The following is a 48,599-nucleotide window of genomic DNA, read 5'->3' as shown; positions in this document are numbered from 1 at the left end:
GGCAACGACCAGTTCTTCACCGGGCCGGAGGACCCCGACTACCAGGCGCTCAAGCGCTGGATCGGCCTTGAGCGCAAGGAGGCTGTCGCCAAGCTCCGCATCGGGGGCAAGCCCGTTCCCGAGGCGCTGGTGGGCAAGCTGCGCGGCATCGTATTCGTGCGCACCCCGAAGCGCAACCACCGCAGATACCTGGACGTGGGCCGCTACCTCCCGGGCGGCGACCTCTACCTGCTCAAGCTCAAGGACGGCGAGACTTTGGAGACGGCCTCCTCCCGGCCCGTCAACCTGACCGCGCGGTTCCACCCCGGCCGCGAGGCGGACGTGCGCAAGCCGGACGTCCGCTACGACGGCCGGGCGGTGCTCTTCGCCATGCGCGTGGGCGAAGCGGACAACCTGAACATCTATGAGCTCGCCCTGGACGAAGACCTCGACTACCGCGAGGGGAGCTTGCGCAAGCTCACCTACCAGCCCGCAGACGCCCACGGCGGCAAGGCCCACTACACCGACCCCGTCTACGTGCCCGACCCCCTCGACGAGAACGCCGCGGCCGGCGGCCTCAACCTCGACCGGGCGGACATCGTCTTCGCCTCCAGCCTCGCCGGCGAGGTGACGCGCGCAGCACCCCGGGGCATCCTCGGTGAAGCGGCCGGCGGGGACGCCTCCACCATCGTGGACTTCGACCGGCCGGAGCCGGAGGGCAGCTTCGTGGGCCGGCGCATCTTCATCGTGGACGGGACCGACCAAGGCTCCTGGCGCACCATCACCGCCTTCAAGAGCGGGCTCTTCACCGGCAAGCGCCGGTCTTGGATCAGCGTGGACCGGCCCTTCCCCCATCCGGTCGACGAGTCCACCATCTACGTGATCGAGCGGGACCCCGGCACCCAGCCGGGCTTCCTGCCCTCCTATTCCGTCTACGGCATGAAGGACCCCGAGCCCGGCCGGGAGAAGTCCATTTTCGCACAGACCCTCACCCGCATCACCTGGGGTCCCGACGAGCTCGACCTCAGCGTGCGCAGCACCGGGGAGGTGTTCTTCGTCTCGCAGCGCTCCGGCTGCGACAAGCGCGGCCGGCCCATCTTCAACATGGCCAGCTGCCGGCGCCACCTGGACACCAGGTTCAGCTTCCCCACCCATCAGGGCAACCGCTCCAAGACCCTCATCACCGCGGGCAGCCATGAGCTGCCCAACGGCACGGACATCCACGCGGGCCTCGACCCGGACACCCTCTGGGAGAGCGGGAGCCTCACCATCAGCGACCATCAGTTCGGCCCGGACATCGAGGAGCGCAATCCCAACACCTACGCCGCGGGCATGTTCGACGAGGAGGGCGTCCCCCCGAGCCTGCGCCCCGACCTCACCAACACCCGCTTCATCTTCAAGGGCAAGGCCCCGTCCCACCCGCGCTTCGTGTTCAAGAACACGCCCCTCTTCCCGGAGCGCGGCCCCGGCGCGGTGTCTCGGACCGGCTTCTCCCCGGGCGGGGCGTTCCGGGACCCCGTGCCGCTGCCGGACGGGGGCATCCTGGTCGCGCACTCCCGGGCGCCGCTGAACCACCTCGACCCGCGCGCGGACCCGGACTTCGACCTCTACGTGCTCCGGGGAGACCCGAGTCTGCAGCCCGTGGGCGGCAAGGGGATCCCGAAGGTGCGCAAGACCAGGATCTCGGCCGCCAGCTCGGCCGGAGCCAGCGAGGTGCAGGCCTGCCCGATCCTGGTGCGGCTCAAGCCCAAGATCAACGCCGCGACCCGGCCCAAGCGCGAGCATCTCATCCGGTACCCGGGGCAGCCCGCGGACACCCGGCCGGCCCGGTACCTGGAGCGGAACTTCCTCGTCATCGACGCCATCATGCGCGACCCCACGCCGGTGGGCAAGAGCGTCCGCTACGAGATCGATCCCGTCACCGGCAAGCCGACCGACCCGCTCGACCGGATCGCGGCCGTGCGCATGGTCGAGGCCCTGCCCATGACCCCCGAGCTGGCCCGGCCGGTCGCGACGGACGCGATCCGCAACCGCGACCCGGAGAGCACGCTGGTGGCCAACGGCATCACACCGCTCAAGCGCGTCCTGGGGGAGGCCCGGGTCTTTCCGGACGGGTCCGTGTCCGCCTGGGTGCCCTCCAACACTCCCATGATCATCCAGAGCATCAATAAGGACGGGCTGGTAATCCACCAGGACGCCCGGTACTACTTCTTCGCGCCCAACGAGACCTTCACCATCTCGCCCTCGCCGAGCGAGACCTTCCAGACCTGCGGGGCCTGCATGGGCGCCATGAGCGGCAACCCGGCCCGGCTCTTCGGGCCGGCCAACCCCTTCCCGGGACAAGGCACGGTCCTGGCGCTCGCCCCCGGCGCGGCCCCCGCCGCGACGCTGGGGGCCAGACCTCAGGACCGGCGCTCCGTGGATTTCGAGCGCGACATCCAGCCCATGCTCGACCGGCACTGCGCCGCCTGCCACAGCGGCGCCGGCGCGCCCGCGGGACTGACGCTCACCGGCGAGAAGACCCGCTACTACAACGACGCCTACGAGAGCCTGCTGCGGCTCGAGGAGCCCGCCAGCCGCTGGTACGGGCGCAAGAAGTACGTCAGCGAACGCGACGCCATGGCCATCGAGAGCTACCTCATCGCCAAGCTCGAAGGGCGGCAGCTCAAGGCCCAGCGCCCGCTGTCCGGAGACCGGCCCCACCCCAGCCCGGAGCTCTTCCGGGCGCGGGGACTCGCGCCGGCGCCCCTGAGCGAGGCGCAGCGTCGGCTCATGGCCCTATGGATCGACCTGGGGGCGCCGTTCCGGGGGCCGCGCTAGGATGAGACCCCCAATGCTCCTGCTGATGCTGTTCGCCGCGGCGGCGGCCTGCGGCCGGCCCCGGGACCCGGAGCCGGGGAGCCTGCCCTCCAAGTACGGCCTGCTCACCAGCTCCCGGTGGGCCTACGGCGCGGCCTTCAAGAAGGAAGACCTCAAGCCGGTCGCCAACACCAACCCCCACCCCGAGCCCAAGCCTTGGCGCGACCATCCCTTCGACCTGGCGCTGACCCCGGACGGCAAGAAAGCGTACGTCACCTTGCCCGGCAGCGAGGCGCGGCCGGGCCACGAGGTCGCGGTCTTCGATGTCGCGAAGCGGAAAGTGGTCAAGAGGATCACGGTGGGTTCGAGCCCCTGGTCCATCGCCGCGCACCCCGGCGGGAGATTCCTGGTGGTGCTCAACCGCTTCTCCAACTACGCCTCGGTGATCGACACGGCTTCCGACAAAGTGACCGGCGAGATCCCTCTGGACTTCTATTGCATGAGGCTGGTCCATAACAAGGCGGGGACCCGGGCCTATGTGAGCAACCGCTACCTCAACCAGATCCTCGTCCTCGACGTGGACGCGCGCGGCGGCGCCTATCGCGCCGCGGTCCGTCCTCTGGGGGGCTTCGACGAGGCGGCCTTCCACGACAACCTGCACCAGGTCCTGAGGCGGAGCTGCGGCGCCCTGCAATGCCACGGCCGGACCCGGGGCGGGTTCTATGCCGGAGACGACGCCCGCAAGGCTTTCTTCTCGGCGCTCGAGAACTCGACCGCGGGCGACCCCGCGCAGAGCGTGCTGCTGCGGGCGGCCCTGCCCGCGGCCGACAACGGCTTCGCCGACGACCGGGCGGGCAACAACATGCACGCCGGGGGACGGTCCGTCTGGCGCAAGTCCTCCCCCGACTACCGCCGCGCCGCGGCCTGGATCGCGGCCGCGCGCCAGGGCCCCGGCATCCCGGTGGGCAACTTCGGCTCCAAGCCCTACGCCTTGGCCCTGAGCAGCGACGAGCGGCGGCTCTTCGTGGGCAACCAGGGCACCCAGGACATCTCGGTGGTGGACCTGGAGCGCGGCGAGGAGGTCACCGGGATCTACACCCAGAACGTCATCACCGACCTGGCCCTGCACACCTCGGCCGGGCACGACCGCCTCATCGCCCTGTCCATGGGCATCGGCTTCGGCGCGGCCAAGGAGCGCGACCCCTACGGCGGGGAGACCTCGGACCGCCGCCAGGCGGCGGCGCAGTTCACCGTGCTGCGCGACACCAGCACCACCGAGCCCCTGCCGCTCAAGGACCAGGAGGTGCTCGGGCCCTTCGATGCCGTAGACGGCACCGCGGCGTCCAAGATGGGCGACATCCAGAACGACATCACGGTACTGGACGCCAGCCGCCTGCGCGTGCCGCCGCGCTCTCCGGACGGCGCGCTCAGCTACGCCTTGCGCGCCAACCGCTACGAGGCCCACGCGGACTGGGTGCGCTACACCTCGGATTCCGCGGAGGTCCTGCCCCAGGACGCGGCCGGCGACATCTCTCCCGAACTGCAGCGTGTGGTGGGCGCGTTCCCGGAGAGCCTGGTCGTGGACGGAGACCGGGTCTTCGTGGTCATGCTGGGGACCTACGAGCTCGTCGAATACCGTCTCTCCCCGCGCGCGGGCGAGCCCTCCGAGCTCCTGACTCCCGTCGCGGTCTACCCGACCGGGATCATGCCCCGCAACGTCGCCCTCGGGCCCCGGGGCACGCCGGCCGAGGGGCTGGCGTTGGTGACCAACTACCTGGGCGAGTCCGTCAGCGTGATCGACACGCGGCGAGGGACCTCGCGGGAATACGCGGTCGGCGGCCGCTCCCGCCCCTTCCCGGACACCAACGCCGAGCGCGGCCAGATGTTCGTCAACACCGCCGTCTTCTCCGGGGACCGGGACACCTCCTGCATGTCCTGCCACATCTACGACACCAGCGACGCGCGGGGCTGGGGGGCCGGGCAGGCCATCGGCCAGATGCGCGACGGCCACTTCGTCAACGGCGGCCTGCTGGGCATCCCCCAGATCAAGAACCTCTTCGCGGTCCAGCCCTTCTACTTCGAGGGGACCCACAGCGCCTTCGCTGGGCAGTTCGACGACGCGCGCGAGCACGTGCCGCTCCAGGCTTTCACGGCTCCCAACCCGCAGGGCGACTTCACCGCGCTGCGCCGCCCCGCTTCGGCGCGCGCGGGCCGGGCCGAGCACGAGGAGATCCAGGACAAGACGTCCACCGCCTCCTGGGGCCGGTCCTACCTGGACCTGGAGGAGCGCCGCGACGAGCTCATCCGCAGGCTCACCATGCGGTACTTCGGCAAGGCCTTCGATTTTCGGGATCTGCAGCGCTTCATCGGCGAGTTCCAGGCCGCGGAGACGCGGCTTATGCCCAATCCTTTCGACCAGCGCAGCCCGTCCGCGGCCAGGGGCCGGCTCCTGTTCAACGATCTTGCCGTGGGCTGCGTGGTCTGCCACAAGCCTCCTCATTTCACGGACAAGAGCGAGCCCCTCTACCACAACCAGTCGCGCGTCCTGCCCTCCCTCATCTCGTTTTCGCCCCGGGAGGGGGCCTTCACCCTCGTGGGGCCGCACTATATGGACGGCGTCAACGGCTACGTCCGGGACCTGGAGCCCTGGGAGCCGGGAGGGGTCAAGAGGAAGGGGATGGTCACGACCTTCTCGCTGCGCGGGCTCTTCGACCGCCCCTTCGTCTTCCTGCACCACGGCCGGGCCCTGTCGGTCCGCGAGACCTTCGCGGTGCCGGACCACTACTCTCTGAGGAAGTTCAAATACAGCCCGCTCAGCGGCGGCGAGGAGGTCCGGCCCGGGGGCAAGGAGCGCGGCTTCAACGAGCAGAGCTTCCTCAAGGAGAAGACCTACATGATGGACACCCACGGCGCGACCAGCCAGCTCCACGCGCTGCAGGTGCAGGACCTGGAGAATTTCCTGCTGAGCATCGAATGAGCCCCTTCTTCCTGGCCGTGGTCCTCTCGTCCCTGGCTTTGGGCCGGGACGACGCCCCCATGACCGCGGTCCCCGGCGGGCCGTTCCTCATGGGCGAGGACCGGCGCGCGGTCTCCGTGCAGGCGTTCCGCATCGACACCTTCGAGCTGAGCAACGCGCGGTACCGGAAGTTCCTGGAGTGGGCGAGGACCCACGGCGACGGCAAGGACCACACTCCGCGCTACTGGAAGGAGTTCATCCCGCCCCTGCTCAAGAAGACCGGGCTCGCCGGCCTGCGGCGCTTCAGCGAGAAGACTTTCCGCGAGGACGACCGCCCGGTGGTGGGGGTCGATTGGTACGATGCCGACGCCTACTGCCGCTGGGCCGGCAAGCGCCTGCCCACGGAGGCGGAGTGGGAGAAGGCGGCCCGGGGCACGGACGGCCGGACCTGGCCTTGGGGCAACGCCTGGGATTTCCAGAAGTGCAACAGCGGCGGCTATGAGCTGCACGGGGAGCGCGACGGCTACATCTACGCCGCTCCCGTGAACAGCTTCCCGCAGGGGGCGAGTCCCTACGGCGCGCGCAACATGGCCGGCAACGTCGCGGAGTGGGTCTTGGAGGGCGTGGTCAAGGGCGGCGGCTCGGACTCGTATCCGAGCTCGGTGCGGCCCGCGGCCAGGAAGGCGCGCGAGCGCGAGTTCAGGTACTTCTCCTTGGGGTTCCGATGCGCCGAATAGGGCTCTGGGCGGGGCTGCTGCTGGGCCTGGCCGCTTGCGGGCCGCGGCCCGCGCCGCCTCCGGGCGTGAGCCTGCGCGCGGACCGTTACTTCAGCGACAAGGACGGGATGGAGCTGGTGCCTGTCCCGGAGGGGAGTTTCCTCATGGGCAGCGCGCAGGGCAGCTATGACGAGGCTCCGCCGCACAAGGTGCGGTTGGGAGCCTTTTTGATCGACCGCTTGGAGGTCTCCAACGCCCAGTTCCAGAGGTTCATAAAGGAGGCGGCCTACTCGCCCGAGGGGCCTTGGCAAAGGGGAGCGGGGCCAGGCAGCGAGGAACTGCCGGTCCGGTTCGTGACCTGGCACGACGCGGCCGCCTATGCGGCCTGGGCCGGCCGGGCCTTGCCCACCGAGGCGCAGTGGGAGTTCGCGGCCCGGGGCACGGACGGCCGGACCTATCCCTGGGGCAACGAGTGGAAGGAAGGCATGGCGCGGACGGCTCCGAGGGCCGACGAGACGAAGGAAGGACTTGCCCATGTGGACTCGGACGTCCTGGCCGGCCCGGCCCGGGTCGGCTCTTTACCCCAAGGGGCCAGCCCTTACGGCGCTCTGGACATGGCGGGCAACGTGTGGGAATGGGTCGCGGACTGGTACGACCGCTACTACTACGAGGCCCTGGCCGCCCGGGGCGTGGCGCGCGACCCCAAGGGGCCGGAGGATGGGGCCCCTCCGGAGGAGCGCTTCGCGCGCACCGGCACGGCCGCGGGCAACGAGCGGAGCACGCGCAAGGTGATCCGCGGCGGCGGCTGGATGGAGCCCGGCCAAGAGAACATGCGCTCCTCCAAGCGCATGTGGGGCGACCCCCGCCATTGGTTCAACGACACGGGCTTCCGCTGCGCCCTCGCCTGGGGACGCTGACTCTACAAACCCACGGTGGCGTCTGAGTGGGGCGCTATCGTGAAGCGTCGGCGAGCACTTTGAGCCCCGCTTCGGTGGTGCGGTATCTCTGCAGCCCGCTGCGGGGCTTTTGGGGGACAGTCCGCTCCAACCACCCCGCGGCCAACAATGCCTCTATATAGGCTTTGCGGAAATACTCCCTGTCCTTGATTCTGGCTGCCTGCTGCAATTCTGCCCGCGTCTTGGAGCCTCGCGCCGCAGTCTGCAATACACGGATGACTTGCGGGGTAACTTGCGGGGCAGCTTGCGGGGTAGCTTGCGGGGTGACTTGCGCGGTGACTTGCGCGGTCGGCTCAGCCACTACGAGCTGGGCCGAATTCGACGCAATTCGACGGAATTAGACGGAAATAGACAGAATTGGACACCCATCATCTAGCCCTCTTCTGGCGCCCCGGGCGTTCTTGACTCAGATCCCGCGTTCGAAGAATTCCGCTACGGAGAGGTCGGCCTGCGCGCCGCCGATGCGGACGGCCCTGGCCTCCGGATAGCGGCGCTGGAAGGTGCGCAGCCCGGGAACCGGGTGTCCTTCTCCGGCCGTGACTTCGATCGCCAGGACCGTCTGTCCGCGCTGGACGACGAAGTCGACCTCATTGTCGCGATCGGACCAGTAGAAGACGCGCTCTCCGGCGTTGAGCAGGGCCGCTCCGACGGCATTCTCCACCAGGTGGCCATAGAAAGCCCTGTCCTTGAGGGTTTCCTCGAACGGCACTCCGCGCAGCGCCGTGACCAGCGCGTTGTTGCGCGCGATAAGCTTGGGGCTGGAGGTCCGCACGCGGGCGGCCTGAGGGCTGAATTTGCGGATGGACTCGACCAGGAAGGCGCCGGCGATGAGTTCGAGATAGTTGGCCAGCGTGTTGATGCTGCCTCGGTCCTGCAGTTGTCCCAGCATCTTCTGGAGGCTGATGATCTGGGCGGGATGCTGGCAAGCCAGCCCGAGGGTCTGGCGGAACAGCGCGGGATGCTCGATGCGCCGCACGGCGGGGATGTCGCGGCCGATGACCGTCTCCAGGAGGGAGTTCTGGACGTAGTCCTTCCAGGCGGCGAAATCGCCGATGAAGGGGACGGCTCCGGGATAGCCGCCATAGAACAGGAAGTGGTCGAGGTCCCAGCCGAACGCAGCCCGGCATTCCGCATGGCTCCAATGAGGACAGGGGATGAGCTGGAAGCGTCCCGCGAGGCTCTCCCGCATCCCATGCTGAATCAGGAGGGCTGACGAGCCGAGGAGGATCACGCGCAGGGGCCGCCGCTGGCGCACGTCCTCGTCATGGAGCTTCTTCACGGCCTCGCTCCAGCGCGGCACTTTTTGGATCTCGTCTATGACCAGCAGGGGCATGCGTCCGGCCTGGTCCCTGGCTTGGCGCCAGAGCCGTGCCAGCCAGCGCGAGTCCGGGGGGGCCAATCGATCGGCGGTCTCGTAGATCTTCGACTCCGGCCATTCTTCCAGGAATTGGTGGATCGCGAAGGTCTTGCCGACCTGCCGCGGTCCCATCAGGATTTGGAGGAGATGGACTGGCCGCGCAAGGTTCTCTTGGAGTTGAGATAGAATGGCTTGCCGCTTAAATGTCATAGAAAAGGTGTTTTAAAACAGATGTAATTCGATGAAAATACGTTTTGTTCAGTGAAAATCTGTTGCCGCTTAAATGTCGTAAAAAACCGATTCTAAAATCGATATTATTCGACGAAATGACGTTTTGTTCAGTGGGGGGGCCTACGCGAGGCGGGAGGCCCATGCTCAGCGGGTGCGAGGTGCGATTATGTGGAGTTTATCTGTCATGGCAGTAAACTCTCTAAATTCGTGATTCTGTCTAGCGCTGCTGGCGCTTGGCCCATAGATCTTCTATGCCGGTGGATGCGGGGCGGCGGGCGCGGCTGCGAGCCGCTCGCGGGCCAGGCGGATGGCCTGGTGCAGCTTGTTTTCCAGCAGTCCCCGGGCCGGGAGTTCGGTCATGTACTGCGCCACGCGGATGCCGCTCTTCTCGAGCTCCAGGAGTTCCACGTGCTCCGGCGACTTTTTCGCGCACAGGATGAGGCCCAGCGGGGACTCCTCGCCCAAGCGCCTTTCGTGCTTGTCGAGCCAGCGCATGCCGCGGTGATAGAAGAGCAGGTCGATGTAGTAGTCCTCCTGGTCTATGGTGATCCTCTTCTGGCGCGCCACGAAGGCGAAATCGCCTCCCAGCTCGATGAGGAAGCTCTCCAGCTCGCGCAGGATGGCCGATTCGAGGTCTTTCTCGCTGTAAGCGTCCTTGAGGCCGAGGAAGTCCAGCATGATGGGGTCGCGGAAGACGAGGTCCGGGGTGAGCTTGTCCTGCTCCCGGAGTTCCTTGAGCTCGATGGCGGCGAGTTCTGCGGGCTTGCGCGATAGGGCGGTACGCTCGAAGAGCATGTCGGCGATCTTCTTATGAAGCGTGCGCACGTTCCAGTGCTCCAGGCGGCACATCTCGGCGTAGAAGTCTCGCTGGAGGGGGTCTTTGAGGGCGATGATTTCGCGGAATTTTGACCAGCTCAATTGTGTCAACAGCGTTGACACTATCTTGGGGTCAGGGAAGACTTCGGCAAAGCGCACCATATGGAACAGATTGGCCATGCTGTACCCGGGCCCATATTCTTGCGTCAATTTTCTAGACAGTGTGTAGAAAATCTGGCGTCCGTAGGCGGCTCGTCGGTTCCCCAGGATATCTTGCCGGATGCGCCGGCCGATGCTCCAATAAAGCATGACCAGGCCGGTATTGGCGGCCTGGGCCACTTGTCTGCGAGCCGATTCTATGAGTCCGCGGATATCCCCAAGGAGCTTCTGGGGGGATTGTGCTGCCGGAAGGTTCTCTTGGCCCATACCATCTATACGAGCTCGAGCCGAAAAAGTTCCCTCGCCGTTCTGAGGTCCCGCGCGAAGCGCGGGACCCGCCCTGGCTCCCGAAGGGATGGGATTGCCGTTATGCCGGTGGATGCGGTGCGGCGGGCGCGGCTGCGAGCCGCTGGCGGGTCAGGCGGATGGCCTGATGCAGCTTGCTTTTCAGCAGCCCCCGATCCGGGAGTCCTGTCATGTACTGCGCCACGCGGATCCCGCTCTTCTCCAACTGCAGCAATTCCACGTGCTCGGCGTCGCTTTCCGCGCAGAGGATCAGCCCGATGGGGGAGCGCTCGCCGGGGCGCCTCTCGTGCTTGTCGAGCCAGCGCAGGTAGAGCTCGAGCTGGCCTTTGTCCGCGGCCTGGAACTTGCCGAGCTTGAGCTCGATGGCCACCAGGCGCCGCATGCCGCGATGGAAGAAGAGCAGGTCGAGGTAGTAGTCCTCCGACCCGACGGATATCCTCTTTTGGCGCGCCACGAAGGCGAAGTCGCTTCCGAGCTCGACGAGGAAGCTCTCGAGCTCGCGCAGGATGGCGGCCTCGAGGTCCTTCTCGTGATAAGTATCCTTGAGCCCGAGGAAACCCAACAGCACGGGGTCTCGGAAGACGAGGTCCGGGGTGAACTGGTCTTGCTCACGGAGCTTCTTGAGCTCCAGGGCGGCAAGTTGGGCGGGCTTGCGGGACAACGCGGTGCGCTCAAAGAGCATGTCGGAGACCTTCTTCTGGAGCGTCGGTACGTTCCAGTGCTCGATACGGCACATCTCGGCGTAGAAGTCGCGCTTGAGGGGGTCTTTGATGGGAATGATAGTCCGGAAATGTGTCCAGCCCAATTGTGTACTCAGCGCGTACACAATCTTGGAGTCCGGGAAGACTTCCACGAATCGAATCATCCACCAGAGGTTCCGCTGGCTGAATCCCTGGCCATATTCAGGAGCCAAGTGTGCAGACAGCGTCTGCACTATCCTCTGCCCATACCCGGCCCGCTTCTCCTTCAGGATATCCTGGCGGACCCGACGGCCGACGCTCCAGTAGAGACTGACCAGGCCGGCATTTGCGGCCTGGGCCACTTGGCTGCGAGCCGATTCTATGAGTCCGCGGATGTCGCCAAGGAGCTTTTGTGGGGTCTGTCCTGCCGGGAGGTTCGCTTGGCCCATACCATCTATACGAGCTGGGGCCTTAAAAGTTCCCTCGCCGTTTTGAGGTCCCGCGCGAAGCGCGGGACCCGCCCTGGCTCCCGAAGGGAGTCAGGGCCCTCCTTCAGCCAACCTAATACGCCTTTTGGAACGCCTCGTACCGGCTGGCCACGTACTCCATGTTGGGCCGCTGCTCGGGCCGCCGCGGCACGTATAAGTCAGCCCCATGAAAATGCTGCAAGCCCCACTGCAGCATGGGCCCGTCCTTCTCTTCCAACACGTCGAGCCGCACCTCGACTTTCAACTCGGGCGTGACGCCCAAGATATTCTGGTCATAGGCCGCATGATGAAGGTTGCACAGGGCCAGGCCGTTGGAGACGATGGGCTCGCCTCTGGGGTCGCTGTCAGGCAGGATGTGGGCGGCTTCGAGGAGCTCTTGGTGGCGCAGTCGGCAGATGGCGCATTGCTCCTGATAGGCTTTAAGGACTCTCTCCCGGAATGAGCGCTGATGGACGCGCTGTTGGACTTCGGTGGTTATGTAGTGGCGGCGCAGGGCGATCTCGCCTGCGGCGGTGGCGTCGTGGGGCTTCCTGAGGATGGTGGGGTCGTCTACCTGGACCGTGAAGACGAGGTGTTGGGGGTCGTCGTTGACGATGTGGGCTGGGCCGGCGACTAGGTAGCGGCTGGGGGCTATGCCGGCGATGTAGATGAGGGGTTTTTGGAGCTGCATGCATTGGCGCAGGTCGACGTTGTCGCGGTGAAGGGGGTCTTTGCCGCGGTTGATGATGGGCTTGCCGTTATGCCGGTGGATGCGGGGCGGCGGGTGGGCCGATGACCTCCCAATGGCCGCCCTTGTCCGGGCCGGCGCGGCGCAGCAGGCCTTTCTTCTTCAAGTCGGCCAGATTCTTCTCCGTTGCCCTCGTGCTGATCTTGAGCCGTTTGGAAAGAGATTGGGCCGTCGCGGTCGGGTCTTCCAGGACCAGCTCCAGTATACGACGCTGGTTTTCTCCGAACTTTACACCGAACTTTTCTCCGAACTTTACACCGAACCTTTCTCCGACTGTTTCTCCCAACTTTTCTCCCAACCGCTTCCCGGTTCCCGCCGCGGCCGGAGCGCGGTGGAAAGTCACCAGAAATCCGCTCTTGAGGACCTTGAAATCCGCCCGGACGCCGGTCCTGGCGCAGTCCTGGGAGATCCGCTTGAGGCCGGAGCCCCATTCCTCGACGTCCTTGGACCGGAACAGGACCCGGGCGATGAGCGGGTTGCGCGGCACCGAGCGCTCCTGGCCGGCGATGAAGTCCTCGGGGGTGAAGCCTTCCGGGAACTCGCCGGGATTGTATATCTCCACCCGGTCCTTGAACACGGCGATCTCGTTGCCTTTGAGGTCCGCGTAGTCGCGGTGGCAGAGGGAGTTGACCAGCGCCTCGCGCACGGCGCTTAAGGGGATTTCGGGGACCTCCTCGCGCTCCAGCCTGCCGAACCCGACGCGCCAATCGATGTGCTCCTTGATGTAGGCTTCGGCGGCCTCCAGGACGCTGAAGATGCTCCCGCCGAACTCCTTGAGGTCGAGGAATGTGCTCTTGTCCGTGCCGGCGAAGACGGCCGCCTGTAGGCGCAGGTCGTTGTCTTTGCAGAACAGGGCCTGCGCGGCCTTGAGCAGCCGGGGCCCTCGGAGCAGCTTGAGCTTGTTGAGCGTGGCTTTTACGCCGGCGAAGGCGAAGTCGAGCCTGCCGGCCAGCCGGCCTTTCTTGACCAGCCGGCGCACGGCCGCGGCGTCCACGTCGCGCAGCGTCTTGTCCGAGAGCTCGGCTTCCCAGCGGGAGGCGTCCTTGGCGCGCCGCAGGAACATGCGCTCGAGCTCCCGGGCCGAGAGCTGGCGGTCTTCGTCGGCGACGCGTATGTAGGCTCGGCCGTAGGCGAGATAGGGGGCGTCATTGCCGGCGAAGCGGACTTCCACGCAATCCCGGCCTTCGCGCCGGATCTTGCGGACCCGGGGGTAGAGGCGGGGTTCGATGTGCTCCGCGAAAGCTCGCGCGACGTCCCGGAGGGTCTGCTCGGAGACGATCTGGCCGGCCGGGGCGCCGTCGTTGCGCAGGCCGAAGATGAGCCGGCCGGCGCGGTGCTTGTTGAGGATGGCGGCGGCGGAGATGACGGCCTCCTTGAGTTCGGCCGTGGATCTCTTGAGCTCGACGGTCTCGGATTCTTTTTGGCGCATGCTGGTGGGGGGAAGCCCCCACTATACATACGATCTCAGGCCGAAAAAGTTCCCTCGCCCTCTCTGTTTTGAGGTCCCGCGCGAAGCGCGGGACCCGCCCTGGCTCCCGCAGGGAGGCAGGGCCCTCCCTCGGCCCGCCTAATACGCCTTTTGGAAGGCCTCGTACCGGCTGGCCACGAACTCTCGGTTGGGCTGCCATTCGGCCCGCTTCGGCACGAATAAGTCAGCCCCGTGAAAGTGCTGCAAGCCCCACTGCAGCATGGTCCGTCCTTCTCTTCTAACACGTCGAGCCGCACCTCGACTTTCAACTCGGGGGTGACGCCTAAGATATTGCGGTCATAGACCGCGTGATGAAGATTGCACAGGGCCAGGCCGTTGGAGACGATGGGATCGCCGCTATGCCGGTGGATGAGGGGCGGCGGGCGGATCGCTTGGCGGCGTCAGGACCTCCCAGCGGCCTCCTTTCCTGGGGCCGACATGCTTGAGGACGCCCTGTTTTTTGAGCGCGTCAAGATTCCACTCTACGCCTTTCAGCGTCAATCCGGTGCTCTCGGCCATTTTGGGTCCCGTGATGGCCGGATCGCACCTGATGAGCTCGAGCATCAGCGCGCGGGCCTTTACCACAGTTTCTACCCCAGTTTTTACCCTAGTTTCTACCCTAGTTTCCACCCTAGTCCCCGGGGCCGAGAGGGCGAATTCGGGGGATCGGTAGAGCACCGTCCTGAAGAAGCCGTGTGTCTCGAACTCCGGCTCCTGGAGCCCCGCCGCGGCCATGGCCGCCCGCATGCGTTGGATGCCGGTCCCAGCCCTTTCGACCTTGTGCAGGCGCGCGAAGAGGTCCGCCACGAGCTCGTTGCGCCTGATTGAGACGCCCTTGCCCAGGGCGCCGGGCGCAAGGCCCTTGGGCAGCCCGCCGGGGTTGGTGATCTCGACGCGGTCATCGAAGACGTCGACGCTGACCTGCGTCCCGGTGACGCTGTAGTCGCGGTGCATGAGGGCGTTGACCACGGCCTCGCGCAGGGCCTCAAGGGGCAGCTCGTAGATGTCTTGCCGGTCCACGCCTTTGATCTCGCTGCGCACGTTGAGGTGCTTCTCCAGGAACTGCATGGCTTCCTGGAACTGGGTGAAGAGGTCGTCGCGGACGTCTCGCCGGTCGTAAATGTGGACCCGGTCGGTCCCCTTGAAGGCGAGCAAAGTGGTCTGCGCCTGGGGCAGGGAGTCGCGGACTTGCTTGGCGAAGAAGAGGGCGCCGGCGTTGTTGACGCCGTTGGCATCGGCGACTTTGAGGCTGCGCAGGAAGTCGGCTGTGGGGGTGCGGGCGATTTTGATGCCGGCCTCCGCCGCGAAGGCCAGGGCCTTGGCCCGGGACATCCCGGCAAAGCCCGGGACCGGTGCCGGCCGCGCCTCGAAGGGCCAGGCGTCGTGCTCCCGGAACATGAGGCGGAGCTCTTCGTGGCCCATCTTCTGGGTGCTTCCATCGAGCCGTCGGTAGTAGCCGGAGGCGCAGCTGTAGGGCTTCTGGGAGCCTTCCGGCACTTCGATGGCGACGAGGCCGCCGGCCTGGGCCGTCTCCACGGCGATGGCCGGCTTGCAGTTATGCGCCAGGCTGTTGATGCGGGCTTTGAGGTCGTTGGTGAGCTGTTCTCCGCGGATGCTGCCGTCGTCGCGCACTCCCAAGAGCAGGGTCCCGCCCTTGGTGTTGGCGAAGGCGACGATGTCCTCGTCTATGCGGGAGGTGTAGCGCTCCTTGCATTCGGCAAGGAGGCCTTCGCCTTCGCGGATGAGGAGCGCGATCTTGTCGATGAGGGGCAGTCGGCCCATACAATACATACGAGCTCGGGCCGCAAAAGTTCCATTTTGCCGCCGGTAGGGGGCTTAGTGGGCTTTCTGGAAGATCGCGTAGCGGTCGGCGAGGAACTCTGGGTTGGGCCGCAGTGCGGGCGAGCTCGGCGGGTTTCTTGGAGAGGGCTGTGCGCTCGAAGAGCATGTCGGCTATCTTCTTGCGGAGGGAGCGCACGCTCCAGTTCTCCAGGCGGCACATCTCGGCGTAGAAGTCGCGCTGGAGCTGGTCTTTGAGCGCGATGATTTCGCAGAATTTGGACCAGCTCAATTGTGTCCACAGCGTGGACACAATCGCAGGGTCTGGAAAGACTTCGGCGAAGCGGACCATCCGCCAGAGGTTGCGATGGCCGAACCCTTGGCCGTATTCGGGCGCCAATTGTGTCGACAGTGTCGACACTATCCTTTCGCCATAATCGGCGCGTTTCTCCTTGAGGATGTCCTGGCGGACCCGCCGGCCTACGCTCCAATAGAGCCTGACCAGGCCGGCATTCGCGGCTTGGGCGACTTGACTGCGAGCCGATTCGATCAGGGCGCGGATGTCGCCGAGGAGCTTCTGGGGGGATTGTGCTGCCGGGAGGTTCTGTTGGCCCATACCATCTATACGAGCTCGGGCCCAAAAAGTTCCATCTCCCTTTGGCGCCGGCGGGCTATGAGGCGGGGGTTAGCTTAATGCGCCTGCTGGAAGATGGCGTAGCGGTCGGCGAGGAAGTCGGGGTTGGGCCGCTGCTCGGCCCGCCGCGGTACGTATAAGTCAGCCCCATGAAAGTGCTGCAAGCCCCACTGGAGCATTGGCCCGTCCTTCTCTTCTAACACGTCGAGCCGCACCTCGACCTCCAGGTCGGGGGCCTGAATTCATGTCTGTATTTCTTCCGAGTTCCCGGGACGGGCGTCGGCAAGCGCCTTGCGCCCGGCTTCGGTCGCGAGGTATTTTTGCAGGCGGCTGTGGGGCTTCTGGGGGATGGTCCGTGCCAGCCAGCCTTTAGCCAGGAGCGGCTTGAGGTAGTTGTCTTGAAAGGTCTCCCTATGTCGAAGTCTAAGTGTCCTTTGAATCTCGATTGCCTTTCGCGGAGTCTGGCAGTAGCGGAGGACTTGTCCGGTGACTTGTCCGGCGACTTGTCCGGTGACTTGTCCGGTGACTTGCGCGGTCGGCTCAGCTACCTTGACCCGGAAAGTCACCAAGGCCGCGCCGGAGATCTCCTGGAAGCTCGGCGGGGCTATCCCAGCCTCGCGGCACATGGCGATGACGCGGTTGGTGCCGCGGCCCCATTTCTCGATGAGGCCGGCGCGGAAGAAGATGTCGGCGATTATCGGGTTGCGCTGGACGGACTGGTGGCTGCCGGCGAGCATGTCGGGCGTGATGCCGGAGGGATAGGTTCCGGCGCTCCAGACCTCGACGCGGTCGTCGAAGATGGCCAAGGACACGGCGCCGCCCGCTATGGAGTAGTCGCGGTGGATGAGGGCGTTGACCAGGATCTCGCGCATGGCGTCGGGCGGGATGAGCGGGGTGTCCACCCGCTGCAGGCGGCCCGGGACGATCTTGCCGGGCAGGGGGAAGTGCCTCTGGCAGAAGAGCTCGGCCTCCTCCAGGAGTTTGAACGCGGGGCCGCGCAGCTGGCGCTGGTCGAGGAACTCGGTCTTGTCCACTCCCCGGAAGCGCGCCAGGCGCAGGGCCTGGTCCCGGTCGAGGTGTCCGGGAAGGACGCCTACGGCGGGGGCGTTCTCCCAACGGTTCCTGCCGTGAGCGCGGTCCAGGAGCAGGCGTTCGTATCGCGTCTGCGGCATCCGGCGGGTGGCGCTGCCCACCCGCTCATAGGCGCGGCCGTCGTAGGTGTGGGGGCCGGAGTCCTTGCCGCTCTCGCAGGCGGCGGCGACGATCTCCAGGCCCGCCGCGGCCTGGGCGCGCCAAATGTGGAGATGGACAGGAGGCTCGAAGCGCTGGGCCGCCTGCGAGATGTCGCGCAGGGTCTGGTCAGAGACCTTCTGGCCGGCGGCATCGCCTTCCGGGCCTACGCCGAAGAGGACGGTGCCGCCGGCTCCATTTGCGAAGGCGCAGAGGCTCCGCATGGCCTCCTTGAGCTCTCCGGTGGAGCGTTTGAACTCCAGGCTGGGGCCTTCGCCTTGCTGGAGAAGCAGGGCGAGGCGCTGCTCGCGGTCGTCGGCCGGTGTTGGGAGGCCCATACAATACATACGATCTCAGGCCAAAAAAGTTCCCTCGCCGTTCCGAGGTCCCGCGCCGCCGTTAGCGCGGGACCCGCCCTGGCTCCCGAAGGGAGGCAGGGCCATTCCTCGGCTCGCCTAATGCGCCTTTTGGAACGCCTCGTACCGGCTGGCCACGAACTCTCGGTTGGGCTGCCATTCGGCCCGCTTCGGCACGTATAAGTCCGCCCCATGAAAGTGCTGCAAGCCCCACTCCAGCATGGGTCCGTCCTTCTCTTCTAAGACGTCGAGCCGCACCTCGACTTTCAACTCGGGCGTGACGCCCAAGATATTCTGGTCATAGGCCGCATGATGAAGGTTGCACAGGGCCAGGCCGTTGGAGACGATGGGCTCGCCTCTGGGGTCGCTGTCAGGAAGGATGTGGGCGGCGTCGAGGAGCTCTTGGTGGCGCAGTCGGCAGATGGCGCATTGTTCCTGATAGGCTTTGAGGACGCGCTCGCGGAAGGATCGCTGGTGGACGCGCTGCTGGACTTCGGTGGTGATGTAGTGGCGGCGCAGGGCGATCTCGCCCGCGGTGGTGGCGTCGTGGGGCCTTCTTAAGATGGATGGGTCGTCTACCTGGACTGTGAAGACGAGGTGTTGGGGGTCGTCGTTGATGATGTAGGCTGGGCCGGCGACTAGGTAGCGGCTGGGGCTTCAAAAAGAGCGCACGCCGACGTTGTCGCGGTGAAGGGGGTCTTTGCCGCGGTAGCAGTAGAGGACGCGGTCTTGGTCATCGAATCTGTCGTTGTAGGGGCGCTGCTTGGCGGGGTCGAGGGGTGCGGTGAATATGCTGAGGGGCAGCTCCATGATGGCGGGCTTGAAGATGCCTTGGGGGCCGAGGAGGGGGACGCGATGGGTGTCGAAGAGGAAGCCTTTGAGGAGGAGGTCGCGGGGGAGTTCGTCGCCGTGGAGTTTGGTTTGGTCTTCTAGGAAGGAGAAGGCGGCGCTGATGATGATGTTGTTGTTGGCTGCGGTTATGCGCAGGGTGGATGAGGAAACGGTGGGGGGTGGGGACGAAATGCGGGGGGGATGCGAGAAGTGGTAGAATCCGACATAGTCAGACCGTCTGGAAACCTCCTGGTTGATGGCTGAGAAGAAGACCGACGCGCTAGCGACAGCAAGCCTCCCCTTCAAACCCAGGGAGATGATGGAGAAGGCCATCGAGGCCATGCGGAAATCGGTCTCTGAGCCCCGCAAAGACGGCAAGGCGAGCCCTTTGGTCGGTGTGGCCATATGGAAGCCCGATGGGACAATTGAGACGGCGCATCGGGGAGAACTTCGGTTCGGTGACCATGCCGAGTTCACGCTGCTTGAAAGGAAGAATAGGGACAAGAAGCTTGATGGCTCCTTTCTGTTTACCACTCTGGAGCCTTGCGCCCCGGGGTCGCGCCGCGAACCAAAACTGAGCTGCGCCGAGCGTATCGTTCTGGCGAGAGTGAAGAAAGTCTGGATCGGACTGGAGGATCCTGACCCCACTGTTGATCGCAAGGGGATAACCTATCTTCTGGACAATGATGTTGAGGTGGACATATTCGACCGGGACCTCCAGGGCATCATAACTACTGAGAATCGGGACTTCATCGATCAAGCTATGGAACGAAAGGCTGCGCATGCAGCCCAAAAGAAGTCCAAGTTGGTGAAACTCTCGGAGCTGGAGGACCCGATCGTTACCGTCGACGCAGGAGAGCTTTCAGGGGAAGCTCTGGAACGATACCGCAGCACTGCGAAGATCACAGATCTAGTGGACTCCCCCTCTTTTCGGAAGCGCCTCCTCCAGCAGGGGTTGCTGAAAGAAGACAATGATGGGCACCTCAACCCGACAGGCTTTGGGTGCCTCCTCTTTGGCACAAAACCCCGCGATGTGCTGCCACAGGCCGGGCTGCTTGCGACAATACACCACGCCAACGGTCAAGAGGAGCTCCGCGACTTTGACGGGCCCATCGTTCTTATCCCGGAATTGGTCGAGAAGTGGCTGAAGGACAAGCTCCCCGACATCGCCGACAGGGGTCAGATGCGGCGGAAGCAGGGGCCGGATATCCCATTGGAGCTTGTCCGCGAGGCCGTGGTCAACGCCCTGGTTCATCGGGACTACGCTATCGCGGGGGCGAAGTGCCAGCTCTCCATCACTAGGGACACAATCACGATAAGCAGCCCAGGCGGTCCTATTGCCCCGATTACCCTGAGGCAGCTCCAGGAATTCAACGCGCCGATGCTGAGTCGGAACCCCCAATTGCACTACGTGTTTGCCCGGATGGAGTTGGCAGAGGAGCGCGGGTTGGGCATGCAGTCCATGAGAAGCGTGTCACAGCAGCATGGGCTTCCCCTGCCGAAGTACTTTCTGGAGGACCCGTACCTCAGGCTGGTCCTTTACCGCAGCCCAGAGAGCGCCGTACACGCCTTGCCGAAGAGTTTCCTGGAGGAACTCAACAGTGCTGAGCTCAAGGGCTGGGAGTTCCTGGCCTCGAAGATTTCTGCCACGATGGCCGAATACGCGCAGCACATGGGATTTGACGTCCGTAAGGCGCAGCGGCATTTGAAGCGTTTTGTTGAGCTGGGGCTCCTGTCGCGCGTTGGTCGCGGTCCTGCCACGGAGTATGTGGTGCAGGGGCAGGCCCCTGCGGAGGCAAGTGTCACGGCACCTGTTCAGCCGAGAACGAGGTTCCAGAAGTTTAAGGCGTTCTTGGATGTGAAGATTTCTCAGGCGAATGGAATCAAGAGAGGCATATCGCCCGAAAATCGCAAGACCCAAATTGGAGTCACAAAGGATTGGATCGACAATGTCGCGAAGGCGATTCATATCGCTTTTGGTGGTAAGGCTAGAAATGACTTTGTGAACTATTCGCCCTTCACGGGACAGATCTTCTATGGGGAGACAATGGGAGGTCTTGAGCAATCCATCGACAAACATCTGGCGTATCTTGAAAGGTTGAAGAAGGATAGGACCGCCGCTGAGCTTTTGCCTGATTTTGATCCTGAAGATTTGAAGGATTATGAATAGTCGCCAGATTCTTTAATGCGACAGATTTCGCGACACTGTGTCGCGATTCGTGCGTAAATTTGCGGCTTATGTAAAATCGCGACACTCTTCACGACAAAATGTCGCGATTGCAAGATTGGCATAATCTGCAAATTAGTGGCTTAAAACAACAGAAATGGTCAATAAAAGCGATATTTTAATCTAGACTTTGGTAAAGACGTAGCGGCCGGGGGTCCGGTTTCTCCTTCATTGGTCTCAGCCCGGGTTTTCGTCATTGCGGAAGGTTCGTCCTGGGACGTTGATTCTGTGGGGCTGACTGCCTGATTTTGTTTGCTATGATTGGCCTATCAAGGCATGAGCAATGACGCGGCGGGAGCCTCCCATTGAGCAACGGTGACCTTCCAGGGTTTGGTAAGCTTCCCGATGACCTCCAAAATTGTCTTGAGCTCGTTCATGCCCAGCATGCTCCGGTAGTCCTTCAGCGCTGGGAGGTCCTCGGTTTTGAGGATGGCGTCCTGCGCCTATCGCCTGAGCCATCACCTGATGAAGGTTGGGTCGGTGGTCACCTAACCCTGCGGACACCAGAGAGGGAGCTTGTCCTCGAAGGAGAGATTCTTCACTTCGATCCGGACAACGCCGCGATCTTGGTGGATGGCATCAACTGGGGGGACGGCTTCACGCCCAGTGATTTTGACGGCAAGCGGCTATCCTACGACCCAATCCCCTACGGAAAGGCGCTGACGAAGGCCTATGAGATTCTCAATAAGGCAACAGAAGGTCTTCTGGGGGAGCGCCTAAAGGGTGTCCTGGGGGCCGCCGCTCCCGGCATTTCGTTCGCAGTGGGCGCAGCTGTGGCTGAGAATCAAGCCTCCGGAAACGTCGCGCTGGACTTGTGGGATCATAAATGGGGAATCGTATGGGGGCCGCCAGGCACTGGGAAGACAGAGTGCCTAGCAGACGCGCTCGCGCATGTCGGCGCGACGACAAAGGGCAAGGTTTTGATCTTGGCCCCCACGCACCGCGCGGTTAATGAGATTACTTCGCGTGTTTGTCAGAAGATGTCTAAGAGCAAAACCCTCTTTGATAAGCAGGGCAATTGTCGTGTTTTTCGTGGTGGACGAGGGGTTGACGATGAGTTGCTAAAGGCTTTCCCGCAAGTGGTGGGAAAGGATGCCCATTTGGAGAGTCGCTCAACATCGGGAGTTGAACAGATGCGGCGTCGGCTTCAACGGCTCATCCGAAGCAATCGCCACGGCGAAGTGGCTAAGGCAGCTCGCGAACTAAAGGCTGAATTCGAGAAGGTGCGGGATGAAACGATCAGGGCGCTGGAGGCCGGCCCGCAGAAACTGATCTTCGCAACGGTCCAGAAGGCACTGAGCTTGGTCGCTTCGCAGGAGTCCTTGCCCGTTGTGTCCAAGGTCTTGGTCGATGAGGCGGGAATGGTGTCTCGTGCCGCATGCCTTGCCGCCAGCTGTCTTGGCGAGACCGTGCTCTTGGCCGGGGATCCTAAGCAGATCGGCCCCATCTGCCCTGCTCGCGTCGGGCTTTCGCTTTCAGAGCGTAAGTGGCTGACGCATTCTGCGCTCAGCCATCTTAAGTCCCCTGCAGCGCTGCCTAAGAATGTCAGGTTCCTTGAATGCCAACATCGGATGCATCCGGACATCTGCCGCGCGGTCAGCCGATTCACCTACGATGGCCTATTGAGGGACGCCGAGGGTGTGGCCGAGCGCACGACCGGGATCATCTTGCCAAAGGGCTTTCCGACCAAGCGCGCGGCCTTCGTCGTGCTTGATGAATTGGCCGGCTCGCCGAATGCGGCGGCGCATAGCCGCGCGAAGGGAAAGGGCTATGAGCGGCGAACCTCTGCCCGCATTGTCGCGGCGTTGGCTTTGGCCGCTGTCGATAAGGGCCTGCAATGCCTGGCCCTGACGGCTTATCGAGCCCAAGTCCGTTTGATTCGCAACCTTGTTGAAAAGAAATATGACGGCCCGGCGTTGACAGTGGGTACGATACACCGCCAACAGGGTGCTGAGCGGGATGTGGTGATTCTTGATCTCGTCAATGCAGCCACTGCGTGGAAGGATGAGGAGATCGAGATGCTCCTCAACGTCGCGTTGTCTCGTGCCCGAGCCTCGTTCATCCTCATTGCATCTCGGGCGGAGCTGAAGTCTCGCGTGCTGCGCCGATTCGCCGCGCACCTGCAAGAGGATGCGATATCGGTCACGGTGGTGGATGAGGAGGGGCAGCAGGCCTTGAATCTGCGTTCGGCTGGCGCCCCGGTCAAACTGGAAACGGCGTCTGCGGCGGGCCTTGCGCTGACATTAGGCGACGAGATCCGCGCGCTGAAGCAGAGACTGCCGCTTTACTCAGAAGAACAGTTGGAGCTTATCGAGCGGAATCTGGGACAGGGGCACTATTTGGTTCGCGGGGTTGCCGGCAGTGGAAAAACTTTGGTCCTGGCCAATTGGGCCCTACGTCATCTGCAAAGACGGCCCAAGGACCGGGTCCTTATTACGTACTTCAATAAGGGCTTGTCCAGCATGCTCTCGGCTATGCTGGAAAGCGTGCGCAAGTCGCTTTGGATTGAGAAAGGACTCCTCGACAACCAACTTGAAGTCCAATGGGTGGGGCGGGTAGATCCGGACAGGACATTCGAGGCGGTCTTTGTAGACGAGGCACAGGATATCCTGTCAAATGACCTTGCGCGGCTTCACGATGCTTGCGAGCCGCGGCCTAATGGTAAGGGACAGTCGTTGCGGTCCTTCATTCTGTTCTCTGATGATTCACAGAATATCTACGGCCGGGAGACCCTTGAAGAGCTTAAGGGTCGTCTCTCTGAGGATTTCAGTTTTTCAGGCCGGAGCTTCGTTTTGCAAGAAACCTATCGTTCCACGCGAGCGATCCTCGATCTTTCTCTGAACCTTGCCCTGGACCCAAAGGCGATTTATGGGCCGGCTAAATCCGGCCTTTTGGGATACTTCAAAGTTGCGGAGCTGGCCAATAAAGGGCTCCTTCAGCGGGCAGAGGAATCGGCCGACGGCCTGTACCATGTCCATTACACAGACCGGGTTGGGGTAAAGCCGGAGATCGTGATGGAGGCGAACGTTGGGGCTGTGGCTCAGAAGACGGCGATCCTTATCAAGGAGCTTATCCAGAGGGAGGCTGTGGATCCTAGCGATATCATGGTGGTCTCCGTGCATAAGCCGGGTATCTTCGCGGCAGCTCTTAGGGCACAGGGCATTCCAGCCAAGGCATTTGGCGGCACAGGCAACGAACCGCCAGAAGGGATGCCGGCCCAAGACCATAAATTTGTGAGGTGTACGACGGTATTCTCTTGCAAGGGGCATGAGAGTCCTGTCGTGGTATTTGGCAATGTTCAGGACGTGGAGAACCTCTCTTGGATGAAGGACGTGAGAGATTTTGAGAAAGTCAGGCGTTGTCTGCTGTATGTCGCGGCATCGCGCGCCATGGTGAAGCTGTATCTTGTCGGGGCGCCCTGCAAGGCGATGGAGGCCGCGGCCCACTATGCATGATTCGTCCGGGTGCGGCAGGGAAAGGAGGCAAGATAGAAATGTCTCAGGCTAAGTTGAATAGTTTTTACGTGATCCCGGGGTACACATTCTTCTATTGGGGTTTCACTGTCCCGCAACGCGAGGCTCCGGAATTCATGCGGTATTTCAGGCTCCGTAAGGGGCCGCAAACGAAAAGTATCACTCTTCTGATTCACGGCAAGCGTTACCCTGCGAAGATCCGTCTCGTCAATATAACCACCAAACGTTTCCCCAATCGGTCCGTCGTGCAAATTTACTACGAGCGCGAATACACAACTCTAAAGGCGTTACGCAAGTTGCTTATTTATAGCTATGCCTCGACGATTAATAAGGGGAAGCCGCTTCTAAAGGAACTGATTGAGCTGGTTCCTAAGAGAGGCAATGCCTTCATTGTGAAGGTCATCTCCCGACAAAAAACTGATTTCGACCACATGCTCAGCTTGATGGAAGACAAGAATCTCTTCGCGTATTGGAAGAGCGTCAGGCAAGGGGTACCGGAGAATTTTTTCATAGATTTTGCCAGGCACTGGATTCCTGTCGCAGAACTACGGAATTACGAGAATCGTATCAACGTGATCTATTTGCTCTGCAATTCCGAGAGAAAGCAATTGTATGTCGGGAAGGCGAATCAGTTGGGCAACCGTGTGCAGGTGGGGCAGGGGCGCGTGGGCTTGGCGCGAGACTGGGACAAATTCATGTTTTTTGAGATACATCCCAAGTATGCGCCCTTCATTGAGCAGATAGAATCCTTCGTCATTCGGGCTTATGCGGCGTTGATGGAAAACGAAGTGGGCGTCAGACCGCTGCGCGAACGAAATATACGCTTGGTGAATCGGCGCCTGAATGATTGAGGGGTCTACTGCGCCTGCAAAAAAACTGATTCGCGATGGAAATCTAGGTAAAGCCTCTGCTGGTGCGTGAAGCCCCCGACATTCACCCTTTCCCCTGCCCGAACCCCCATCCGCGTCAACGAAACATCATCGGCCACCCGTGAAACCAAGACATCCCCGTTGTTCTCAAAAGAAATAAATCCGCGGTCAAATAGATGATCAATGGAAGGGGTCAGCAAAAGCCCATTCTCACCATCGAGCCGTTCCTCGTTCGACGAATCTCGCCATGGCTTGATGTGGCTCCCGATCAGATGCACAGGATTGTCCACCTTCGTGATGCGACACTCTTTCTCAATCTCCATCACATGCTGCTTAAATAGTCCTTGCCCACGCCGCGCCTTGATGATCGCAGACTTTTCTGTTTCGGGAATCGACCTGTCCTTCACAAGGTCCATCTGAATGTGCTCTTCCCATTCATCGAGCCCCTTTGCAGCAGATCCAACCACCGACGGCCGATCCGCAACCACTGAGACCAGTTGCCGCACATCCTCACCGATTAACCCCGCTAGTACCTCTGCGAATATGCGCGGCACTTCTGCTAGATAGACTCCTTGTAACCCGTCCCCATTTGGTTGCAACGGCGCATAACGCTTCGGCAGCAATGGCGCAAGAACAGCCATGTGCTCGCGCGGCTCGATCTGGTTGTGGGGGACGATATACGCGACATCAACTCGCCACCCAATTTTCTCCCAGTTCGGCCCTGCCAAACCGAACTCCGCTGGTTTCGGGCTCTCGTAGGCATAAGACTGGGCCACTGAGACCGCAACAATCTTGCGAGCGCGGAAAGAGAAGATTACGTCCTGCGGCGCCACCTCGCGCATATTCTCATAAAATTGATGACGTACACCATGTGCTTTCTTTTTTGGAGACCAAAGATAGCCGCCGTGGAATTCGTGGTCGAATGTTTGTCCTTGGTTAACCCACCAGAACCGCATGGAATATCGTGCTCCGCCCCAATCCTAACAAATTCCAGGTCCGCAGGCGCCACGCATTTTCCGCTATAATCGCCCCATGGGGACCTGCCCCGCTACCCACATGCTGCGCGATCACGTAAGCATGTCTCCGCTTGACCGCAGGCATACAGTAATTCCTTAAGGATCAAAACAGTGACTTACCTCGGAATCGCGCAACTTTGTTTCCGGCTGTTTCGGACGCATGGGGACAGAATTGAGAAGCTCTTTAAGCATAAGTGGAAGAAGGTGGTGCCGCCGCATTGGCGCGAGGCCTGCGGGATTGTGGTTTGGACCGCCGCAACTTCATTTGTCGCAGCATTCCTGAGTTCCTACTTGATTCAGACAAAATCCTCATGGGCAGGACTAGGCGTCGTTTTGTTGACGGGATTAGCGTTCCTTTCCAACAGCAAGAATTTGCTTGCATCGCTTCTCATGCCGGGTAACACTAGTGGGCAATCCTTCGAATTGCGTCTTCTGGGAAGACGCCTAAGACGGGCGACTTTTCGCTTGTTTGAGCCGCCGCTGGTGGTCTCCGGCGTGTCGGCAAAGGACGCTTCTATAGTGCGGTTCCTAATATTGGTTCTTAACGGGAAAATAGGCCAGACCCTTTTGAGGGAGACCGCAGCGCGGATAGATTTGGTCGTGCTTTCCGCCAAAGTGGTATCCCTTCTTGCATCGCTAGTGGTCTTCTTTGGTTCATTCTATTGGTATCTTGCTCCAACCTCGGGTACATTTCGAGAAGCCGTCTTGTTTAGCCTGGGAATGCTTTCAACTATTGGCAGTTGGCCTTTGCCTGCGATGACGAAGGCATTGCAGAATATTGGTGCTTTGCAGGTTGGTGTCCAGATAGTGCTATTAACCCTTTTGTTGCCTCTTTTTATGAGTCTGTATAGCCGCGACGAAAAGATCGACCATCAGCTTCGAAAGGTCTTTTCGGAAATACGGCACGAGTGGGATTCATATATGCAAGAGCACCTGAGGAGGTTCCCGAAGAAATCTCCGTCTAAAAATTCCTGAGCGTTCAGCCTGCAACCGCGCTCAGCCAGTCGATCTCCCTCCGGCCGATGATTCCCACTCGGCGGCAACGAGCGGTGGCGGGTCGCACCGGTCAACATTGGAACATGGGTTGTCATCCGGTGAGCCACGGCGCTGCCTTGATGTCTCCCGGTTAACCTTTCATCCCCAATCTGGGAGCTCACACTGACGGCGTTTTGGTGCTATACTTTTGCCAACTCCCGCAGGTGCCTGGGGGGTTCTTGAGCCCATTCTCTTTGCAGAGTGTATTCGCGTGGAAATCGAATTCCCAAGAAGCTGGGTCGGAGCTAGAGAATTTGAAAATCTTCTGGCAACCCAAAATCCCGCTTGCGAGACTGAGAAAGATATACGGCTGTCTTTCCCAAAGGGTTGCGCCCTGCTGATTGACTCCGCACTGAAGACACTTTCGCTCGCCAATCAGTTGGTCAGTGACGGGAAAAACGTCGCGACCGATTTTAGAGACGACGGATTGCTGGGTTATCTGGACCGGATGGGTTTCTTTGACGCCTTGGCACCACAGGTAACGGTACTACCGCGCCGACCGATTGTGTCGGCGCACAGCCTATATTTCGGTGGGAACCATCAACTTGTGGAAATCAGCGTTCTAAATCCTGGCCGCGAGGTTGATGCCAAAGACCTTCCCGGCAAGCTGGCCGACAGGATTGCCTCTGTCCTTGGTTTTGGGACAGCAAGCAATGATGATTTTGTGGCCGAGATGTTCACCGTTTTCTCTGAACTGATCGGGAATTACTTTGAGCACAGTGAGAGTGATATCCCTGGATATGTTGTTGCTCAGACCTACGCGAAGACCAATAGTGTCTGGGTCGCCATATCGGACAGTGGTCTGGGAATAACGCATACGATTCGGCGAGATCGGCCGAAGGATTTTCGTGACAGAACCGATCCCGAGCTACTCATTGATGTCTTCAACGAGGGGATTTCCCGCCATGGTGATGGGACTGGGCGAAGCTGCGGCCTTTATAGGTGCGGTCAAATCTCCCTAAAGCACTCTGCGAATTTGCGGGTGCGGACCCCAAGTGACCAGGTATACCTACGACCAGGACGCACGAGGCTTGAGAAGAACAAGGCCTTCTACCAGTCCGAACTCGGGCATCTCAGGGGAACACATCTCTGTTTCGAATTTACCCTTGACAAAAGCTAGTTCCTCTGCTACATTATGCTAAGTGAAACCGGTGACTGAGATGGCGGCCCGTCTCCGCATCTTAGACTTCACCCAGTCCTCTGAGGCGTGGGGCAGAGAGCAAGGCCGACAAGTCTGCCGCAGACTGGAGGACGTGATCTTTGAAAAGGAGAAGACGGACTCGACCGTGAGGGTCTTCGTTCTTGACTTTGGAGGACTGAAGAAGCTGGATGCCTCTTTCCCTCAAGAGGCTGTGGTCGAATTGATGCAAAAATTTCGTGGCCGCAAATTTTTTGTGCTCACGAATATCGACAATGAGACAATAGAGGAAAATTTGTCGATAGCTTTTGAGAAGAGAAATGCAATAGGCATCGTTCGCGACGCCCACGGGTTTCGGACTATTGGAATAGGGCTTGCCGAGGATCTTCTTGAGATTTTGAAGCTTGCTGATTCGCGCGATTCAATAACTTCGCGAGAAATCAGCCAGCATTTCGGAGTCGCGAAGGTCAGCGTGCCAAATGCGTCGAACAAGTTGAAAGGGCTTTGGGAAATGGGATTGCTCCAACGGAATGAGGGTGTAGCCAAAAGTGGAGGAAGGGAACATTTTTACAGCTCGGTGCGGGGGTGATTTTTTTTGCTTTGCCATTAATCAGATTCAGTGAACGAGATGCTAATCCGGAATGCGGTGAGCTACATAACTAAGGAGAGACAAATGGAAAACCAAAATCAGTCGCAGGGTAATTCGCATCAGGATACGTTGGAAGTTACGGTGAACTACCCCGCCGCAGCGAAGCCGTATCATGAGCAACTCCCGCGGTCGGAGACGGTTGGACAACTCAAGGCTGCGGTCCTAAAAGCATTCAACTTGGTGGAAGGAAACGTCGTTTACACTCTCTACTTCAAGAAGAGTCCTTTGGAAAACCCCTCGCAGACTCTGGGCGAATTGGCCGGCACCGGGAAGGGCCTGGAGTTGAAACTCAGTCAGCAGGTGACGCAGGGGTAGCCTTGGGAGAATCAATCTCAGCCCTTAATCTAAAGCAGGATTTTGAGGAGGCTCTCAAATGTAAGGACGCTGCCCGATGGACGCTCAAACTCATCGAACCTCTGGCGGTGACTGTGGCATTGTCATCGGTCCTGTTCCCAAAGGAGGTCTTTGAGGCAAGGCTCCTGTGGGCCGCATATCCCGACAACCCGCCATCTTTGAAGTTTCAGGACCCTGCGACGGGGCGATTGGACATGCCAACAGCATGGCCGGTCGCGAAGGGGTTTCGCCCAGGGAACCTTGATGCCTGCGTGAGTTGGAGTAGCGAGGGATTCTCGCTCCACCCAGAGTGGAGGGCCGATCCGAAATTTCGTTGGGATTCTGGCGGCAGCGTGCTGCTCAAAGTCCTGCGGTTCCTGCAAGATGTGTTGGATGAGACCTGCGCAGGGAGGTTCAGAAAATGAGTTTTTTTCCAGAAGTCGAACGATGGGAGCTTCCGGAATGGGTGCTCACCGAGTCATTGGCAGAGATGGCAATCGATGGTCGCAAGGGGAATGAGGGGGTCGCCTTATGGCTCGGTGAACGCACTCAGCGGCTGGCCAAGATAACCAATCTCGTCCTCCTGCGGGGGCCGGGTGTCGTCAAGGAGCCTGACTTCCTGCAGATTTCACCGGCGCTGCTCAATGATGTCGCAGACAAAGCACTGGAACTCGGGCGGGCCCTCATAGGACAGATTCATTCGCATGGCGAGGAATACGGCACCAATCTGTCGCTGACGGATCGGCGCTATGGATTTGCCGTTCCATACTACCTCTCTGTTGTTGCTCCTGACTTCGCGCTCCGGAAGAAGACGGCCATCAGTCAATGTGGCGTGCATGTGTTTGAGGACGGCCGAGGCTATCGGCGGCTTCCCCCAGAAGAACTGCGACGGTGTATCTCAATGACTCGTTCGGCGAAGGGCGGAACCTCGGTTGTCGGGGATGGATTATGACAGCGGATCCGGGGTATAGCCGGCCCATAAAGACGGCGGAGGGGCTTGGCGATTTTGCAGTGGACAGACACTGCTTCATGACTAAGAAGGTTCTCTTGACAGGAGAAGCCGACACATTGCTGACACCAAATGGATGCGAGAGCTTCCTCTCGAGCCTTCGCCTTCTCATACGGGTCTGCCCTAACGTTACGGTCGCATTGCCGGCGGAATGCCAGATTCTTCGTGCAGAAGCGGAGGCTCTGGCTGCTCGGTTGTCATTTGCGGCCCCCGTCGAGTTTGAATCCGCGAAAAATGGGATGTCTGATTTCGCCGCCATACTTTCTGTGGGCACGAGACGAAATCCTTCCCTGCCGATGACTACTATTAATTCTAACGGCTGGCTAGCGCGAGTCGCGTCGGTGCGGGAAGCAATCGACGGATCTACAAATCAGGAGAATCCAGTAGGGGCTGTTGCGGCTGCCTGTCTCGGCGTGTCTGAGATGTTCAAGCGTCTCATCTCGTTGAAGGAACAGCGCGGAGGATTGCTGGATGAGGTGGGATTCAGCTTCTATAAATATCAGCTGGCGCCTGACGACCCCGGGCCGGCTTTGCCTGCGGAGATTCGTATCGATGCTCTTCTCTTGGGTGCGGGGGCAATCGGGAATGGTGTTGGATACCTTCTGAGCCGCTTACCCATTCGCGGAGAGATTCAAGTGGTTGATCGGCAGGACTTTCAAAGGGAGAATCTCGGCACATGCATGCTGATTGGGCCCGGAGATATAGGCAAGGACAAAGCCACCCTTGTGGCTGAAGGTCTGAGAAGTGGCGTCACCGCCCGGGGCTTCAGAATGGAATTGGCCCAGTTGAAGGAGAAGATGGGACGTGACGTGCCCTATCCTCGCGTAGTGCTCAGTGCAGTAGACAATATCGAGACCCGGCATGATGTCCAACGTCTATGGCCGGACATGGTGATTGACGGTGCGATTGGGGACTTCGTGTGTCAGGCTAGCCGACATCCATGGAAGGAAAATATTGCCTGCATGCTGTGTCTCTTTCAGGAGCCGACAGGAGAACCGGCACATGTGAGGCAGAGTCGCCTTACTGGGTTGCCAGAAGCGAGGGTCATCGATGCCGAAGAACCCATCACAGAGAGCGATGTTGACATCGCGCCACCAGAACGGCGCGACTGGCTCAGGCAAAGGATTGGTAGAAAGATTTGCTCAGTAATCGGGGAGGCTGTGCTCCAAGAAATCTCGCAGGCCGCTTATTCGGAAGGGTTCCAGCCTTCCGTCCCCTTCGTCGCTGTCCTGAGTGCTTGCATGATGGTGTCTGAACTCATCAAGTGGACGCAGGGATGGGGAGCTTCGCTGGAGCCGCGCTTCCAGCTTGATGTCTTGCGGGGGCCGTCCTTTGGAACCAGCCTGCCCCAAATCCGCCGGTCAGACTGTGTCTGCGTTACGCGACGACGGAACATCGAATTGTTCCGGCATCAGGTATACGGTGGGTGATGCCCCAGGCGATGGGGCTCGCGAAGATTCCGGGATATGCTTTGCGGGAGCCAGCTTTTTCCGAGCGAATCAGTCAGCCGATTCTGGCGCAGTTTTTGATTGCTTAGTAGAGAACAGGTTAAGACAAGTAGCGACTCCGAAAATTGTCAGAAAGACGAGGCCAATCCAGAAGTAGAAGTTGACCCCTGGGGCCTGGCCACCAATATGCAAGGCGGTACATTCTTGTGCGTTGGCCACACAGGCCTGCGCTACCAATCTTACCACTGTCGTGGAAACTGAGATATCCGTGGCTTTGGGTTGGAGGCCTGCTCCCAAGAACACTCCTCCAATTGCGCCGATTAGAGATACAACCCCCTGGATTCGTGATGTGGCGACCCAGGACGGGACCCATTTGATGTTCGCATAGTCCGGATGTGCTTGGTTCGTAATACCTGTAAGGGGGTTGGCGCTAATCATGCCTGGTTGCGGCACTGCACCTGGTGGAGTCCCCGCGCCGTTAGCCATTTCTTCGCCCGAGAGCTAAGAGATTCAGGAGGCCAAGGGCATGAAAACGGACATTGCCACAGCGGCGACAAACGACAGCCGCCGCAGGAATCGTGGGGCCCCCAATCATATTCGGCATCGGCGCAATCCGGAGCTGAGCAATTTCATCGGCAACGGCGAATTCTCCATTACCGCAGGCTTCGCATGCGCGATTCGCACCACGTTCCTGAAGTGCATTCGCAATTTGCTGGCGCTGTTCTGGCGATAATGGCATGTTCGTTTAGCGATTATAAATTATTTGTGGCCGACAGTTCATTCCTGATCAAGCGGCTCACTCCCCCGAAGTTTGGAATCGTCCCCATTGCCAGGCTCCACTCAGGCCCGGGGGGGCCACCGGCCTAGGAGAATCCAATGGGCATGTGCAACTGCACCTAACCCGAGAGTTGAGCGGCCTGATCCACCGCCCAGGGCAATCCCCCGCGCTCACGCGGCCTTCTCCCGCCCCCCTTCCTTCAAATGAAAATACCTCGACACCCCCGCCCCAAAGAACACCACGATCACCTGCTTGCAAATCGCCGCCATATCCCCCGGCATCACCCGCGTACACCCGCACCGCAGGTTCACCCATAGCAGCATCGCCAAGAACGCCAGCCACCACGCATAGATCACCGACTCGGCCGCCAGCGCATACCTATCCGCCCTCCCCGTCCAGCGCCTCAGCTCATGATCGCCCGCATACGCCGCCAGCAGCCCCGTATACATCTCCGGACTCAAGAACCGCGACCCAGTCGAGCTCCAAAACTCCCGCAGCTCCAAGCCCAGGTAGGCCGCTGTATAAAGGAGCACCAGAGGATAAAGCGCCTGGCGCAGAGTATGGGGCTCCGGGCGGCCCGCCTCCAAGCCCGACTCACCAATAGGCGGAAGACAAACCACGCGGCGCAGGTAATTCTGAAGCATAGGCGATTATAGCGCAAAAGCCTCACCCCAAATGACCCCAAATCGCCCAAAACCACCCCAAACAACCCCAAATCACCCTAAATCGGCAGGGGCAAGACGCGGACCGCAGCGGTTCTTCCGCGGGCTCAGGAGCCCGCGGGACTCCGCACCTGCGGTGCGGAGTTCGATGGGGGGGATGCGGTCCCCGATTTGCGACCGCAGCCAAGCGCAACTCGCGCTACCGCCCTTACTCCTTCACCGAAGACGGCGTGGTCATGCTCGCAAACGTCCTCAAAAGCCCGGTCGCCATCCCGGCCAGCATCCAGATCGTGCGGGCCTTCAACCGCATGCGCAGGATGATCGCGGCCAATGTGGCGCTCGCAGGCAAGCTGGCCGAGATCGGGCTCAAGCCGCCCAAGAGTGCCTGAGAGCTGTATAATAGTCCTTCCACAGACCAATGAAAGGTTTTGACTCCGCCATCTGCGCGGCCGCAAAGCTGGACGAGCTCTCTCCCGAAAGACTCGGCCGCTACCTGGCCCTGTCCAGCCCCCGCGGCTTCCCCGGCCCCGGCTGCCGCAGTACCCTTGAAGCCCTCCACGTCGTCCGCGACGGCCTCGTGACCAACGCCGCCATCCTCCTGTTCGGCTATAGGCCCCAGACCCGCTTCAAAGGCTCAGACATCGTCTTCAACCGCTTCAGCGACACCCAAGGCGGCGCGCCCAGCGAAACGCTGACCTGCGGCGGCACCATATTCGAAGGCACGGACATGGCCCTTTATCTCCTGGACCAAGCCCTCGGCGCCAGGATGCCCAGCCAAGTCCAGCGCGAAGCCGTCCTCAATGCCGCCATCCACCGCGACTACAGCGTCCGCGAGAGGACCCAGGTAAACGTCTACCCCGACCGCATCGAGGTCGTCAGCGCCGGCGGCTTGCCGCCTGACCTTTCGCTTGACCAACTGCGCCGGCCTCACAGCTCCGTGCCCAACAACCCCCTGCTGGCCGAGGCCATGGCCCTTTGCGGCAAGAGAAGAAGAGGCGCCGGCACCACCGACATGATCGCCAGTTGCAGGAAGCACGGGCTGCCGGAGCCCGAGTTCCAGCTCCGCGGCGGCTTCTTCGTGACCATCCTGCATCTGGCGCCTGAGCATAAGGAGCAATCGCCTGTCCCGCCCGCGACCCCCGAGCCCGGGCCCTTGCCCGCCCCGCCGGCCATGCCCAAACCAAAACGCCCAAAGCCCGAGCCCATACCAGACCCCCAGACCCTTCCGCTCCCGATCTACGAGGTCGTCCAGCTCTTGGGCAAGCATGGCCCCTTGAATGCCGCCCAGATCCTCAAACGGATCGGCTTGGAAGACCGGGTCAACCTCCACAAACGCTACCTCAAGCCCGCCATGCAAGCCCGCCTGGTCGAGCTCACCATCCCGGACCAGCCCAAAAGCAAGCTCCAGCAGTACCGGCTGACGGCCAGGGGCAGGGCCGTTTTCGCGCGCATCCCGGCGCGTTAAAACGCGTTTTTCTATAGTCTTTCTATAGTGCTTGTATAGTGTTTCTATAGCTTTTCTGTAGTCTTTTCTATAGTGTTTCTATAGTCCGTACTGAGGTGTTTTTCCTAGGGAAAAGGGGGGTACGTACCCGGGGGTGTACGCCTTTTCGGCCGCCCATGGGCACCCGGATGCGGGTACCCGGTCGGGTGCTGCCGCTGACCGGATCGCGGGCGCCAGACAGCGGATGCTCTGCGCAGCTTCAGGCGCCCAAGGCGCCGATCGGGATCACCAAGACTCCATCAGGGCGCGCAAAGCCGTAGCCGGAGCCGACGATCACCGCCAGCGCGCTCGGCTTGCCGCTCTTGGCAGCGTCTACGCGCTGCGCGAGCTTGAGCAGATTCGCCGCCCCCTCATCGGCCATGGCCGAACCGAGCTTTATCTCGAAGGCGGCCCAGCGGCCGTCCGCCGCTTCCACGATCGCGTCCACCTCCAGGCCGGTATTGTCCCGATACTGGAGCACCTGCGCGTCAGCGGCCTGCGCATAGACCCGCAGGTCCCGGATGACGAGCGATTCGTATAGGAACCCCAGGAGGTTGAGGTCTCCCAGCAGGCGCCGCGGGGTGGCGCGCAAGGCGGCCACGGCCAGCGACGGATCCACGAAGAGACGCTTGGGCGCGCTTCTGACCCGGGACTTCGAGCGCAGCTGAGGCGCCCAGGGCGGCAGGTCCTCCGAGACCATCAGCCGGCCCAGCGCGTCGAGATAGGCTTGCGCGGTCTCATCCTTGATGGGCCCTTCGCCCCCGCCCGTGTCCGCCGCGAGCGTAGCCGTCGAAGCGTAAGTCGCCTGGTTGCGGGCCAGCGAGCGAAGCAGACGGCCCACTCTCTCCGGGTCATGGCGCCGCCCCTCGACGCGCCCGACGTCGACGCGGCGGATCTCTTCGAGATAATCCCTCACCGCCTGCAGCGACTCCTCCAGGCTCCGGTCGAGAAGGCCTGGCCAGCCTCCCCTCGCGACGCGCTCCGCCAGGGCCGCGATCGAGAGGCCGGGGTCCGCGCTCCGAGCGGCCTGTCCGTCGAGCAGAGACTTCAGCGAGACCGCGGCCGTCGAGTGGCCGCTTTCGGCCAGAGCCATGGGCCGCATCCGCAGGCGGGTCAGGCGTCCGGCCCCGCCATGGCGCGTGACCTCATCGGCGGGCACGGCGGATCCGGTCAGGATGAACTGGCCCGGCTTGGCGCGATCGTCGACCGCCCGGCGGATGTGGTTCCAGATGGCAGGCTGCACTTGCCATTCGTCGATGAGCCGCGGAGTCCGCCCAGCTAGGACCAGGGCGGGATCTATGGAGATCGCCTGGCGGGCGGCGGCATCCACGTCAAGAAGCACTTCGCTGGCCGCGGCCTGTCTGGCCGTGGCCGTCTTGCCGCAGGCTTTTGGTCCCTCTATGACCACCGCGCCTGTGGAGGCGAGTTTGCGGGCCAGCTCGTCTTCTACTATTCGATTTAAATAAGCCATATATAAGATATCATTTTATATAATTAGGGGGATATTTGCAACAATGAGAGAGGTATAAAAGCAATATATTTGACGGGATAAAAGCAACAATCACTTGCACGTCCCGCAGACCGAGACTCTGCTGACGATATCGCCAAACTTGATTCCTGAGGTCTCGGGCTCTACCTTCAGTGAAACACGCTGGCCAGCAGACCGTCCACCGCGGCGATGGCCGCGAAGAGCAGGTCCAGCGGCTCCTGGTCCTGCGGCTCAAAGACGAACTGCCACAAGATGTCCGGCTCTCGGCGCACCGCCTCTTTCATCCAGCCCGTGATCGCCTCGCGCCGCGCGAAAAGGTCGGCGCCTGAGAAGATCGCCGCGCGGCGGTTTGACGAGCCCCAGGCCTCAAGACCCCGGACCCGCTCCGGGAACAGATCCGGCAGGCGTGTGCCCACGAAACACCGCGTCGGCGAGTCGAACCCCCCGATGCGCCGTTCCGCCTCGGCCTCGATAGCGGCCAGCATCACGTTCTCTCCCGGCATGGAGATATCCGGATCGAGCCGCGGCAGCTGGAGAAAAACGATCCGCGGATTCAAAGCCCGTTCCTCGCCAGCATGGGCCGATTATAGCGCACGCGGGTCGGAGTCTGGAAGAGCTATCATATCCGTATGCCCCCTGGGAAAAGGCCCCCGCGGAGAGCCCGGCCGTATCGCTATATCTTCACGGCCAACAACGGCAGCGACGACCTGTCCGTGATAGAATTGCGGACCCTGAAGGTCAAGACGAAAGTCAAGGTCGGCGGCTGCCCCATGATCGCCGACATCACCCCCGACGGCAAGCTCTTGCTGGTCACCAACCGGGACACCTGCGACACCTCGGTCGTGGACCTCAAGACCCTGACGGTCAAGAAGACCTTGCCGGGCGAGGACGGGCCGGCCGGGGTCGTGGTGGCGCCGGACGGCCGCAAGGCGTACGTGGCCAATGAATACGCGCATTCCCTGAGCGTCATAGACCTGCGCTCCCTCACCGTGGAGCGGACCATCGCGATCGGCCACTCGCCCTGCGTGGCCGTGATGCCCGCGGACGGGAGCTTCATCGCGGTCACCAACGAGGAGTCCCACAACGTATCCATCGTGGACCCCGACAGCCTCAATGTGGACTACACCGTGAGCCTCTTCGAGGGGCCGCTCGGCATCGCCCTGTCCCCGGACGACCGGCAGCTCTACGTCGCGGACTTCATGTCGCCCCGGGTCGCGGTCCTCGACGCCCGGCTGCGCAAAGTCACCAAGACCTTCGCGGTGGGGACCAGGCACATCGGCATCGAGTGCACGCGCGACGGCCAAGCGCTCTACGTCACCAACGCCGACCAAGACACGGTTTCCATCGTGGACCGCAAGACCCTCAAGGCCGTGGGCGAGCTCACCTGCCAGGAGAACCCCTCGGAGCTCGCCATGAGCCCGGACGGCAGGCTGGCCGCGGTCAGCAACCGGGCCGCCAACTCGGTCTCGCTGGTGGATGTCGCCAAGAGGAAGGTGCTCGGGCACATTCCCGTCGGCATCTCGCCGCTCGGAGTGATATTCGGCTGAGCTTATGGGCGCTTCCGGCAGGATCATAGAAGGGACCCTCGTCTACTGCGGCGGACTCTGCAGCCTCAATTGCGTGCTCTGCCCCATCCGCGGGACCAAGGCCGTGGTCCCCGCCCCGGCGATCAAGAAGGCCATCGCGGACGCCGCCAGGCTCGGGGCCAAGCGCGTCATCTTCGTGGGCGGAGAGCCGCTGCTCCGCAAGGACATCGTGGAGCTGGCCGCCTGCGCCAGGTCCAAGGGGCTGTCCGTGGGCTTGGCGACCAACGCGAGGATGCTCCTCTACCCCGAGCCGCGCTCGGCCCTGCTGGCCAACGGGCTCGATTCCGTCATCGTGAACCTCTTCTCCTCCGACGCCGCCGGCCATGACGCCCTGGCCCGCACCGAGGGCGCGTTCCTGCAGGCCGCGGCCGCGGCGCGGCAGCTCCTGGCGCGCCGCGGCCTGACCGTCGAGCTCCGGCTGCCGCTCATCCGGGGATTCCACCCCGCGCCGGCGGAGCTGTTCCTGCGGCTCGCAAAACAGAAGAAGGCGGACCTCTATTTCACGTTCTATTACCCGCTGCCGCGCCTGTCCGGGAAGGCGGCGCAGGAGCGCCTGTTGGCCCCGGACGCGGCCGCGGAGCTCGCGGCCCAGGCGCTCCGGGCCTTCCAGAGGGCCGGCCTGCGGGCGTACTGCGAAGGCCTGCCGCTTTGCCTCATGGGGAAGGACTCCTCAGCCGGGCTGGGCGCGGACCGGCTCAAGTCTTTGGACGGACAGGGGCTTACCTGCCTGGACCTCCCCGCTCCGGCGGACTACGCCCAGCCCCTGCTCTGCAGCGAGTGCTCCCTTGAGCAGACCTGCCCCGGCGTGTTCCGGAAGGCCGTGGAGCTCTTCGCCTTCGACGCGGTCAAGCCGCTCAAAGAGGTGCGCTCCAATTCCTTCGACTACACCTTCGACCGGGAGCTCAAGGGCTTCCGGCCCGTCCGGACCGCGTGCCCGGGGGACTCGCTCATCAAGGGCAACGCCCCCTTGCGCAGCGTGTACCTCGACCGGGGGGGCAAGCTCTCCCTCTACCGGACCGACACCCGCAGCTTCAGCGACGCCGAGCTCCAGGCGGTGAAGTTCTCCCGCGAGCAGCTCTACCTGGACATCACGGACAAGGCCATGCTGGACGATTTCCAGAACGACGTGCGGCAGTTGGGCATGCAGGAGGTCTGCCGGGACTGCGCCAAGAAGGAGCGCTGCGGCGTCTGCTACGGGGTGCTGGAAGGGATCCCCTTCGAGCGGGAGGAGCGCTGGCTGAGGCAGGAGATCCGCAGGCTCTCCGGCCGGGTGCTGGACATCGGCTGCGGCGACCTGCGCTTCTACCGGGACACGGTGGAGAAGCTGCTGGCCGAGGGCAAGATCGAGTACCACGGCCTCGACGTGGACGCCCGGGCGCTGGCCCAGCTCAAGAAGCGGCATCCGCGGGCGCGGGTCCACGATTCGCCCATCGAGGACTTCTCGTTCCAGGACGGCTACTTCGACTACATCTTCGCGCTGCGCTCGCTCAACCACTTCCGGGACCTGGAGCAGGCCTTCGCCGCGATGACCGCGCTGGTGCGGGATTTCGGCATCGTGGTCATCGCGGAATGCGTGCCCTTCGGGCTCCTGCGCTCCAAGGAACAGACGCGGCGCGCCCGCCGCGCCGCGGGGCCGGGCTTCGAGCATTACCGCAACTGGAGCTCCGAGCAGGTGCTCGAGTTCATCCGGAAGAAGGGCTTGCCGCTGAAGCTGAACACCCACCGGCCGGTGCGGCCCGGGACCAGCAACCAGTGGCTCCTGAAGCTGATCAAGATCCCCGAAGAATGAAGATCCTCTTCGTCAGCCCGCCGATCCAGCTCCCCAAGGTCTTCGCGCACTATCCCATGTTCTCCAACATCGGGATGCTCACCAACGCCGCCCTGGCGCGCGCCCAAGGCCACGAGGTCTCGGTCCTGGACGCCCTGTATCTGCGGCCGCGCCTCAACTACCGGCCGATCTCCGACGGACTCTTCCACGTGGGGGCCGAGCTCGTCGACATCGAGGCTGAGATGAAGCGGCGCCAGGCCGACGTGGTCGTGCTCGTCATCACCATGTTCTCCGACGTGTACAAGCTCCACGAGACCTATTTTAAGGAGGTCGCCGAAGCCGCCCGGCGGTCTTATCCCAAGGCGCGCATCATGGCCGTTGACTGCTACGTGTGCGGGATGAACTACTTCCCCTACGACCCCCAGAAGCTCATGAAGCAGGTCCCCCAGCTCGACTCGGTGCTCACCGGCGAGGCCGACTTCAAGCTCATCGCCGCGCTGGCCGGCAAGAAAGCCCCGGCCGCGCCCATCGCGGACCTCGACGAGCTGCCCTATCCGGCCTACGACCTGCTGGACATGGACAACTACCAGTCCGCGCTGGCCGACGCCGTGCGCCTCGACCTGGTGCACGAGTACCACAAGCCCGAGCGCTTCCTGGCCCTCATGACCAGCCGGGGCTGCAAGTACTCCTGCAGTTTCTGCACCCAGCAGGTCCTGGGCATGCCCTGGCGCGGACACTCGGTCGGCTACCTCAAGAAGATGATCCTGGACTTGCGCCGGCGCTTCAAGGTGGAGCGGTTCTTCTTCCTGGACAACAACATCAACCTGGAGGCGGACCGGTTCCAGCGGCTCACCAGGTTCCTCGCGGCCAAGAACATCGCCTGGGACGCGGTCAACGGCTTCCGGGCCGACCGCCTCACCAAGGAGGACATCGGGCGCATCAAGCGGGCCGGCAACACCAAGCTCACGGTCTCCGCGGAATCGGGCGACCCGCGCGTGCTCTCCGGCATCGTGGACAAGCGGCTCGACCTCAAATCAGTGATCCAGACGGTCAAGGACTGCCAGGCCGTCGGCCTGCCCAGCCAGGTGCACTACATCATCGGCATGCCCGGCGAGGACAAGAAGCAGATGAACCGCACGCTGGAGTTCGCCCAGGCGCTCTACGAGATCCACGGGGCCTGGCCGCTGCTGCAGCACGCCATACCGTTCCGGGGCACCGCGCTGTACCGGTCCTGCGAAGATAAGGGCTGGTTCGCCGAGCATCCCGACAAGCTCATGGGCTGGGCGCTGGAGCAGCGCCCGGTGATCAAGACCGACCGCTTCACCCCGCAGGACGTGCTGCGCATGAAAGAGCTCTTCAAGCACGTGCTCGACGCTTTGGATACCGTCTGCGTCCTGGACTTGGGCCTGCCCTGCAACAACTCCTGCCGGCACTGCGAGGTCGCCGGCCTCCTGGGCCAAGGCAATGCCGGGGCGCGGCAGCTGCTGCGCCGCCTGCGCGAGCGCAAGCAGGCAGGCGCCCGGGACCTGCTCGTCCTGGGCGGGGAGCCCACGCTGGAGCCCGGACTTCTGGTGAAGCTGGCCGGAGCGGGGCGCGCCGCGGGCTATGTGCGGCGCTGCCTGGCCACGAACGCGCGGAGCTTCGTCTACAAGCACCTGGCCGAGAGGATCGTGGGCGGCGGCATGAACCAGGTCAGCACCGCGCTGAACTCCCTGCGGCCGGACGTCCACGACGCGGTCACCAACGTGCCCGGCAGCTTCGTGCAGACGGTGGCGGGCATCAGGAACCTCCGGGCGGCCGGGCTGGAGCACCTGGACGTCACCATCCGCATCACCGCGCAGACTTTGCCCACGCTCGTGGCCACCATCGGTTTCCTGAAGGACCTGGGGCTGCGCTCGATCCACCTGCGCTTCCCCGCGCCGCTGGGCAAGGTCGCCTCCGACCCGGCCCTCATCCTCCCGTTCGCCGCGGCCCGGCCGGTGCTCAGCGAAGCTTTGAGCCAGTTCGCGGACCTGGACATCTCCGTCCAGGGCATGCCGTTCTGCCTGATGCCCGCCGGGTTCCGGGACAAGCTGGCGCCGCTGCCCGTGTTCCAACTGGGCCGGATCAGGCCGCTCAAGAGCAAGCCGGAGGAATGCCTCCTCTGCACCGATTACATCGCCTGCCTCGGCTTCTACAGGCAGGAGTACGAGCGGTACTACCGGCAGAAGGCCGCCCGCAGATGAGCGCCAGAAAGGTCATCAAGCTCGTCGGCCTTTTCCGGGCCTTCCCCAGGCGCGGCGCCGGCCGGCCGGAGCCCGGCGCCTACATCGACGCTTTGGCCAGCGAGCCCTACAGCCTGGGCACGGCTTATCTGAAAGCCTACTGCGACTCGATCCCCGGCATCCGGGCGCGCTACGACATCCGGGTCGTGAACATCGCGGACCGCTCCGGCGGCTCGCGCGAGGAGGCCGTCCTGCCGTTGGGCGCGGTCGAGGACCTGCTGCGCGGGAACCCGGCCGCGGTCTGCTTCTCCGGCTACTGCTGGAACTTCGCGGCGGCGCTCGAGGCCTGCCGACTGCTCAAGGCGAGGAAGCCCTCGCTGATCACGGTCCTGGGCGGCCGGCCCCCGGCCGCGGCGCAGCCCGGCGTGGATGTCGCCATAGCGGGCGAGGCCGAGGTCCCGCTGGCGCGCTGGCTCAAGGCGGGCCTGCGGCCCGACGCCGCTGTCGGAGGCCCTTTGGCGGATATCGACCGCATCCCCTCGCCCTATCTGGCAGGCATTTTGAATCCCCCCAAGGACGGCATGATGCTGGAGCTGGCCAGGGGCTGCCCCAACGACTGCGGCTACTGCGCCTGGAACTCGGCGAAGCTCCGCCGGGTGCACTCGCAAGAGAGGATCGCGGCCGAGCTGCGCTGGGCCGCGGCCCGTGGGATGACCAACCTCACCATCGTGGATTCGGCCATCAACTACGAGACCAGCACCTTGCGCAGGTTCGTGCGCGCGCTCAAGAAGGCCGATCCCAAAGGCCGGCTGACCTTCACCTACAACCTGCGCTACGAGCTGCTGGACCAAGAGCAGGCCCGCTGGCTTTCGGAGATCCCCTCCGGCCAGGTTCTGCTGGGCATGGAGACCTTGAGCGCGCCCGCTTTGCGGCTCGCCGGCCGCAAGCCCTTCGACCGGAGGCGCTTTGAAAGCGCGCTGCGGCTCCTGCGGGACATCAAGCCGCCCTCGGTCGGCGTGATCCTCGGCATGCCGGGCGACACCCTCGCCGGCTTCAAGCGGACCATGCGCTACCTCGACGGCCTGGCGCAGGACCGCGCTACCCCCATGGCCGCGGCGCTCGTCTCTCTTTTGCAGGTGTTCCCGGGAACCGCGATGCACCGCAAGGCGCGGCGCCTGGGCCTGCGCACCATGCCGCAGGGCATCCCCTACCTGTGGAGCGGGCCCGGCTGGGGGCGCAAGGAGCTTCAGGGGGCGCTGGCGTTCCTGCGGCGTCTGCGCGCGAGCTCTCCGCTCCTCATCAAGGGGCCGGAGGGGGGGCACACCATCGCCTCGGCCAAGAGCCGGCTCCTCGACCTGGTCCAGGACCGTTTCCCCTTCCTGAGCGTGGAGCGGCACGAGGCCGGCTCCTATGTGCCGGGCGAGGTGCTGGTCCGCTGCACCTCCCGCTGCAACCAGCGCTGCCCGTTCTGCTCCGCTCCCAGGCCGGCCCGGGAGCCGGCCGCCCGTGAGCTGGAGCTGGCCTTCAAGGCGGCCGCGGAGCTGTTCTGCGGCGCGCAGTTCACGCTCACGGGCGGCGAGCCGACCCTGAGGCCGGAGCTCCCGGCTTTGGTCCGGCTGCTCCTGGGCATGAAGCGCTTCGCGCAGGTCAGGGTCCAGACCAACGCCGTCGCCTTCGCCAAGGCGTCCTATCTGAAGGGATTCCGCCCGGACCCCAAGCTCGTGTTCTTCGTCTCGCTGCACGCGCTCGAGCCGGCTTTGTACGACGAGCTGACCGGCACGCGGGGCATGCTGCCCGCGGCGGTGCGCGGCCTGGAGTCCTTGATTGCCGCCGGCCACCGCGTGATCGTCAACATCGTCATCAACAGCCGGAACGTCGGGCAGCTGGAAGCCTACTCCGAGCGGCTGGCGCGGATGATCGGCGCCAACGACAAGGTCCAGGTCCACTTCTCGTCCTTGACCTGCCCCGAGCACAGGCCGGCCGCGGCCTCCTATCTGGTCCCCTATGGCACGCTGGTCCCCGAACTGGTGAAGGCGATGCGCCTACTGAGCGGACAGGGCATCGCGGTGCAGAGCCCCTTGAGCGCCACCCATGCTTCTTTCCCGCCTTGCGCGGTGCCCGCGGAGTTCCGGGAAGAGAAGGTGAGGCGCTACCGGCCCCTGGGGCATGAGACCGGGTACGAGGACTTCTCCAAGGGCTACGTCAAAGCGCGGGCCTGCCGCGGCTGCGCTTTCGACCGCTGCTGCCTGGGCTTGCCCAAGGAGTACGCGGCCCGTTTCGGCCTCAAAGGCTGCAAGCCGATTAGATATACTTGATATCATGCGCGCGAGGATGAACAAGCGGCCGCGGCAGATCGCTTTCTACGGCAAGGGCGGCATCGGCAAGTCCACGATCACGGCCAACCTTTCGGCCGTTTTGGCCCAGCGGGGGCATCCGGTCCTGCAGGTCGGCTGCGACCCGAAGGCCGACTCCTGCCGGCTGCTCCTCCACGGCCGCCGGCTGCCCAGCGTGCTCGGCCTCTCGAAGTGCCGGTCCACCACGGCCCTGCGCGCCAAGGACTTCGTGCACCGGGGATTTTCGGGCGTGCATTGCGTGGAGACCGGCGGGCCGGAGCCGGGCGTGGGCTGCGCCGGCCGCGGCATCATCCTGGCCATCGAGATCATGACGCGCCTGGGCGTCTACAGCGCCGGCTACGACTACATCGCCTACGACGTGCTCGGAGACGTGGTGTGCGGCGGCTTCGCGGTCCCCATCCGCGAGGGCTACGCGGACGAGGTCTACCTCGTGGTCTCGGGCGAGTTCATGTCCCTCTACGCGGCCAACAACATCACCCGGGCCATCCAGCGGCACGCGCGGCGCAGCGCGACGAGGCTGGCCGGGATCATCGGCAACCTGAGGAACACGAGGCAAGAGCGCGAGATCATCAAGGCCTTCGCGGGCGCTTTGGGCACGCAGGTCTTGGCCTTCGTCCCGAACGACCCCGCGGTGCAGGACGCGGAGCGCCGCGGCCGGACCATCATCGAGGACAGGCCCGACTCCGCCGTGGGGCGCAGCCTGCGGGACCTGGCCGACCGCATCGAGGCCAAGCCCCGGGTCATCGTGCCCAAGCCCCTCGGAGACCGGGAGCTCGACGACCTCATCCTGAAGGCAGCCGGCTCCGGGAGCTAGGACTCATGTCGGAATCCTGCTGCGTGATGCGCTACGCCTGGCAGACCCTCACCTGCATCGCCGGGCCGGTGGCCGTCATCGTGCACGGCCCCAACGGCTGCGGCGCCGATTTCTCTTTGCCCTCCCGCCCCCAAGGGGCGGCGGGCGACTACTGCGCGACGGACCTCAGCGAGATGGACGCCATCATGGGCGGGGAGGACGCTCTGGCCGCGAAGCTCGCGGCCGTGCGCAAGCGCTCCCGGCCGGAGCTGATCTTCGTGCTGGGGACCTGCGTCAGCGAGCTCATCGGCGACGACGCCCGCGCCGTCTGCGCCCAGGCCGCGGCGCGGCTGGGCGTGCCCATCATCTTCCTGCCCACCTCCGGCCTGGTGGACCGCGGCGCGGGAGACCCGGCGGTCGACGTGTTCAAGGCTTTGGTCGAGGGGTTCATGAAGCCGGGCCGCCGCGGCGCGGGCAGCGTCAATTTCCTGGCCTTCCCGTGGGCCGACTATCGTGGCGTCCGCGACGAGCTCGCGCGCTGTCTCTCCGCTCTGGATATCCGGCTCAACGCGATATTGACCGGGACCCCATCGCTGGCGGAGCTCGCGCGGGCGCCCCGGGCCGCGCTCAACGTCATCGTAGACGACGACCCGGGACGCAGGGCCGGGCTTTGGATGAAAGAGAGGTTCGGCACGCCCTATATCCTGGTGCCCAGGCCCTCGGGCCTAGCCGCGACCAGCCGCATGTTCCGGCTCATGGTGGAGGCCTGCGGCGGAGGGACCCGCCGCGCCGCGCTCGTGGAGGTGTGGCGGCGCCGCGAGCTGCGCCGGCTGGCCGAAGAGCATCCGGGCCTGCGCGGCCGGAGCCTGGCCTGGGCCGGGCCGCGGCCGCCCATGCTCGACGTGCGGCCGCCCGGCTCTTTTCTGATGTATTCGGGGATGCGCGAGCTGGCCGGAGAGCTGGAGGCCGAGCTGGGCTCGCGCTTCTTCGCGAGATACGGGCCGTACTGCCGGCGGCCAGAGAGGCCCGCATGAACGAGGACTGCGTCCACACCTGCTCCATCTTGGGCGCCTTCTTCGCCGCCCACCCCATCCGGGACTCCGCCGTCGTGTTCCACGGCCCGGCCGGCTGCATGAAGATGGCGCTCTACGCCGCCTGCGCCCACGACCTGATGGGCTTCGACCACGGCCGGGCGACCACGTCGGCCATGGAAGGCCCGGACGCGGTCATGGGAGGCGCGGACAAGCTCCGGGCGCGCATCGCGCGGCTGCGCAAGCGCTCCCCCAAGGCGCGCGTCTTCGTGGTCTCCTGCTGCGTCCCGGAGATCGTGGGCGACGACCTGGCCGACGTGGCGCATTCCTTCCCTCCCGGCGCGGTCATCGTGCTGGGCGGCGCGGGCTTCCGGGGCGGCCTGTGGGCGGGCTTCAGCAGCGCTTTGGAGCGCATCGCGCAGGACCTCTGCACGGACCAGCCGGGCGCGGCGCCTTCCAACAAGCTCATCAACCTGGTCGGCTACATGTGCGACCGGCAGGAGCAGGACCATCTGGCCAACCTGCGCATCCTGCGCGAGCTGGCGGAGGGCATCGGCCTGGGCTTGAACACGGTCTTCACGGGCCCGGGCCAGACCCGGGGCCTCAGGCGGGCCTGGGCGGCCAAGTACAATGTCGCCTTCGACTACGGGCTGAAGGCCGCGGAGGTCCTGTCCCGGCGCTACGGCCAGAGCACGGTCCATGCGGTCTATCCCATCGGGCTCGGAGGCAGCAGCGCCTTCCTGCGCAAGCTGGGTAAGGCCACGGGCCGGGCCAAGGCCGCGGAGGCCTACATCTCGGCGCAACTGCGCCTGGCGGTGCCGCGCATCCAGGCCTTGCGCGCGGCGTGCCTGGGCAAGCGCGTGGGCGTGTGCGCCGAATCCCAGAAGCTGCCGGCCTTGGTCGAATTCCTCCGCGACCTGGGCATGCGGCCGGCCTGGGTGCGGGCCAGCGACCGCCCGGAGGAGGCCCGCGGCTCAGGCGAGGCGGACCTCATCGTGGGCAGCTCCGTGGAGAAATACCGGCACGGCGAGCGCGTCCCGGTGTATGAATTCACCTACCCCTGCTTCGACAGACACTGCCTGACCCCGGAGCCCGACCTCGGCTTCGAAGGGGCCGTGCGCCTGGCCAACAACCTGGCCAACCTCCTGACCCGCGCCAACACCAGGGCCTGGGGGCTGTCCCGGGAATTGTCGCGCCTGGGCTTTGTGCCGGCGCTCTACCTTCGGAGGCGTCCCAAATGAAGGGCGCGCGCCGCGCCCGCGTGGTGCTGGTGCACTGCCCGCCCCACGGCGAGACCGAGTTCCTGAACATCGGCCTGGCCTACCTCCAGGCGGTCCTGGAGCGGGAGGGCTTTGAGACCGCGTTCCACGACATCAGTTTCGCGGAGCACCGCGCCGAGACCGATTTCTACGACGACTACGTCCTGGGGCTGTCGCGCCGCATCGGCGGCGGCGTGGGCGACGGGGTCGACCCCGGCCTGCTGCTCCAGGTGGTGCGGCCGGAGCTCTTCGGCCGGCTCTGCCCGGTCGCCGCGGCCATCGTGCGCAAGGTCGAGGAGTACCTGCCCAGCGTGCGCGAGTCGGGGGAGGTCTTCCTCTTCTCCGTCAACATGATGACGCAGTACTTCGCCGCGGCCCTCGCCTACCGTCTGCGGGCCTCGGGCAAGCGCACCGCGGCGGGCGGGCCGAACCTCGACTTCCGGCCGCTGCGGCACCTGCTGCTCCGCTCCGGGAGCTTCGACGCGGTGGTGCAGGGCGACGGCGAGGGCGTGGTCGCGGCTTTGGTGGAGCGCCTGGCCCTGGGCCAAGAGCCCGCTCTGCCCGGCGTCTCGCGCCTCGACGCCCGGGGCGAGGTGGCGCAGACCCCTCCGGGACCGTTGCCGGCTCTGGACTCGCTGCCGCGGCCGTCCTGGCGGGGCATGAACACCAACGACTTCGTGCCGATCCTGGCCAGCCGCGGCTGCCCGCGCCCCTGCGGCTTCTGCTCCGAGCCCGGCAAGGGGCGCTTCCGCCAGCGCGCCGTCGAGGGCGTGGCCGCGGAGATGGAAGCCGCGGCCGCGCGCCGCGGCCACGGCAACTTCCATTTCCACGACGACACCATCAACGCCTCGCCGGCCTGGGTGGACCGCTTCACGGCCAGGCTCCGGGAGCGCGGCGGCCGCTTCGCCTGGGAGAGCTTCTGCGGGCCCGACGGGCTCACCCCGGAGCGGCTCGAGGCCATGGCCCGGTCCGGCTGCGTCCTGCTCAAGCTCGGGGTGCAGAGCTTCTCGGACCGCGTCCTGCGCCTGATGCGCCGGCGCCCGGCCGCCGCGGCGGTGCGCCAGGCCATCATCAACGGCGACCGGCTCGGCATCTCCATGTGCTACGACCTGCTGGCGGGCTTCCCCGGCGAGACCGAGGCGGACCACCGGCGCACCATGGACTGGGCCGAGGACATCTTCGCCCGCACCAAGCTCGTGCAGTTCTCGCCCAACCCGTTCTACCTGTCGCTGGGCTCCGAGACGCACCTGCGCGCCCGGGACTACGGCATCACCCTCAAGGACTTCGACTGCGGCGCGCTGCCCGCCCCCCTGCGCGGCCTGGCGCGCGCCTGCGGCGAGTTCCCGGTGGGCTTCCGCTACGGGATACCCCGGCCCACGGTGCGCCGGCGCATCGCGGAGATGGGCGCCAGCCTCAAACGTCACGACAAGGACTACCTCTACCTGGGCCAGACGGCGCTGCCGCCGCGGAGGGCGCATGCCTAGGAAGAGCCGGACGCTCGCGCTGGCGTTCTTCCCCACGCCCTTC

The 48,599-nt window shown here is 63.6% G+C and carries 39 protein-coding genes (1 of these 39 only partly in view); 26 read left to right on the top strand and 13 right to left on the bottom strand.

The window, feature by feature from the left end; genetic code table 11:
- The 4 genes from NTY77_16110 to NTY77_16095 all read left to right on the top strand — a co-directional run.
- Nucleotides 1-2,799, top strand: a 2,799-nt coding sequence (locus NTY77_16110; GenBank protein MCX5797017.1) for a hypothetical protein, incomplete at its 5' end; no start/stop codon positions are given.
- A gap of 13 nt (nucleotides 2,800-2,812) precedes the next feature.
- Nucleotides 2,813-5,755: a YncE family protein gene (locus tag NTY77_16105; GenBank protein ID MCX5797016.1), complete on the top strand. Its 2,943-nt coding sequence runs from the start codon at nucleotides 2,813-2,815 to the stop codon at nucleotides 5,753-5,755.
- Nucleotides 5,752-6,471 carry an SUMF1/EgtB/PvdO family nonheme iron enzyme gene (locus NTY77_16100; GenBank protein MCX5797015.1) on the top strand — a complete coding sequence of 240 codons (720 nt, stop codon included), beginning with the start codon at nucleotides 5,752-5,754 and terminating at the stop codon, nucleotides 6,469-6,471. Before NTY77_16105 ends, NTY77_16100 begins: the two co-directional genes overlap by 4 nt.
- Nucleotides 6,459-7,367, top strand: a complete 909-nt coding sequence (locus NTY77_16095) for a formylglycine-generating enzyme family protein (GenBank protein ID MCX5797014.1) — start codon at nucleotides 6,459-6,461, stop codon at nucleotides 7,365-7,367. The genes NTY77_16100 and NTY77_16095 overlap by 13 nt, the downstream gene beginning before the upstream one ends.
- A 445-nt stretch (nucleotides 7,368-7,812) precedes the next feature.
- On the opposite strand, the gene NTY77_16090 is transcribed toward NTY77_16095, so the two are convergent.
- The 8 genes from NTY77_16090 to NTY77_16055 all read right to left on the bottom strand — a co-directional run bounded on the left by NTY77_16090 (nucleotide 7,813) and on the right by NTY77_16055 (nucleotide 17,925).
- A complete protein-coding gene (locus NTY77_16090; GenBank protein MCX5797013.1) occupies nucleotides 7,813-8,895 on the bottom strand; it encodes an ATP-binding protein in 1,083 nt (360 codons plus the stop codon).
- 348 nt (nucleotides 8,896-9,243) lie between these two features.
- The gene (locus NTY77_16085) at nucleotides 9,244-10,236 is read right to left on the bottom strand and encodes a PDDEXK nuclease domain-containing protein (protein MCX5797012.1); all 993 of its coding nucleotides are present in this window, start codon (nucleotides 10,234-10,236) and stop codon (nucleotides 9,244-9,246) included.
- 100 nt (nucleotides 10,237-10,336) lie between these two features.
- The gene (locus NTY77_16080) at nucleotides 10,337-11,404 is read right to left on the bottom strand and encodes a PDDEXK nuclease domain-containing protein (protein ID MCX5797011.1); all 1,068 of its coding nucleotides are present in this window, start codon (nucleotides 11,402-11,404) and stop codon (nucleotides 10,337-10,339) included.
- A 112-nt stretch (nucleotides 11,405-11,516) separates the two neighbouring features.
- On the bottom strand, nucleotides 11,517-12,113 hold the full coding sequence (locus tag NTY77_16075; protein MCX5797010.1) for an HNH endonuclease: 597 nt from the start codon (nucleotides 12,111-12,113) through the stop codon (nucleotides 11,517-11,519).
- 67 nt (nucleotides 12,114-12,180) lie between these two features.
- Nucleotides 12,181-13,599 carry a putative DNA binding domain-containing protein gene (locus tag NTY77_16070; protein ID MCX5797009.1) on the bottom strand — a complete coding sequence of 473 codons (1,419 nt, stop codon included), beginning with the start codon at nucleotides 13,597-13,599 and terminating at the stop codon, nucleotides 12,181-12,183.
- Between the two features lie 396 nt (nucleotides 13,600-13,995).
- Nucleotides 13,996-15,420 (bottom strand): putative DNA binding domain-containing protein, encoded by a 1,425-nt coding sequence (locus NTY77_16065; protein ID MCX5797008.1) that lies wholly within the window; start codon nucleotides 15,418-15,420, stop codon nucleotides 13,996-13,998.
- 873 nt (nucleotides 15,421-16,293) lie between these two features.
- Nucleotides 16,294-17,619, bottom strand: a complete 1,326-nt coding sequence (locus NTY77_16060; protein ID MCX5797007.1) for a putative DNA binding domain-containing protein — start codon at nucleotides 17,617-17,619, stop codon at nucleotides 16,294-16,296.
- 117 nt (nucleotides 17,620-17,736) lie between these two features.
- Entirely contained in the window at nucleotides 17,737-17,925 is a 189-nt protein-coding gene (locus tag NTY77_16055) for a hypothetical protein (GenBank protein ID MCX5797006.1), read from the bottom strand.
- 21 nt (nucleotides 17,926-17,946) lie between these two features.
- Between NTY77_16055 and NTY77_16050 the strand changes: the two genes are divergently transcribed.
- A complete protein-coding gene (locus NTY77_16050; GenBank protein MCX5797005.1) occupies nucleotides 17,947-18,198 on the top strand; it encodes a hypothetical protein in 252 nt (83 codons plus the stop codon).
- Between the two features lie 96 nt (nucleotides 18,199-18,294).
- Here NTY77_16050 and NTY77_16045 read toward each other — a convergent pair whose 3' ends face one another.
- Nucleotides 18,295-18,774: a hypothetical protein gene (locus NTY77_16045; protein MCX5797004.1), complete on the bottom strand. Its 480-nt coding sequence runs from the start codon at nucleotides 18,772-18,774 to the stop codon at nucleotides 18,295-18,297.
- Between NTY77_16045 and NTY77_16040 the strand changes: the two genes are divergently transcribed.
- From NTY77_16040 to NTY77_16030, 3 genes are all read left to right on the top strand, one after another.
- Nucleotides 18,725-20,638, top strand: coding sequence for a hypothetical protein (locus NTY77_16040; GenBank protein ID MCX5797003.1), 1,914 nt, complete (start codon nucleotides 18,725-18,727; stop codon nucleotides 20,636-20,638). The genes NTY77_16045 and NTY77_16040 overlap by 50 nt on opposite strands.
- Before the next feature lie 362 nt (nucleotides 20,639-21,000).
- Nucleotides 21,001-24,150, top strand: a complete 3,150-nt coding sequence (locus NTY77_16035; GenBank protein MCX5797002.1) for an AAA domain-containing protein — start codon at nucleotides 21,001-21,003, stop codon at nucleotides 24,148-24,150.
- A 38-nt stretch (nucleotides 24,151-24,188) separates the two neighbouring features.
- Nucleotides 24,189-25,019: a GIY-YIG nuclease family protein gene (locus tag NTY77_16030; protein ID MCX5797001.1), complete on the top strand. Its 831-nt coding sequence runs from the start codon at nucleotides 24,189-24,191 to the stop codon at nucleotides 25,017-25,019.
- A gap of 5 nt (nucleotides 25,020-25,024) precedes the next feature.
- On the opposite strand, the gene NTY77_16025 is transcribed toward NTY77_16030, so the two are convergent.
- Nucleotides 25,025-25,993, bottom strand: a complete 969-nt coding sequence (locus tag NTY77_16025; GenBank protein MCX5797000.1) for an HNH endonuclease — start codon at nucleotides 25,991-25,993, stop codon at nucleotides 25,025-25,027.
- Nucleotides 25,994-26,164: 171 nt separating this feature from the next.
- Between NTY77_16025 and NTY77_16020 the strand changes: the two genes are divergently transcribed.
- From NTY77_16020 to NTY77_15990, 7 genes are all read left to right on the top strand, one after another.
- A complete protein-coding gene (locus NTY77_16020) occupies nucleotides 26,165-27,028 on the top strand; it encodes a hypothetical protein (GenBank protein MCX5796999.1) in 864 nt (287 codons plus the stop codon).
- A 271-nt stretch (nucleotides 27,029-27,299) separates the two neighbouring features.
- Nucleotides 27,300-28,208, top strand: a complete 909-nt coding sequence (locus NTY77_16015) for an ATP-binding protein (GenBank protein ID MCX5796998.1) — start codon at nucleotides 27,300-27,302, stop codon at nucleotides 28,206-28,208.
- Between the two features lie 31 nt (nucleotides 28,209-28,239).
- Nucleotides 28,240-28,815 carry a hypothetical protein gene (locus tag NTY77_16010; GenBank protein ID MCX5796997.1) on the top strand — a complete coding sequence of 192 codons (576 nt, stop codon included), beginning with the start codon at nucleotides 28,240-28,242 and terminating at the stop codon, nucleotides 28,813-28,815.
- Nucleotides 28,816-28,899: 84 nt separating this feature from the next.
- Nucleotides 28,900-29,190: a hypothetical protein gene (locus NTY77_16005; GenBank protein ID MCX5796996.1), complete on the top strand. Its 291-nt coding sequence runs from the start codon at nucleotides 28,900-28,902 to the stop codon at nucleotides 29,188-29,190.
- A gap of 439 nt (nucleotides 29,191-29,629) precedes the next feature.
- On the top strand, nucleotides 29,630-30,160 hold the full coding sequence (locus NTY77_16000) for a hypothetical protein (protein ID MCX5796995.1): 531 nt from the start codon (nucleotides 29,630-29,632) through the stop codon (nucleotides 30,158-30,160).
- A gap of 77 nt (nucleotides 30,161-30,237) precedes the next feature.
- Nucleotides 30,238-31,647 carry a ThiF family adenylyltransferase gene (locus NTY77_15995; protein ID MCX5796994.1) on the top strand — a complete coding sequence of 470 codons (1,410 nt, stop codon included), beginning with the start codon at nucleotides 30,238-30,240 and terminating at the stop codon, nucleotides 31,645-31,647.
- Nucleotides 31,648-32,191: 544 nt separating this feature from the next.
- Entirely contained in the window at nucleotides 32,192-32,398 is a 207-nt protein-coding gene (locus NTY77_15990; protein ID MCX5796993.1) for a hypothetical protein, read from the top strand.
- 215 nt (nucleotides 32,399-32,613) lie between these two features.
- Here NTY77_15990 and NTY77_15985 read toward each other — a convergent pair whose 3' ends face one another.
- Nucleotides 32,614-33,087, bottom strand: coding sequence for a hypothetical protein (locus NTY77_15985; GenBank protein MCX5796992.1), 474 nt, complete (start codon nucleotides 33,085-33,087; stop codon nucleotides 32,614-32,616).
- 254 nt (nucleotides 33,088-33,341) lie between these two features.
- Here NTY77_15985 and NTY77_15980 point away from each other — a divergent pair, with 254 nt between their 5' ends.
- A complete protein-coding gene (locus NTY77_15980; protein MCX5796991.1) occupies nucleotides 33,342-33,494 on the top strand; it encodes a hypothetical protein in 153 nt (50 codons plus the stop codon).
- A gap of 29 nt (nucleotides 33,495-33,523) precedes the next feature.
- Nucleotides 33,524-34,570 carry a hypothetical protein gene (locus NTY77_15975; GenBank protein MCX5796990.1) on the top strand — a complete coding sequence of 349 codons (1,047 nt, stop codon included), beginning with the start codon at nucleotides 33,524-33,526 and terminating at the stop codon, nucleotides 34,568-34,570.
- A gap of 238 nt (nucleotides 34,571-34,808) precedes the next feature.
- On the opposite strand, the gene NTY77_15970 is transcribed toward NTY77_15975, so the two are convergent.
- Nucleotides 34,809-36,059, bottom strand: coding sequence for a DUF4143 domain-containing protein (locus NTY77_15970; GenBank protein MCX5796989.1), 1,251 nt, complete (start codon nucleotides 36,057-36,059; stop codon nucleotides 34,809-34,811).
- Between the two features lie 167 nt (nucleotides 36,060-36,226).
- Nucleotides 36,227-36,634: a hypothetical protein gene (locus NTY77_15965; protein MCX5796988.1), complete on the bottom strand. Its 408-nt coding sequence runs from the start codon at nucleotides 36,632-36,634 to the stop codon at nucleotides 36,227-36,229.
- Nucleotides 36,635-36,706: 72 nt separating this feature from the next.
- Here NTY77_15965 and NTY77_15960 point away from each other — a divergent pair, with 72 nt between their 5' ends.
- The 9 genes in view from NTY77_15960 to NTY77_15920 are tightly spaced (at most 5 nt apart) and all read left to right on the top strand, a layout consistent with a single transcriptional unit that may run on beyond the window.
- Nucleotides 36,707-37,624 carry a beta-propeller fold lactonase family protein gene (locus NTY77_15960; GenBank protein MCX5796987.1) on the top strand — a complete coding sequence of 306 codons (918 nt, stop codon included), beginning with the start codon at nucleotides 36,707-36,709 and terminating at the stop codon, nucleotides 37,622-37,624.
- Between the two features lie 4 nt (nucleotides 37,625-37,628).
- Nucleotides 37,629-39,452 carry a radical SAM protein gene (locus NTY77_15955; GenBank protein MCX5796986.1) on the top strand — a complete coding sequence of 608 codons (1,824 nt, stop codon included), beginning with the start codon at nucleotides 37,629-37,631 and terminating at the stop codon, nucleotides 39,450-39,452.
- Nucleotides 39,449-41,656, top strand: a complete 2,208-nt coding sequence (locus tag NTY77_15950; protein MCX5796985.1) for a radical SAM protein — start codon at nucleotides 39,449-39,451, stop codon at nucleotides 41,654-41,656. Before NTY77_15955 ends, NTY77_15950 begins: the two co-directional genes overlap by 4 nt.
- Nucleotides 41,653-43,950, top strand: coding sequence for a radical SAM protein (locus NTY77_15945; GenBank protein MCX5796984.1), 2,298 nt, complete (start codon nucleotides 41,653-41,655; stop codon nucleotides 43,948-43,950). Before NTY77_15950 ends, NTY77_15945 begins: the two co-directional genes overlap by 4 nt.
- 4 nt (nucleotides 43,951-43,954) lie before the next feature.
- Complete coding sequence (locus NTY77_15940) at nucleotides 43,955-44,803, top strand: nitrogenase iron protein NifH (GenBank protein ID MCX5796983.1); 849 nt, start codon at nucleotides 43,955-43,957, stop codon at nucleotides 44,801-44,803.
- Between the two features lie 5 nt (nucleotides 44,804-44,808).
- The gene (locus NTY77_15935) at nucleotides 44,809-45,816 is read left to right on the top strand and encodes a nitrogenase component 1 (GenBank protein ID MCX5796982.1); all 1,008 of its coding nucleotides are present in this window, start codon (nucleotides 44,809-44,811) and stop codon (nucleotides 45,814-45,816) included.
- The gene (locus NTY77_15930; protein ID MCX5796981.1) at nucleotides 45,813-47,054 is read left to right on the top strand and encodes a nitrogenase component 1; all 1,242 of its coding nucleotides are present in this window, start codon (nucleotides 45,813-45,815) and stop codon (nucleotides 47,052-47,054) included. The genes NTY77_15935 and NTY77_15930 overlap by 4 nt, the downstream gene beginning before the upstream one ends.
- Nucleotides 47,051-48,556: a radical SAM protein gene (locus tag NTY77_15925; protein ID MCX5796980.1), complete on the top strand. Its 1,506-nt coding sequence runs from the start codon at nucleotides 47,051-47,053 to the stop codon at nucleotides 48,554-48,556. Before NTY77_15930 ends, NTY77_15925 begins: the two co-directional genes overlap by 4 nt.
- Nucleotides 48,549-48,599: the 5' portion of a radical SAM protein gene (locus NTY77_15920; protein ID MCX5796979.1), read on the top strand. 1,302 nt of this gene lie beyond the right edge of the window; 51 of the gene's 1,353 nt are visible here — the first part of the coding sequence; the start codon lies at nucleotides 48,549-48,551; the stop codon falls past the right edge of the window. Before NTY77_15925 ends, NTY77_15920 begins: the two co-directional genes overlap by 8 nt.

The sequence above is a fragment of the Elusimicrobiota bacterium genome (genome assembly GCA_026388095.1).
Classification (GTDB): domain Bacteria; phylum Elusimicrobiota; class Elusimicrobia; order UBA1565; family UBA9628; genus UBA9628.
Note: the sequence above shows the minus strand (reverse complement) of the source record. Positions and strands in the feature narration are given on the sequence as shown.

Bases quoted from the DNA above. Each gene is read 5' to 3' on its own strand.
- NTY77_16075 (MCX5797010.1), bottom strand. From the start codon at position 12,113: ATGCAGCTCCAAAAACCCCTCATCTACATCGCCGGCATAGCCCCCAGC.
- NTY77_16090 (MCX5797013.1), bottom strand. From the start codon at position 8,895: ATGGGACCGCGGCAGGTCGGCAAGACCTTCGCGATCCACCAATTCCTG.
- NTY77_15955 (MCX5796986.1), top strand. From the start codon at position 37,629: ATGGGCGCTTCCGGCAGGATCATAGAAGGGACCCTCGTCTACTGCGGC.
- NTY77_16000 (MCX5796995.1), top strand. From the start codon at position 29,630: ATGAGTTTTTTTCCAGAAGTCGAACGATGGGAGCTTCCGGAATGGGTG.
- NTY77_16095 (MCX5797014.1), top strand. From the start codon at position 6,459: ATGCGCCGAATAGGGCTCTGGGCGGGGCTGCTGCTGGGCCTGGCCGCT.
- NTY77_16100 (MCX5797015.1), top strand. From the start codon at position 5,752: ATGAGCCCCTTCTTCCTGGCCGTGGTCCTCTCGTCCCTGGCTTTGGGC.
- NTY77_16070 (MCX5797009.1), bottom strand. From the start codon at position 13,599: ATGCGCCAAAAAGAATCCGAGACCGTCGAGCTCAAGAGATCCACGGCC.
- NTY77_16060 (MCX5797007.1), bottom strand. From the start codon at position 17,619: ATGGGCCTCCCAACACCGGCCGACGACCGCGAGCAGCGCCTCGCCCTG.
- NTY77_15995 (MCX5796994.1), top strand. From the start codon at position 30,238: ATGACTAAGAAGGTTCTCTTGACAGGAGAAGCCGACACATTGCTGACA.
- NTY77_16080 (MCX5797011.1), bottom strand. From the start codon at position 11,404: ATGGGCCAAGCGAACCTCCCGGCAGGACAGACCCCACAAAAGCTCCTT.
- NTY77_15950 (MCX5796985.1), top strand. From the start codon at position 39,449: ATGAAGATCCTCTTCGTCAGCCCGCCGATCCAGCTCCCCAAGGTCTTC.
- NTY77_15925 (MCX5796980.1), top strand. From the start codon at position 47,051: ATGAAGGGCGCGCGCCGCGCCCGCGTGGTGCTGGTGCACTGCCCGCCC.
- NTY77_15945 (MCX5796984.1), top strand. From the start codon at position 41,653: ATGAGCGCCAGAAAGGTCATCAAGCTCGTCGGCCTTTTCCGGGCCTTC.
- NTY77_16025 (MCX5797000.1), bottom strand. From the start codon at position 25,993: ATGCGGTTCTGGTGGGTTAACCAAGGACAAACATTCGACCACGAATTC.
- NTY77_16040 (MCX5797003.1), top strand. From the start codon at position 18,725: ATGGCTGAGAAGAAGACCGACGCGCTAGCGACAGCAAGCCTCCCCTTC.
- NTY77_15970 (MCX5796989.1), bottom strand. From the start codon at position 36,059: ATGGCTTATTTAAATCGAATAGTAGAAGACGAGCTGGCCCGCAAACTC.
- NTY77_15990 (MCX5796993.1), top strand. From the start codon at position 32,192: ATGAAAACGGACATTGCCACAGCGGCGACAAACGACAGCCGCCGCAGG.
- NTY77_16085 (MCX5797012.1), bottom strand. From the start codon at position 10,236: ATGGGCCAAGAGAACCTTCCGGCAGCACAATCCCCCCAGAAGCTCCTT.
- NTY77_15980 (MCX5796991.1), top strand. From the start codon at position 33,342: ATGCTCGCAAACGTCCTCAAAAGCCCGGTCGCCATCCCGGCCAGCATC.
- NTY77_16005 (MCX5796996.1), top strand. From the start codon at position 28,900: ATGGAAAACCAAAATCAGTCGCAGGGTAATTCGCATCAGGATACGTTG.
- NTY77_16105 (MCX5797016.1), top strand. From the start codon at position 2,813: ATGCTCCTGCTGATGCTGTTCGCCGCGGCGGCGGCCTGCGGCCGGCCC.
- NTY77_16030 (MCX5797001.1), top strand. From the start codon at position 24,189: ATGTCTCAGGCTAAGTTGAATAGTTTTTACGTGATCCCGGGGTACACA.
- NTY77_15940 (MCX5796983.1), top strand. From the start codon at position 43,955: ATGCGCGCGAGGATGAACAAGCGGCCGCGGCAGATCGCTTTCTACGGC.
- NTY77_15960 (MCX5796987.1), top strand. From the start codon at position 36,707: ATGCCCCCTGGGAAAAGGCCCCCGCGGAGAGCCCGGCCGTATCGCTAT.
- NTY77_16050 (MCX5797005.1), top strand. From the start codon at position 17,947: ATGATGAAGGTTGCACAGGGCCAGGCCGTTGGAGACGATGGGCTCGCC.
- NTY77_15985 (MCX5796992.1), bottom strand. From the start codon at position 33,087: ATGCTTCAGAATTACCTGCGCCGCGTGGTTTGTCTTCCGCCTATTGGT.
- NTY77_15930 (MCX5796981.1), top strand. From the start codon at position 45,813: ATGAACGAGGACTGCGTCCACACCTGCTCCATCTTGGGCGCCTTCTTC.
- NTY77_15975 (MCX5796990.1), top strand. From the start codon at position 33,524: ATGAAAGGTTTTGACTCCGCCATCTGCGCGGCCGCAAAGCTGGACGAG.
- NTY77_16065 (MCX5797008.1), bottom strand. From the start codon at position 15,420: ATGGGCCGACTGCCCCTCATCGACAAGATCGCGCTCCTCATCCGCGAA.
- NTY77_15935 (MCX5796982.1), top strand. From the start codon at position 44,809: ATGTCGGAATCCTGCTGCGTGATGCGCTACGCCTGGCAGACCCTCACC.